Origin of the sequence: Microcoleus sp. N3A4, from assembly GCF_036701805.1 — a bacterium.
Classification (GTDB): Bacteria; Cyanobacteriota; Cyanobacteriia; order Cyanobacteriales; family Microcoleaceae; genus Microcoleus.
Genome location: NZ_JAUBRJ010000029.1, coordinates 1 through 57,671 on the forward strand (window position 1 = coordinate 1; position 57,671 = coordinate 57,671).

The 57,671-nt window shown below is 45.8% G+C and carries 53 protein-coding genes and 1 tRNA gene (1 of these 54 running past the window's edge); 19 read left to right on the top strand and 35 right to left on the bottom strand.

Annotation, left to right across the window (positions count from 1 at the left end; all coding sequences use genetic code 11):
- The 4 genes from QUA56_RS17785 to QUA56_RS17800 form a co-directional block, all read left to right on the top strand.
- On the top strand, nucleotides 1–1,955 hold a 1,955-nt coding region (locus QUA56_RS17785), incomplete at its 5' end, for a hybrid sensor histidine kinase/response regulator (RefSeq protein ID WP_333359885.1).
- Between the two features lie 453 nt (nucleotides 1,956–2,408).
- Complete coding sequence (locus QUA56_RS17790; protein ID WP_333359887.1) at nucleotides 2,409–3,029, top strand: FMN-dependent NADH-azoreductase; 621 nt, start codon at nucleotides 2,409–2,411, stop codon at nucleotides 3,027–3,029.
- A 436-nt stretch (nucleotides 3,030–3,465) separates the two neighbouring features.
- Nucleotides 3,466–4,314, top strand: a complete 849-nt coding sequence (locus tag QUA56_RS17795) for a pirin family protein (protein WP_333359889.1) — start codon at nucleotides 3,466–3,468, stop codon at nucleotides 4,312–4,314.
- A 457-nt stretch (nucleotides 4,315–4,771) separates the two neighbouring features.
- On the top strand, nucleotides 4,772–5,248 hold the full coding sequence (locus QUA56_RS17800; RefSeq protein WP_333359892.1) for a chemotaxis protein CheW: 477 nt from the start codon (nucleotides 4,772–4,774) through the stop codon (nucleotides 5,246–5,248).
- A gap of 3 nt (nucleotides 5,249–5,251) precedes the next feature.
- Here the strand turns inward: QUA56_RS17800 and QUA56_RS17805 are convergent, their stop codons facing one another.
- Entirely contained in the window at nucleotides 5,252–5,857 is a 606-nt protein-coding gene (locus tag QUA56_RS17805) for a hypothetical protein (RefSeq protein ID WP_333359894.1), read from the bottom strand.
- A 147-nt stretch (nucleotides 5,858–6,004) separates the two neighbouring features.
- On the opposite strand from QUA56_RS17805, the gene QUA56_RS17810 reads away from it, so the two are divergent.
- Nucleotides 6,005–6,694 carry a pentapeptide repeat-containing protein gene (locus QUA56_RS17810; RefSeq protein WP_333359896.1) on the top strand — a complete coding sequence of 230 codons (690 nt, stop codon included), beginning with the start codon at nucleotides 6,005–6,007 and terminating at the stop codon, nucleotides 6,692–6,694.
- Nucleotides 6,695–7,241: 547 nt separating this feature from the next.
- Here the strand turns inward: QUA56_RS17810 and QUA56_RS17815 are convergent.
- Complete coding sequence (locus QUA56_RS17815) at nucleotides 7,242–8,081, bottom strand: metal ABC transporter permease (RefSeq protein WP_333359898.1); 840 nt, start codon at nucleotides 8,079–8,081, stop codon at nucleotides 7,242–7,244.
- 96 nt (nucleotides 8,082–8,177) lie between these two features.
- A complete protein-coding gene (locus tag QUA56_RS17820) occupies nucleotides 8,178–8,897 on the bottom strand; it encodes a metal ABC transporter ATP-binding protein (protein ID WP_333359900.1) in 720 nt (239 codons plus the stop codon).
- A gap of 90 nt (nucleotides 8,898–8,987) precedes the next feature.
- On the opposite strand from QUA56_RS17820, the gene QUA56_RS17825 reads away from it, so the two are divergent.
- Entirely contained in the window at nucleotides 8,988–10,037 is a 1,050-nt protein-coding gene (locus tag QUA56_RS17825; RefSeq protein WP_333359902.1) for a metal ABC transporter solute-binding protein, Zn/Mn family, read from the top strand.
- A gap of 273 nt (nucleotides 10,038–10,310) precedes the next feature.
- Here the strand turns inward: QUA56_RS17825 and urtE are convergent, their stop codons facing one another.
- The 20 genes from urtE to QUA56_RS17925 all read right to left on the bottom strand — a co-directional run bounded on the left by urtE (nucleotide 10,311) and on the right by QUA56_RS17925 (nucleotide 30,268).
- Nucleotides 10,311–11,009 carry an urea ABC transporter ATP-binding subunit UrtE gene (urtE, locus tag QUA56_RS17830; protein WP_333359904.1) on the bottom strand — a complete coding sequence of 233 codons (699 nt, stop codon included), beginning with the start codon at nucleotides 11,007–11,009 and terminating at the stop codon, nucleotides 10,311–10,313.
- A gap of 75 nt (nucleotides 11,010–11,084) precedes the next feature.
- Nucleotides 11,085–11,831, bottom strand: a complete 747-nt coding sequence (urtD, locus tag QUA56_RS17835; protein ID WP_333359906.1) for an urea ABC transporter ATP-binding protein UrtD — start codon at nucleotides 11,829–11,831, stop codon at nucleotides 11,085–11,087.
- A gap of 258 nt (nucleotides 11,832–12,089) precedes the next feature.
- Nucleotides 12,090–12,818, bottom strand: a complete 729-nt coding sequence (locus QUA56_RS17840; protein WP_333359908.1) for a TIGR00266 family protein — start codon at nucleotides 12,816–12,818, stop codon at nucleotides 12,090–12,092.
- A gap of 416 nt (nucleotides 12,819–13,234) precedes the next feature.
- Nucleotides 13,235–14,377 carry an urea ABC transporter permease subunit UrtC gene (gene urtC, locus QUA56_RS17845; protein WP_333359910.1) on the bottom strand — a complete coding sequence of 381 codons (1,143 nt, stop codon included), beginning with the start codon at nucleotides 14,375–14,377 and terminating at the stop codon, nucleotides 13,235–13,237.
- A 27-nt stretch (nucleotides 14,378–14,404) separates the two neighbouring features.
- On the bottom strand, nucleotides 14,405–15,559 hold the full coding sequence (gene urtB, locus QUA56_RS17850) for an urea ABC transporter permease subunit UrtB (protein WP_333360029.1): 1,155 nt from the start codon (nucleotides 15,557–15,559) through the stop codon (nucleotides 14,405–14,407).
- Between the two features lie 303 nt (nucleotides 15,560–15,862).
- Nucleotides 15,863–17,182: an urea ABC transporter substrate-binding protein gene (urtA, locus tag QUA56_RS17855; protein WP_333359912.1), complete on the bottom strand. Its 1,320-nt coding sequence runs from the start codon at nucleotides 17,180–17,182 to the stop codon at nucleotides 15,863–15,865.
- A gap of 478 nt (nucleotides 17,183–17,660) precedes the next feature.
- Nucleotides 17,661–17,733 (bottom strand) — tRNA-Ala (locus QUA56_RS17860).
- A 120-nt stretch (nucleotides 17,734–17,853) separates the two neighbouring features.
- Complete coding sequence (locus QUA56_RS17865) at nucleotides 17,854–18,582, bottom strand: HAD family phosphatase (protein WP_333359914.1); 729 nt, start codon at nucleotides 18,580–18,582, stop codon at nucleotides 17,854–17,856.
- 182 nt (nucleotides 18,583–18,764) lie between these two features.
- Nucleotides 18,765–19,664, bottom strand: coding sequence for a methyltransferase domain-containing protein (locus QUA56_RS17870; protein WP_333359916.1), 900 nt, complete (start codon nucleotides 19,662–19,664; stop codon nucleotides 18,765–18,767).
- A gap of 191 nt (nucleotides 19,665–19,855) precedes the next feature.
- Nucleotides 19,856–22,459 (bottom strand): ATP-binding protein, encoded by a 2,604-nt coding sequence (locus QUA56_RS17875; RefSeq protein WP_333359918.1) that lies wholly within the window; start codon nucleotides 22,457–22,459, stop codon nucleotides 19,856–19,858.
- A 295-nt stretch (nucleotides 22,460–22,754) separates the two neighbouring features.
- The gene (locus QUA56_RS17880; protein WP_333359920.1) at nucleotides 22,755–23,480 is read right to left on the bottom strand and encodes a TVP38/TMEM64 family protein; all 726 of its coding nucleotides are present in this window, start codon (nucleotides 23,478–23,480) and stop codon (nucleotides 22,755–22,757) included.
- Between the two features lie 120 nt (nucleotides 23,481–23,600).
- Nucleotides 23,601–24,587, bottom strand: coding sequence for an arsenosugar biosynthesis radical SAM (seleno)protein ArsS (gene arsS / locus QUA56_RS17885; RefSeq protein WP_333359922.1), 987 nt, complete (start codon nucleotides 24,585–24,587; stop codon nucleotides 23,601–23,603).
- Nucleotides 24,588–24,882: 295 nt separating this feature from the next.
- Nucleotides 24,883–25,278: an arsenate reductase, glutathione/glutaredoxin type gene (gene arsC / locus QUA56_RS17890; protein ID WP_333359924.1), complete on the bottom strand. Its 396-nt coding sequence runs from the start codon at nucleotides 25,276–25,278 to the stop codon at nucleotides 24,883–24,885.
- A 221-nt stretch (nucleotides 25,279–25,499) separates the two neighbouring features.
- Nucleotides 25,500–26,153 carry an arsenical resistance protein ArsH gene (arsH, locus tag QUA56_RS17895; protein ID WP_333359927.1) on the bottom strand — a complete coding sequence of 218 codons (654 nt, stop codon included), beginning with the start codon at nucleotides 26,151–26,153 and terminating at the stop codon, nucleotides 25,500–25,502.
- Between the two features lie 7 nt (nucleotides 26,154–26,160).
- Nucleotides 26,161–26,871, bottom strand: a complete 711-nt coding sequence (locus QUA56_RS17900; RefSeq protein WP_333359928.1) for an MIP/aquaporin family protein — start codon at nucleotides 26,869–26,871, stop codon at nucleotides 26,161–26,163.
- A 72-nt stretch (nucleotides 26,872–26,943) separates the two neighbouring features.
- A complete protein-coding gene (locus tag QUA56_RS17905; RefSeq protein WP_333359931.1) occupies nucleotides 26,944–27,972 on the bottom strand; it encodes a PstS family phosphate ABC transporter substrate-binding protein in 1,029 nt (342 codons plus the stop codon).
- Nucleotides 27,973–28,088: 116 nt separating this feature from the next.
- The gene (locus tag QUA56_RS17910) at nucleotides 28,089–28,448 is read right to left on the bottom strand and encodes a metalloregulator ArsR/SmtB family transcription factor (protein WP_333359933.1); all 360 of its coding nucleotides are present in this window, start codon (nucleotides 28,446–28,448) and stop codon (nucleotides 28,089–28,091) included.
- Between the two features lie 97 nt (nucleotides 28,449–28,545).
- On the bottom strand, nucleotides 28,546–28,800 hold the full coding sequence (locus tag QUA56_RS17915) for a hypothetical protein (protein ID WP_333359935.1): 255 nt from the start codon (nucleotides 28,798–28,800) through the stop codon (nucleotides 28,546–28,548).
- Nucleotides 28,801–28,883: 83 nt separating this feature from the next.
- Nucleotides 28,884–29,483 carry a hypothetical protein gene (locus tag QUA56_RS17920; RefSeq protein WP_333359938.1) on the bottom strand — a complete coding sequence of 200 codons (600 nt, stop codon included), beginning with the start codon at nucleotides 29,481–29,483 and terminating at the stop codon, nucleotides 28,884–28,886.
- A gap of 110 nt (nucleotides 29,484–29,593) precedes the next feature.
- Nucleotides 29,594–30,268 (bottom strand): HEAT repeat domain-containing protein, encoded by a 675-nt coding sequence (locus tag QUA56_RS17925; RefSeq protein ID WP_333359940.1) that lies wholly within the window; start codon nucleotides 30,266–30,268, stop codon nucleotides 29,594–29,596.
- A gap of 267 nt (nucleotides 30,269–30,535) precedes the next feature.
- Between QUA56_RS17925 and QUA56_RS17930 the strand changes: the two genes are divergently transcribed.
- A complete protein-coding gene (locus tag QUA56_RS17930; protein WP_333359942.1) occupies nucleotides 30,536–32,995 on the top strand; it encodes a CBS domain-containing protein in 2,460 nt (819 codons plus the stop codon).
- A gap of 390 nt (nucleotides 32,996–33,385) precedes the next feature.
- On the opposite strand, the gene QUA56_RS17935 is transcribed toward QUA56_RS17930, so the two are convergent.
- From QUA56_RS17935 to QUA56_RS17960, 6 genes are all read right to left on the bottom strand, one after another.
- Nucleotides 33,386–35,743 (bottom strand): polysaccharide biosynthesis tyrosine autokinase, encoded by a 2,358-nt coding sequence (locus QUA56_RS17935; RefSeq protein ID WP_333359944.1) that lies wholly within the window; start codon nucleotides 35,741–35,743, stop codon nucleotides 33,386–33,388.
- Between the two features lie 330 nt (nucleotides 35,744–36,073).
- The gene (locus QUA56_RS17940) at nucleotides 36,074–36,217 is read right to left on the bottom strand and encodes a hypothetical protein (RefSeq protein ID WP_333359947.1); all 144 of its coding nucleotides are present in this window, start codon (nucleotides 36,215–36,217) and stop codon (nucleotides 36,074–36,076) included.
- A gap of 562 nt (nucleotides 36,218–36,779) precedes the next feature.
- Complete coding sequence (locus tag QUA56_RS17945; protein ID WP_333359949.1) at nucleotides 36,780–38,207, bottom strand: MFS transporter; 1,428 nt, start codon at nucleotides 38,205–38,207, stop codon at nucleotides 36,780–36,782.
- A gap of 502 nt (nucleotides 38,208–38,709) precedes the next feature.
- Nucleotides 38,710–39,267, bottom strand: coding sequence for a Uma2 family endonuclease (locus tag QUA56_RS17950; protein WP_333359951.1), 558 nt, complete (start codon nucleotides 39,265–39,267; stop codon nucleotides 38,710–38,712).
- Between the two features lie 62 nt (nucleotides 39,268–39,329).
- On the bottom strand, nucleotides 39,330–39,881 hold the full coding sequence (locus QUA56_RS17955; RefSeq protein ID WP_333359953.1) for a hypothetical protein: 552 nt from the start codon (nucleotides 39,879–39,881) through the stop codon (nucleotides 39,330–39,332).
- 119 nt (nucleotides 39,882–40,000) lie between these two features.
- Nucleotides 40,001–40,678, bottom strand: a complete 678-nt coding sequence (locus tag QUA56_RS17960) for an ATP-dependent Zn protease (protein ID WP_333359955.1) — start codon at nucleotides 40,676–40,678, stop codon at nucleotides 40,001–40,003.
- Nucleotides 40,679–40,957: 279 nt separating this feature from the next.
- Here QUA56_RS17960 and rseP point away from each other — a divergent pair, with 279 nt between their 5' ends.
- The 5 genes from rseP to rpsN all read left to right on the top strand — a co-directional run bounded on the left by rseP (nucleotide 40,958) and on the right by rpsN (nucleotide 44,184).
- The gene (rseP, locus tag QUA56_RS17965; RefSeq protein ID WP_333359958.1) at nucleotides 40,958–42,055 is read left to right on the top strand and encodes an RIP metalloprotease RseP; all 1,098 of its coding nucleotides are present in this window, start codon (nucleotides 40,958–40,960) and stop codon (nucleotides 42,053–42,055) included.
- A 254-nt stretch (nucleotides 42,056–42,309) separates the two neighbouring features.
- Entirely contained in the window at nucleotides 42,310–42,999 is a 690-nt protein-coding gene (nth, locus tag QUA56_RS17970; RefSeq protein ID WP_333359960.1) for an endonuclease III, read from the top strand.
- A 118-nt stretch (nucleotides 43,000–43,117) separates the two neighbouring features.
- Entirely contained in the window at nucleotides 43,118–43,369 is a 252-nt protein-coding gene (locus QUA56_RS17975; protein WP_333359965.1) for a hypothetical protein, read from the top strand.
- Entirely contained in the window at nucleotides 43,369–43,701 is a 333-nt protein-coding gene (locus QUA56_RS17980) for a type II toxin-antitoxin system RelE/ParE family toxin (RefSeq protein ID WP_333359967.1), read from the top strand. The genes QUA56_RS17975 and QUA56_RS17980 overlap by 1 nt, the downstream gene beginning before the upstream one ends.
- Before the next feature lie 180 nt (nucleotides 43,702–43,881).
- On the top strand, nucleotides 43,882–44,184 hold the full coding sequence (gene rpsN, locus QUA56_RS17985) for a 30S ribosomal protein S14 (RefSeq protein ID WP_333148712.1): 303 nt from the start codon (nucleotides 43,882–43,884) through the stop codon (nucleotides 44,182–44,184).
- A 198-nt stretch (nucleotides 44,185–44,382) separates the two neighbouring features.
- Here the strand turns inward: rpsN and QUA56_RS17990 are convergent, their stop codons facing one another.
- Entirely contained in the window at nucleotides 44,383–44,712 is a 330-nt protein-coding gene (locus QUA56_RS17990; protein ID WP_333049991.1) for a hypothetical protein, read from the bottom strand.
- Between the two features lie 64 nt (nucleotides 44,713–44,776).
- On the opposite strand from QUA56_RS17990, the gene aat reads away from it, so the two are divergent.
- The 3 genes from aat (at nucleotide 44,777) to leuS (ending at nucleotide 49,079) form a co-directional block, all read left to right on the top strand.
- Complete coding sequence (gene aat / locus QUA56_RS17995) at nucleotides 44,777–45,355, top strand: leucyl/phenylalanyl-tRNA--protein transferase (protein ID WP_333360031.1); 579 nt, start codon at nucleotides 44,777–44,779, stop codon at nucleotides 45,353–45,355.
- Nucleotides 45,356–45,455: 100 nt separating this feature from the next.
- The gene (locus QUA56_RS18000; protein ID WP_333359969.1) at nucleotides 45,456–46,157 is read left to right on the top strand and encodes a Uma2 family endonuclease; all 702 of its coding nucleotides are present in this window, start codon (nucleotides 45,456–45,458) and stop codon (nucleotides 46,155–46,157) included.
- Between the two features lie 366 nt (nucleotides 46,158–46,523).
- Nucleotides 46,524–49,079 carry a leucine--tRNA ligase gene (gene leuS, locus QUA56_RS18005; protein WP_333359971.1) on the top strand — a complete coding sequence of 852 codons (2,556 nt, stop codon included), beginning with the start codon at nucleotides 46,524–46,526 and terminating at the stop codon, nucleotides 49,077–49,079.
- 82 nt (nucleotides 49,080–49,161) lie between these two features.
- On the opposite strand, the gene QUA56_RS18010 is transcribed toward leuS, so the two are convergent.
- Complete coding sequence (locus QUA56_RS18010) at nucleotides 49,162–49,965, bottom strand: helix-turn-helix domain-containing protein (RefSeq protein ID WP_333359973.1); 804 nt, start codon at nucleotides 49,963–49,965, stop codon at nucleotides 49,162–49,164.
- Between the two features lie 171 nt (nucleotides 49,966–50,136).
- On the opposite strand from QUA56_RS18010, the gene QUA56_RS18015 reads away from it, so the two are divergent.
- Together QUA56_RS18015 and QUA56_RS18020 are read left to right on the top strand one after the other, a co-directional pair.
- A complete protein-coding gene (locus tag QUA56_RS18015; RefSeq protein WP_333359976.1) occupies nucleotides 50,137–51,141 on the top strand; it encodes a site-specific DNA-methyltransferase in 1,005 nt (334 codons plus the stop codon).
- 38 nt (nucleotides 51,142–51,179) lie between these two features.
- The gene (locus tag QUA56_RS18020; RefSeq protein WP_333359978.1) at nucleotides 51,180–52,067 is read left to right on the top strand and encodes an alpha/beta hydrolase; all 888 of its coding nucleotides are present in this window, start codon (nucleotides 51,180–51,182) and stop codon (nucleotides 52,065–52,067) included.
- Nucleotides 52,068–52,083: 16 nt separating this feature from the next.
- Here QUA56_RS18020 and QUA56_RS18025 read toward each other — a convergent pair whose 3' ends face one another.
- Nucleotides 52,084–52,884 (bottom strand): SAM-dependent chlorinase/fluorinase, encoded by an 801-nt coding sequence (locus QUA56_RS18025; RefSeq protein WP_333359981.1) that lies wholly within the window; start codon nucleotides 52,882–52,884, stop codon nucleotides 52,084–52,086.
- Between the two features lie 17 nt (nucleotides 52,885–52,901).
- On the opposite strand from QUA56_RS18025, the gene QUA56_RS18030 reads away from it, so the two are divergent.
- Nucleotides 52,902–53,750, top strand: coding sequence for a DUF3598 family protein (locus tag QUA56_RS18030; RefSeq protein ID WP_333359983.1), 849 nt, complete (start codon nucleotides 52,902–52,904; stop codon nucleotides 53,748–53,750).
- Between the two features lie 296 nt (nucleotides 53,751–54,046).
- On the opposite strand, the gene QUA56_RS18035 is transcribed toward QUA56_RS18030, so the two are convergent.
- The 3 genes from QUA56_RS18035 to QUA56_RS18045 all read right to left on the bottom strand — a co-directional run bounded on the left by QUA56_RS18035 (nucleotide 54,047) and on the right by QUA56_RS18045 (nucleotide 56,728).
- Nucleotides 54,047–54,724, bottom strand: a complete 678-nt coding sequence (locus tag QUA56_RS18035) for a GIY-YIG nuclease family protein (RefSeq protein ID WP_333359987.1) — start codon at nucleotides 54,722–54,724, stop codon at nucleotides 54,047–54,049.
- A gap of 138 nt (nucleotides 54,725–54,862) precedes the next feature.
- On the bottom strand, nucleotides 54,863–55,726 hold the full coding sequence (locus tag QUA56_RS18040; RefSeq protein ID WP_333359989.1) for an aldo/keto reductase: 864 nt from the start codon (nucleotides 55,724–55,726) through the stop codon (nucleotides 54,863–54,865).
- 219 nt (nucleotides 55,727–55,945) lie between these two features.
- Nucleotides 55,946–56,728, bottom strand: a complete 783-nt coding sequence (locus tag QUA56_RS18045) for an ABC transporter permease (protein ID WP_333359991.1) — start codon at nucleotides 56,726–56,728, stop codon at nucleotides 55,946–55,948.
- Nucleotides 56,729–57,189: 461 nt separating this feature from the next.
- Between QUA56_RS18045 and QUA56_RS18050 the strand changes: the two genes are divergently transcribed.
- On the top strand, nucleotides 57,190–57,671 hold the 5' end (the start) of the coding sequence (locus tag QUA56_RS18050; protein WP_333359993.1) for a radical SAM protein. It continues 592 nt past the right edge of the window; only the first 482 of its 1,074 coding nucleotides appear in the window; it begins with the start codon at nucleotides 57,190–57,192; its stop codon lies off the right edge, out of view.

The following is a 57,671-nucleotide window of genomic DNA, read 5'->3' on the forward strand; positions in this document are numbered from 1 at the left end:
CCACTCTCCCCCCCTCCCCCACTTCCCCAGTTCCCAACCCGCAAAGGCCGACCATCCGTGTAGACTTGGAACGCTTGACAGAATTAGTGAATCTAGTCGGAGAATTAGTCATCAACCGTACAAATTTGGAACTTCAAGAATCCGAACTGCGGGGCGAAGTCAAGCGCATCCGCCGCAATATCGTAGATTTGAACCAATTCGGCGGTCAGTTGCGAGAAGAATACGACAGACTGAGTTTTGCAGACTGGAGAGGGGGAAACGGGAACTCTGGATTGGGAAAACTTGCAGCAGCAGAAACAGAATTTCCCATGATTGCTAACGGCAAATCCTCTCAGGCCCACGCTCACTTCGATATCTTAGAGATGGATCGTTATACAGAGTTCCACTCGACAGCCGCAGAAGTCATCGAAACTGCCCAAGCAATTTCTCAATCCGCCACAAAATTAGACACCTTAGCCATGAAATTCGAGCGCAGTACCGACCAACTGCGCCGCATTACCGAACAACTTCGCAGTCGCGTCATGCAGTTGCGAGTTGTGAGTTTCAGCCGCGCCGTCGATCACTTGCCCAGAGCGCTCCGGGATATGTGCCTCACATACGATAAAGATGTCAACTTGCTGCTAGTGGGAAGAGATACCAAAATAGACGAAAGTTTGCTCGACGCTTTGCGCGACCCCTTAATACACTTAGTGAGAAACGCTTTCGACCACGGCATCGAAATGCCCGAAGTTCGGCAAGCAATCGGCAAGCCCGCCAGCGGTCAAATTGAAATAGAAGCCCGCCACCAAGGCGGCCAAACTATTATTACTGTCGCCGATGACGGCAAAGGCATTGACTCGGAAATCATTCGCCGTAAAATTGTCAAAAAGGGTTTGGCGACGGAGGAACAAGCTCAAGACTTTTCCATTGCCGAACTCTACGATTTTCTGTTTTGGCCGGGTTTCAGCACTGCTGAAGGGGTCAGCGACCTTTCGGGGCGGGGAGTCGGGCTCGACGTGGTGCGAACAAATTTGCGGACTGTGCGGGGGACTGTGAAGGTTGACTCTCGCGTGGGAAAAGGTACGAGTTTTATTATCAAACTGCCGCTGCTGTTGTCGATTACTGATGCCTTGATGGTGAAGACCGATCGCAATACAATAGCAGTGCCGCTGGATGCAGTCGAGGAAATTCTGCACATTAAAGCCTCGGAAATTCACACCGCCGGCAATCAGCCGATGCTGTGGTGGCGGGAGGAATTTATTCGTTTGGTGAGGATGCAAGATTTGCTCGAATACAGCGTCCTCCCGCCGGATGCCCCCTCTCCTGACCCTTTGACCCAAGACCACATTCCTGTGCTGGTTTTGGCTTCTACCGAAGGAATGCTGGCAGTGGCCGTGGAACGGCTGATCGGCCAGCAGGAAATTGTGGTTAAACCTTTGCCGCCGCCTCTATCCAAGCCTCGCGGGGTTTTGGGGAGTACGATTTTGGGGGACGGGCGCGTGGTGACTATTCTGGATGTGGACGATTTGGTGGGTCAACCTTCGGCCAATAGTTCGATCGCCCCTGTGTCCGGTAAAGTGCCGCAGATGGCGCCGAGTTCGAGTCAGTCACCGCAGATTTTGATAGTGGACGATTCCTATACAATTCGCCAGTTGCTGTCTCTGACGCTGACTCGGGCTCGCTACCGGGTGGTACAGGCTAAAGACGGTGTGGATGCCCTGGAAAAGTTGCAAAATGGTCTTGATTGCAGTTTGGCGATCGTGGATATTGAAATGCCCCGGATGGATGGATTTGAATTGTTGCGATCGATCAGAGCCACCCAGCGGTTTGCTAATATTCCCGTAGCTATGCTGACATCCCGCAGCGGCGAAAAACACCGGCAAATGGCGATCCAATTGGGCGCCAACCAATATTTCACCAAACCTTACAGCGAAGCCCAACTTTTAGAAGCCATCCCCAAATTAATCAAACAGTGACCGGAAAAATGGGTGCAAGCCCCGTCCTTCTAGGACGGCTTTACAGTGAGATATCGGCTAAAATAAAGAAGGTCACTGACCCACCCGCGACGATGGAGACATAAACCCGCGTCTCCAAAGTTTGCAAGTATTGCAACGGGGAAGAAAAATCGGTAGACCGGGAAAAGAGGACGGGGCAATGGCGAACATCCCTAGAATCACGCACAGTACAAAAGAATTCCTGTTTGGATTTCGACACATAAAAACCGCTGGGCTGGCGGGGTGAGACATAGTGACTCGAAACTCTCTGAGTTACCCAAAATTATTATTACTTACTTTAGAGTAACTACTTTCCAAAACAAAGTAGTTACTTTTAGTATGTAGTAGAACGATTCGGAATTGACTCCTAAAAAGAGAGCTTCGCAGCGTTCGGTCTTCATTAAGTCACAGATCCCTTCAGAGCAAAAGAGTTTTATGGCGCACATTCTTCATATCGATGCCAGTCCCCGTGCTGAACGATCGATTTCCCGCAACTTGTCGAAGGACTTTGTAAAGCGCTGGCAAGCCGTGCATCCAAAAGACACCGTAACCTATCGAGATTTAGGACACCATCCCGTGCCCTATGTGGATGAGGCATGGATCGCGGCGGCTTTCTCCCCACCCACCGAGCATACGCCTGAACTGACAGAGGCGCTTCGGATCTCTAACGAATTAATCGATGAACTGCTGGCAGCCGATCGCTACGTCTTTGGCGTGCCGATGTACAACTTCAATGTCCCGGCTGTCTTTAAGTCCTACATTGACCAAATTGTTCGGGTCGGCCGCACCGTAGCGATCGGTCCTGATGGTTTCACAGGATTGGCCCAGGGGAAGAAATTGCTAGTGATTGCTGCATCAGGGTCAGTGTTTCGACCGGGTACGCCGTTTGCTCCTTACAACTTTCATGAACCCTACCTGCGAACTGTTTTTGGGTTTATCGGGATTACAGATGTCACCTTCATCAACGCTGATGGACTGAATAATAGTGGTGAGGCACGGGAACACTCGCTGGCTGAGGCACAGAAAGCCATACAGACGGCGATCGCCAACTGGTAAGCAAAACAAAGATGGCACTTGCGACCCTTTTCCTCTGGCATGGTAGTCCGACGTTTTGACATCCTCACCACCCTAGAAGGGCAGTGATTCCTAAGACTCACGACTTAGGTTTCTGCTTCATTGCAACTGCCTCTACCCTCTGGCGAGTTTATGGTCTTACGTTCGCTCTCGCGCACTATCCCCGCAAGCCCTGCGGTTCTTATGTGTCGAATTCGGTTTGAATTCAAGATTGTGTTTGTTGATTCAAGGGATGTTTACCATTGCCCCATCCTCTTTTCCCGGTCTACCGATTTTTCTGCCCCGTTGCAAAATATTGCAAACTTTGGAGACGCGGGTTTATGTCTCCATCGTCGCGGGTGGGTCAGTGACCAATCTAATTCTAACATTTCACCTGTAAAGCCGTCCAGGAAGGACGGGGTTTCTACCCATTTTTCTGATGAATCAGTTATCGACCTTAGCGAACGTCTCTACGCGCCAGATCGTTCAACGCACTAGAGGAGACCGCCACGGACCCATCACCCGCCTTGTTAGCCCGTCCGACTTAGGCAACCTCATCAAGCCGTTTGTGTTTCTCGATTATTTTGAAGCTGAACCGTCGATCGCATCGGGCTTTGGATGGCACCCCCATTCAGGCATTGCAACGATTACCTTCGTGCTGTCGGGTGCGACAAGCTATGAAGATAGCACAGGCAAACAGGGCATTCTGCCGGCGGGTGGCATTGAGTGGATGCGGGCGGGCGGTGGCGTTTGGCATACGGGCGGCGCGGCAAACAGCACCTCGCTCATGCAAGGCTTCCAACTTTGGATTGCCCTTCCCCCTGAGCAAGAGTTGGCTGCTGCCGAAAGCGTGTATCTCCCGCCACAGGAAGTCGCGGCAGACGGACCAGTGCAGGCGATCTTGGGACAGTACGGGGTTGCTCAAAGCGCTATTCCTGCACCCCCATCCCTTAACTATCTTGCGGTACGTCTGAAGGATGGCGATCGCTGGCGCTTTGAGCCAAGTCCAGAACATACCGTCTGTTGGGTGGCGGTACAGTCCGGCGGGTTGGAGGTAGGCGAACCAATAGCCGCTGGTGAACTCGTGGTTTTTGAGGAATCTACTGCTGCGATCGAGTTTGCTGCCAAAGGCGATACCCTGTTCATCCTTGGTTCTGCCATCAAGCATCCCCATAATTTGGTATTGGGAAATTACTCGGTTCATACTAGCTCAGATGCCTTACAAAAGGGTGAGACCGAAATTAGGCGGATCGCAAAACAACTTCAGGCTGCAGGTCGCCTAAAGTGAGCGTTGATGATTGGTTTCAGCAGACCTTAGTGCGATCGTATTCAACTCAGAGAATCGATCTAGATATCTTACGATCGCTCTCTAATTTTTGAGCTAATTGGTCTGAGTTATCTTGGTAGATACACGATCCGTCTTTACCGAAAAATTGGGTAAAAGCCCGTCCTTCTAAGACGGCTTTCTTTTTGTAAAGTGATGAGTAACATTGACCCGGTTGATTAGCCATTATCTGTTGAAAGCGTCAAATTGAGCGATCCTGCAACGAGTGCTGCGAAGAGAGCCCGCAAGGAAATGTCACACGTTTGAGAGCTTTATTCAGCGCAAAGACACGGGCGGCCCCTTCTGGGTTATGGCGAGAGCACGGCTTGTCGTCAGGGCGAGCGGACTCGCCCACCATGTGCCAGTTGGCCTTAGTCCTGAATCTAAAATCCAAAATCCCAAATCTAAAATCTAAAATCCCATGACTCACGCCAACTACAATCGCCGTTTTCGCAGCAATAAACAAGGAAATATCAGAACTGCTCCTCGAAAACTTGTTTCCTTTGAACTGGGCAACGTTTACTATGCGGTTCCTATTGAAAGGGTGCAGCGCGTTGTTAAGGATTTTAATCCCTACGGTTTTTTAGATAGCGGTCAAAGTTTAGTGCGGCACCAAGAAGAACTGATTACCCTGATTAATTTAGGCAAAATATTTCCCAGCAGTCGGAGCATTGCTGAGTGCAACTACCTGATTGTTTGCACCTTAAATAAGAGCGATCGCCTGGGAATTCCGGTTCCTGATATGCCCAAAATCTTGGAAATTCCCGAAGAAAGCTTCTGCGAAATTCCAGAATTGTACCGCCAACAGCAACTGCCTCCGGTAATAGAAAAGTTAATTCGCTCACCAGACGGTTCAGAAGTTTTTTATCTGAATTTGGCTCTATTTAGCCCAACCTAATATCTAGCAATTTTCAGTCATCATCCAAACGAGAAAGCCCAAGATTTGCTCAACCGGAGGCAGAGAATAATCTGTAAGATCGATAGATACGCATTGCTCTTCTAGTTTAAGAAACCGCCAAACTGTACCGCTAGTTACGGTTCCGTAAATCGTCGATATTGGCTGTTGCTTTTGTTGATTAAAACGTTGAGCTGCAACCATTTCTGCAAGGCATTGCCCTAAAGCTGGTTTAAGGTCTTCTTTCTTAGCTTCCACCAATACAACCGCAGGGGCTTTAATAAATAGTTGTTCCGGGGAACGACTTAGGAGAAAGTCCACATAGCCTGTGAGTTCAGCCTCCGGTTCTACATTGAATTCAACGCCTGAAAAAACGCTAATCTGCCCTTGAAGCTGCCGTTTGACTTCCAGCAACACAGGATTGATAATCCCCTCAGAACGAGCTTTTTCACTACTGACCGCGATCGCCCAGGGAATCGTTTCTTTAAGAGTATCCTGAAGCAAAAGACTAGGAGTGACTGGCGGAATTTCGGGTAAAAAACGCGCGCCTTCAACGATCGTAAGATTGAAATCCTCTACAGCTTTGCTGAGATTAAATTTACTGTAAGGCATAGGTTAATTATTTTAAATCGCATACCGTAACACTTTGACTTAAATCAGGAATGTTTTATTTTTGGCTTAATATACTCGATTGAGTGTACCATCTTTACATAGAATTTGCTGTAAATGGTATTCTTGCAAGCAAGAATTTATCGATCTATGAAAAAACTCACGATACTGTCGATCGCCCTGCTAATTCTTGGCACAACTCTCGAATTGCCGAAGCTGGGGCTACAACTAAGTGCGATCGGGCAAATACAAACGCCCCAACCACAAACACCCCAACCAATCCAAACACCCCAACCAATCCAAGCACCTCAACCAATCCAAACACCCCAACCAATCCGAACACCCCAACCAAAAGCAGACGACCCCAAAAACCTCGGCTACGTCTCCCCAGAATTTGCCGAAAAGCTCTCCCAGCAAGAAATTGACCAAATCAACGCCAACGTCGAAACGCTCCTGCTAACTCAAAGCTGCCCCCGCTGCGACCTCCGAGCAGTAAAATTAGTTAACATTCGCTTAAAAAATCCGATCGTTACAGGAGCAGATTTATCAGATGCCAACCTCAGCGGTAGTCGCTTCGAGCTCTCTGATTTTGTCAACACCAATCTAGCTCGCACAGACTTAAGCCGAGCCGAATTAATAGGAGCAAGAATGAGCAACACCAGCTTTAGAAAAGCTAACTTGACAGGGACAAATTTAGACGGTGCAGACCTGCGATTTTCCGACTTGAGAGATGCCAATCTTTCAGGTGCCAACCTCCGCAATGCTAATATAGATGGCGCTAGTATCGATCGAGCAAGTATGGCCGGCACCACAATGCCAGACGGTCGAAAAAATCAATAATACAGCCTCGTTTCCTGGGCGATTGAAATCGCTTCTTATCCAACAAAGTGCGGATGGTGCGCGGACTGAATAAAATTGAGTAAGGTGCACAGACCCAGCCCTGTCAAGGTGGCTGTCGAGGCTGGTTTATAGAACTCTGTCTGGCTTGATACAGCATATTCGGTGGTTCATGAAGTACAGTATCCGCCTTAATTATGTGGTGTTAATCAGTAGGGTGCGTCGCTGCTTCATATTTGATAAAACTTGCAGATTTTTGAGGGCGACGCACCTGACACGGGCGATCTCTCTTCTTGTGTGTACCGCACATACATGGAATATGCTGTAACTGTTGTCAATGGAAGCTGTGAAAGCTGGCTCTGTTATTGACTCAAAAAGAGTATACAAGCGAATTCGATTTGTTCAAGTATACGATCCTCCGAAAGCTCGATCGAAAATCAACACCGCGTTTGGCTCCGTTTGTCAACGGATAGACGTATAGGACTGGTTACGGTGATGGAGTTTGGGCGATCGTAGCGCCGTGTGTCAGTTGCGTCCAGGACTGATGGTATTATTCTCCTCTCTTTCTTGTCAAAATTCCTTGACTGGGACTCAACAGCAAAGCCAGTAAAAATAACCCAAAAACAACTAATACAATTGCCGCACCAGACGGCATATTCAAATAATAGCTGAGATACATACCACTCACGCTAGCTGTAATCCCAATAATTGCTCCCAATCCCATCATTAAATGCAGTTCTTTTACCAACAAATACGCCGTAATTCCCGGCCCGATTAACAGCGAAATTACTAACAGCGCCCCCACAGTTTGCAAACTCGCCACAATCGTCAGCGTAATCGCCGAAATCATCCCGAAATAAATCCAGTTTACAGCCAAACCGCACGCTTGCGCCCCCAGCGGGTCAAAGGTATAGAATAGCAGTTCTTTGTAAAGGAGTTTAACCGCCACTAAAATTATTAAAGTTATGACAAAAGTCTGCTGCACGTCAGCAGGTGCAACTGACAAAATATTGCCGAACAGAAACCCGTCTAAGTCTAATTTGTTTGTCCGCAACAGGCTAATCAGCGTGACGCTAATTGCTAAAAACGTAGACAAAATTAATGCCATAATTGCATCAATTTTAAGGCGCGATTGCGATTGAATCCACGCCATAATTACGGCGCTGATAATTCCCGATATAAACGCGCCGATCGAAATATTGAAACCTAAAGAAAAAGCAACCGGCAATCCTGCTAATACGGAATGGGCAATCATGTCAACCATCATTCCCATTTGCTGTACAATTAAATAGGAGCCAACAACGGCGCAGAGAATTCCTAGCAAAATGCCGACGGCGATCGCATTTCGCATGAACTCGAATTTTAGCGGCTCAATTAGTAGGTTTAACATTGAATTACATCAATAATAGGATTTTTTAAAGCACAATCAACTGCACAGGCGGGACGCCCGTGCCACAATCAGCTTTAAAGATAAATCTTTGTTTGCTTAGGCAGCCACTAAACTTAAATCGTATCCATAGGCTTTTTGAATATTAGCGGCTGTCAGCACTTCCCGGCAGGAACCGGTGGCAATTAAATGCTTATTTAGCAACAATAAATTGTCGTACTGTTTTAAAGTTTCGCCTAAATCGTGGCTGATTACTAGCAATGTTTTATTTTCGGCTTTGAGTTCGGCAAAAATATCGAAAATAATCTCTTCTGTTGCTTTGTCGATCGCGTTAAATGGCTCGTCAAAGAAGAATAAATCGGCTTGTTGGGCGATCGACCTTGCTAAAAAAATCCGCTGCTGCTGTCCGCCAGACAGTTCGCCAATTTGCCGATCGCGCAAATCCCACATTCCCACCCGCAGCAAAGCAGCTTTGACCAATTCTTGCGACTGCTTCGAGGGACTGCGAAACCAACCAGTCTGGACAGTTCGCGCCATCATCACCGCATTCCACACAGTAATCGGATAATCCCAGTCAATTTGCGATCGCTGCGGCACATAAGCCACCCGCGACAACTGTTGCTTCAGCAGCCGCCCCTGATATTTCACCGAACCCCGACAAGCCGGGATCAATCCCAGCATCGCTTTCACCATCGTGCTTTTCCCCGCGCCGTTGGGGCCGAACACACCGGTTAATTGCCCGGGATCTAACTCGAAATTCACGCTGTTGAGGGCCGAAATTCCTCGATAATTGACAGCTAAGTCTTGCACTTCTAGCATAATTCGAGATTTTGAGAACGATTCTTGTTCGTAGCTACTAGAATAGGATAACTCGAAAAAGCAATAACGATTATCGTTCCAAAGGTGAAAATGTTAAAAAACTTGGCTGGAAAAACCGGCAGATTGTGCGGTGCGGCTGTTTTGGCGATCGGCTGCGGACTGGTTGGGTGCAGTAGAGGACAGAACGCAACCAATCGGGCGCCACAGATCCCCGCCGCCAACTTGCCCAAAGTCGTCGCCACGACTGGTGTTATCTGCGACATCACTAAAGAAATTGCTCAAAGTTCGATCGACACCATCTGTCTCATCAAGCCGGGAGACGACCCCCACGCCTACCAAACCAAGCCGGAAGACCGCAAAGCGATTGAAACCGCAAATCTGATTTTATACGGCGGCTACAACCACGAACCCAGCATCATTAAGTTAATTGAATCCAGCAGTAATTCCGCGCCCAAAATCGCCGTACACGAACTCGCCGTTCCCAAACCGCTGATGGGCGAACACGAGCACGAACAGGGTGAAGAGAAAGCGGAAAACAAATCCCACGCAGAAGGCGAAAAAGTCCCTGACCCTCACGTTTGGCATAACCCTCAAAATGGCCTGCGTATGGTAAAAATAATTCGGGATGAATTGATCGAAGTTTCCCCCACCAATGCTCAACTTTATATCAGCAACGCCGCGAAATTAACAGATGATTTGCAAAAAATAGATACTTGGATAAAAGCTCAAATTGCGACAATTCCAGCCCAACAACGAAAATTAGTCACAACTCACGATGCTCTGAGTTACTATGCCGATGCTTACGGCTTGGAGAATGCTGGAGCTTTGCAGGGTGTGACAACAGAGGAACAGCCCACAGCAGCAAGAATTGCCGAATTGTCCTCAGAAATTAAGACCGCAGGAGTGCCGACAATTTTTGTCGAAACCACAACTAATCATAAGTTGATGGAGACTGTGGCGAGAGAGGCAAATGTCAAAATTTCGGACAAGGAACTTTACAGCGACGAGTTGGGCGGCGCAGGCACCGGTGCTGATACCTATGAGGGAATGCTGAAAACTAATACTTGCGCGATTACTTCTGGCCTCGGCGGCAATTGTACTCCCTTCTCAGGACAAGCAACACCAACTCCCAAACCATAGACTTCGTAGGGTGTGCACTGCAAACCATAAAGTTGCTGGGTGCGCCGAAGAACACCTTACATTTGCTGGGTGCCCAATTACATAAGACTTCCGAGGGTTCGCAGTGCGCCCTTACATTTGCTGGGTACGCAGCAAAACGCAGCGCTCGTCATCGCAGAATTTATCGATACAGCTCGACTTTTAGCTGCGTCTCAGCAGCCACCAAGACGCAGGCTGGGTGCTTGTGGGCCCACCCTACTAATGACTAATGACTAATGACTGCTGACTGCTGAATCAAACAGCCAAAAACCTCTGAATCACCTCATCACTTAATTCGCTAGTGCTTCCAGAAGCCACAATCCCGCCTTTTTGCATAGCATAATACCAGTCAGCTTGCCGCACAAAATGCAAATGTTGCTCCACCAACAAAACAGAAATTCCCCTAGTCGCAACTACGCGGCGTACCGCAGCTTCTATATCTAAAATAATAGAAGGTTGAATCCCCTCCGTCGGTTCATCCAAAACCAGCAATTTCGGCTCTCCCATCAAAGCTCTAGCAATAGCTAACTGCTGCTGCTGTCCCCCGCTCAAATCACCTCCCAGGCGATCGAGCATAGTTTTCAAAACCGGAAATAAATCAAAAATTTCATCAGGAACTTCAGGATTTTTTGTTTTGGTTGGTTTCGCTTCCAAACCTAACAATAAATTTTCCTTCACCGTCAAACGGGGAATAATTTCGCGCCCTTGAGGTACGTAACCAATTCCCAATCTAGCCCGCTGGTGAGTCAACTTAGAAGCAATAGAATCTCCCCCAAAAGCAATAGTGCCGCTGCGCGGTTGCAGCAACCCCATAATCGTTTTTAGCATAGTAGTTTTGCCCACACCATTGCGCCCGATCAAGCAAACCATTTGCCCCGCCATGACGCTTAAATCGACATCGCGCAAAATGTGACTTTCGCCGTAGTAAACATTTAAATTAGAGACTTGTAACATATGGTTAACTGTTGACTGTTGACTGTTGACTGTTGACTGTTGACTGTTGACTAATGACTAATAACTAATGACTTCTTACTCTTCCGGTTTGCCCAAATATACCTCAATTACTCGATCGTCATTTTGCACCTCATCCATAGTCCCCTCGCACAAAACCGAACCCTGATGCAACACCGTCACCTGCCGCGCAATTTGCCGCACAAACTCCATATCGTGTTCAATTACCAACACCGAATGACTTTCGGCCAGCGAAATCAGCAAATCTCCAGTTAACACCGTTTCCTCATCAGTCAAACCCGCCACAGGTTCATCTACCAACAACAAATCAGGAGATTGAGCCACTAACATTCCAATTTCCAACCATTGCTTTTCCCCGTGAGAAAGCAAACCAGCCGAAACATCAGCTTTAGCCACTAAACCAATTGTTTCTAACAAACCGGAAACCGTGCGTTTTTCAGCAGCCGAAGCAGGCTTGAACAAAGTCGAAAACACATTTTTATGGCGGCTGCAAGACAATTCCAAATTTTCGCGCGGCGTTAAATTCAAGTAAACTCGCGGCGTCTGAAACTTGCGGCCAATTCCCAAGCGCGAAATCCTATCTTCCGACAACTTGCGTAAATTCTGTCCCTTAAATAACACCCGGCCCTCTGTCGGCTGCACCTTCCCGGTAATCGAATCGAGAAAAGTTGTTTTCCCCGCACCGTTGGGACCAATGATAACTCGCAGTTCGCCCGCATCCATGCTGAAATTTAAACCGTTGATGGCTTTAAAACCATCAAAACTAACCGTCAGGTTTTCTATTTCTAATACTTTTGCATTCATCGCTGATTTTCCTCGTAGGGTGCGTCAGTTAACAGTCTCTGGGTAAGCCGGAAAATCAGTTGGCTGACGCACCTGACATCGCTGATTTTCTCTGAGAAGGTGCGTCAGTTAACAGTCTCTGGGTAAGCCGGAAAATCTGCTGGCTGACGCACCTGACATCGCTGATTTTCTCTGAGAAGGTGCGTCAGTTAACAGTCTCTGGGTAAGCCGAAAAATCTGCTGGCTGACGCACCCTACACAAGCACATAAATGGTTCTTTTACTCTAAACTAAAACTGCTAGAACTGCTCGACATTGGAGGTGGAGTGGCAGCTAAAATGCGTTCAGCTAACTTCGAGAGTGGCAAACTTTGCACGTATACTTTTCCAGGCCCAGTCATCTTTGCCAAAAACAAGCCTTCGCCGCCAAATAGAGCATTTTTAAACCCGCCAACAAATTGAATATCGTAGTCTACTGTGGGAGCAAAAGCTACTAAACAGCCGGTGTCTACTCGCAACACTTCGCCAACTCCCAAATTTTTCTCAACTATTGTTCCTCCCGCATGAACAAAAGCTAGCCCGTCACCCTGCAATTTTTGCAGAATAAAACCTTCTCCGCCAAAGAAACCGGCACCGAGGCGCTTGGTGAAAGCTACCTCAATTTCAATGCCGTTGGCCGCACAGAGAAATGAGTCTTTTTGACACAAAAATTTACCGCCAAGTTGACCTAAATCGAGGGGAATTACTTTACCCGGATAAGGGGCGGCAAAAGCGACGCGGGCCTTGCGATTTCCGGCGTTGACAAAGGTGGTAATGAAAAAACCCGCTCCTGTCAGCATCCGTTTGAAACCTTGAAATAAGCCGCCACCTGTGGATGTTTGCATTTGGATGTCGCCTTCCATGTATGTCATGGTTCCAGCTTCAGCCCTCACCCCTTCTTTGGGGTCGAGTTCAATCTCGATGAGTTGCAAATCGTCGCCGTAGATTTTGTAGTCAATAATATCTGCCATATGTTGCCCTCAAGTTAAAGAACGAAGCAGTTTGCTAGGGATATCTAAGGATCGTGAATTAAATAATTTGCATAAGCCTGTGGGATGGGCGTCTCGCCCGTCCCTTATAGACGGGCGAGACGCCCATCCCACAAGAACAATTAAAATTGCAGGTTATTTAATTCTCATTCCTAAGTAGGTGGACATATATAGCCTTTCTCAAAAAGATGAGGTATGACTGACAGCTTACATAACCAGCCAGACTAAGAGGGCCCAAGCCCAACAACGTACCTCATCTTTCTGAGAACCGCTATATATTGCATCTTCTCAGAGAAAAACGCAGCTTTTCCCAAGTCTATGGCGATTACTTCGTTCCTCGCTGCCTGGTGACATTTAGTTATGTCCGCCTACTTATAAATTACACGATCTTTTTGCACTCAATGTTCAAGTTCTTCTTTTTCGCGCTGCACTTGTGGGTCTTGTTCCAGGCTGGGGTAAGTAGATGCGTACTTCGGTCTTCTGAACAGGGTGCGGATTTGGTCGAAACCTTGATGTTGCAGCCATCCGACTAAGCCGTCGGGCAGCACTGTGACTACTATTAGGAATAGCGCGCCTTGGAAAAACAGCCACACTTCGGGGAATTGTTCGCTCAAGAAACTCTTGCCAAAGTTGACTAGCAGCGCTCCCAATATTGCTCCCGATAATGTGGCGCGACCTCCCACTGCGACCCAAATTACCATTTCAATTGAAAAGGCAATATCCATTGCTTTTGGCGAAATAATTCCGGTTTGTACGGTAAATAATGCGCCTGCAATCCCGGCTAAACCGGCGGAAATTGCAAAGACTAAAACTTTGTATCCTGTGGGATTGTAACCTGAGAAACGCAGGCGTATTTCGTCGTCGCGAATTGCTACTAGCAGGCGACCGAAACGCCCGCTGGTCAGCCACCGGCAGAGGGCGTAAGTTGCTGCTAGAAATAGTATGGTGAGAATGTAGAAAATATATTGAGTATCTCGGTCATTTACTGTGGCTCCGAACAGGGTTTTAAAGTCGGTGAGTCCGTTGGTGCCGTTAATCAGTTTTTGCTGACCGTTAAAGAAGTTGAAAAATACAATGGTTGCTGCTTGGGTGAGAATTGAAAAGTAAACGCCTCGAATTCGATTGCGGAATACTAAATAACCCAAAAGTGCGCCCAATATAGCGGGGATGAGAACTACTGCTAATGCTGAGAAGGGAAATGAATAAAATGGTTGCCAAAACCAGGGGAGTTCGGTAACGCCGTAGAGGTTCATAAATTCTGGCAATTGACTGCTGGCGGTTGGGGGAATTTGCAATTTTAGGTGCATGGCGAAGGCGTAACCGCCGATCGCAAAAAATACGCCGTGTCCGAGACTCAGCAAACCCGTGTATCCCCAAATCAAGTCTATGCCGATGGCTGCAATTGCTAGTGCTAAAAATCGCCCCAATTGATTGAGTCGAACGTCGGGAAGTATTCCTGGGATGAGGAATATGAATGTGAGGGCGATCGCGCTGACAATTGCCGCTTCTTTTAGCCAGGGTTTTTGATGTGTTTTCTGCATTTTTCGCTACGCTCGCAGTTGTAATTTTTAATTTTCTACCGTCCGCCCTTTTTGCGGGAAAATCCCTCCCGGCTTCACTTGCAGAAAAGCCATAATTAAGGCGAATACCATTACTTTTGCCATGCTGGTTGTGGCGAAAAATGTGAAGAAGTCGGCTAAAGGCTTGACAGGAGCGAACATTGTTGCTAAGGTTCCCGAACCGATCAGGTAATTTGCTGTGCCGATCGCGATCGCAGCAACTACACTCCCCACAATCTTGCCGACACCGCCCACAACCACCACCATAAAAGTATCGACTATATAATTTTGTCCGGTATTTGACCCTACGGAACCGATCAAACTAATCGCACACCCAGCGACACCAGCCAACCCCGAACCCAAAGCAAAAGTCAGCGCATCTACTTGTTCGGTAGGAATTCCCAAACACGCGCTCATGCTGCGATTTTGCGTCACGGATCTAATCCGCAATCCCCACACAGACTTTTGCAAAAATAGGTAAATTCCCGCCAAACAAATTCCTGTCAGCGCAATAATAAAAAGTCGGGCGTAGGGCAACTGAAAATTGCCCAGCGGGATGCCGCCGCGCAGCCATTTCGGTGCAGTTACATCCACATTTTGAGCGCCAAACCAAGGTTGAGTTACTGCCAGTTTGTAAGTTTGCCCTAAAAAGGCGCTCACCGCCCAGGAAACAGCCAAAGATAAAGGCAAAATTATGGCGACAATTTTGCTGCGAATGCGATCGAAATCCGGGCGCTGCTTCAGCACCCGCAAACCGCCAAAAAACAGCAAACAAAACACCGCAATTCCAATTACCAGCAACCAACTGACGCTGCGGACAAACTGCTGCAAAATTAAACTTACGCCCCAAGTTGCCAGTAGAGTTTCTAGCGGCCGCCCGTAAAGATAGCGAATCACTCCGCGTTCAAGAATTAATCCTACCAACGCAGCTACTAAAAAAGCTAGGGGAATCGCAAATAAAATATATGTTTCAAAAGCAAATCCTCCGATACCCTTGAAGACATTTTGCACCACGAAAGTTGTATAAGCCCCCAGCATCATCAACTCGCCGTGAGCCATATTAATCACGCCCATCAGCCCGAAAATAATCGCTAACCCCAGAGCTGCAATTAGTAAAACAGCGCCGATGCTAATGCCGTTAAATAAACCGTCCAATAAGCCGATCGCCACTTTTTATCCTCCTATTTTTCTATAATATTTGGTGCAATTATGTAACAACTAATGTGTGCAATGCACACCCTAAAGACGCGACTTTTTGTATGAGGGGAAGGTGCGACATCAGCGCACTGAGCGATGTTTTAGGTAAGCTAATAAATCGGGGAAAGGTACGCATTGCGCCATAAAGACGCAAGTTTTTGTATGAGGGGAAGGTGCGCCATAAGCACCCGGAGCGACGTTTTACGTGCAGAGTTATGTAAGGGGAAAGGTGCGCCAAGCGCACCCGGAAAGAGTTTTAAATTAACTTAATTATGAACTCTTGAATTTTCCGCCTTTTGCGGGGTCTGACCAATCGCAAGAAAAGCCTTTTGTTTCAGCGACAAACTGATTCCAAGGAACCGGCTTCACTGCTTCTGGCGTAGCATAAGCGATGTTAAACAAACCGTCGTCTCTCACTTCGCCCAACCTCACAAATTTAGAGATGTGGTGGTTGTTTTCCATCGTAACTTTGCCCTCCGGCGCGTCAAAAGTTTGACCCAAAGCTGCAGCCCGCACTTTTTCCAAATCGTCGGCTGTCCCTGCTTTTTCGACGGCTTGCTTCCACAGGTAAACCATGATGTAAGCTGCTTCCATCGGGTCGTTAGTCACTCTCTCTTTGCCGTATTTTGCTTTGAAAGCTTCCACAAATTTTGTATTTGCCGGAGATTCCACAGTCATGAAGTAATTCCAGGCGGCATAATGGCCTTTAAGATATTCTACGCCGATCGCCTTTACTTCTTCTTCCGCAATACTCACAGACATTGACGGATATTTGTCCGGCCCCAAACCTGCACCCTGCAACTGTTTGAAAAATGCTACGTTGCTGTCGCCGTTGAGGGAATTGAAAATGACACCGCCGTCTGGCAAAGCTGCCTTAATTTTAGTAATAATTGGCGTGACTTCTGTCCCGCCCAAAGGAATGTAATCTTCCCCAACTAATTCGCCGCCTTTGGCTGCTAGCTGTGCCTTGATAATGGTATTTGCCGTCCGGGGAAAAACGTAGTCAGACCCGACTAAGAAGAATTTTTTCCCTTTATTTTCTAGCAGCCAGTCAACTGCTGGTTCGATTTGTTGGTTCGGCGCCGCCCCGGTGTAAAAGATATTCTTGGAACACTCTTGACCCTCGTATTGTACGGGATACCAGAGCATATGATTTTTTTCTTCAAATACTGGCAATACTGCTTTGCGGCTGGCGGATGTCCAGCAGCCGAAGACAGTGACAACTTTATCTTGGTCGATCAATTTTTTGGCTTTTTCGGCAAAAGTCGGCCAGTCTGAGTTGCCATCTTCTATTACTGTTTCGATTTGTTTTCCGAGGACACCGCCAGCTTTATTGATTTCTTCGATCGCTAATTGTTCGGCATCGACAACACTTTTTTCGCTGATTGACATTGTGCCGCTCAAGGAATGCAAAATTCCTACTTTGATCGTGTTTCCACTGCTTGCTGCTGGTGTAGTTCCTGTTGATGTGGGAGAAGTCGTTGGAGTTGCGGTTGGAGTGGGAGTTCTACATGCTTTCAGAAATAAACTTGATGTTAGGGTAGCAGAACCGTATAAAAGAAATTTCCGCCGATCGAATCGCTTTGCCATTTTTTCTGGTTACTCTTGAATAGATGAGTCAGATGATTGAGAATAATAACACATAGCGACTTGATATTAAGACTCGGTGCATAAGACTGTTGTATGTTTAGCTACAAAACTTATTGTTTTTCACAAAATGAATGCTTTGTGGGGATTGACGGCAACTGCGACAGAAACCCGGCTGATACCATGTTAGATGTGAGATTTTAGATTTGAGCTTCACTGATGAAATAAGGGTTTGGAGCACGGGCCTACCGTTGCATTCTGTTCTGAAACCGGGTTTAGACACCAAAATACGTCTTTTCAGCAATTAGTGTGACATTAGAAACCGGGTTTCTTTACATAAATTATCTTATGGATGCTACGAGTTAGGCAGCAACCGGGTCGATCGCACAAAATAGGCTTGTGTCAAAGCTAGTGACGATCGCACTTCGCTTTGAGCTCAAAGCGAAGTGCGATCGTCACTTGTAGAAGTGCCCCTGATTTATGGAGAATAGCGGACTCGAACCGCTGGCCTCTGCGGTGCGATCGCAGCGCTCTACCAACTGAGCTAATTCCCCTGATTGAGTTTTAATTTAGCATTTTCGATGCGGGATTGCCGAATCTAAAAGGCTTACAGGTCTTGCTTGCTCTCACGTTCGCAGACCGTCACCTACATTAGCACGTAACTGCTAAAAACGTCAAGTTTTTTCCGCAGCCGGCTCAGTGGGGGCGATCGAGCAAAGTTGGGCCACTCTGTCCAACTCTAAATCAGCAAAATAGTCCACCGTCCAATTAGCTTGGCGCTGGATCATGTGAAACGGGTAAGTGTGAGTCACCCCCGCCACCTGAATCCCCGCTTTTTTCGCCGCTTCAATCCCCGCAAAAGTATCTTCCACCGCCAAACATTCGATCGGTTGCAGGTTAAAGTCGGGATATTTCTGGTTGAGAAGTTCCACAGCCAATAGATAGCCGTCGGGTGCTGGTTTGCTCGCCGTCAAGTCGTCGCCTGCGACAATTAACTCAAAGTTTGCTGCCAAACCGGCCCGATCTAACACCAATTCTATATCCGATCGCATTGCCCCGCTAACTACGGCCATTTTCAGTCCGGCGGCCCGAATTTTGGCAATAAATTCTGCCAAACCCGGATAAATTGGCAGTTTCTCCAAAGTATCTATTTGAGTTTTGTAAGCTTCGGCCTTGCGCTGCAGCAGTCGATCGAGATATGTTTCTGTCACAAATCGTCCCCGGCGATCGAGCAGTTCGGTAATGCAAGCGCGATCGCTCCTTCCCAAACAAATTTCTCGAAACTCCCCGCGTTTGAGCTGGAGATTTTCATCTAGCATCAATCGATCGATTATTTTCTCATGAATCGGCTCGTCATTAATAATAACGCCATTAAAATCAAATAAAACTGCTTTTAGAGTCATTAGTTATGAGTTATGAGTTATGAGTTATGAGTTATGAGTTATGAGTTATGAGTTATTAGTTATTAGTTATTATTCAGTCTCGCGTTGCGCGGACTTTGTTTGTGTAGCCCCGACTTCCAGTCGGTGGTTATTCTTGTGTAGCGCCGAATTCTATTCGGCGGTTATTCATAAGTAACAATACATCAAGCGGGAGCTGGAATGCCTGGTAAATCGCCATCAAAATCAGGAGTTCGATCGCCCAAATTCCACCCCCTCGCCACCCGCACCTGTTCCAAATCTTCCCCAGGCAAAGGTTTCACGCCCTGCGTCACCTGATGCACCCACCAGTGTTCGTGAGTTTGCACCGCCGCGAATCCAGCAGCCCCCGCCCAAGCATCGACGCAGCCAGCCGCGTAAGACTTAATATAAGGCTCTTCAAAGATATCAGTCAGCCACTCTGTCTGCCGCAAAGTTTTTTGATTTCCGTCCAAAATTGCCACTTGTCCCCCAACCTTCAGCAGTCGGAAGCTTTCTCGCAAAATTGCCCGCGATACAGCAGGCGGCGTCTCGTGAAACAGCAAGGAAGCTGCGACTAAATCGAAGCTGGCATCTGGAAAAGCAACGGTTTCAGCATTTCCGTGCAACCACTCGATTTTTAAGCCGGCTTTTTGCGCTTTCATTTCGGCGACTACCAGCATATAAGGCGACAAGTCCAGGCCGACAACTTCCGCTTCGGGAAAAGCCTGCTTGAGCATGAGCGTTGTCGAACCGGTGCCGCATCCCAAATCGATAATTCGGCGCGGTTTCACCCGCACAGCGTCAATTAAGCCTTGCCTGACGACTGTTTCGTGGGGAGGCAAGACGTATTGCGTGATTGGATCGTAGGAAACGGCAGCACTGGGGTTGAGGTAGCCGCCTTTAATGCCGTGAAAGTTTTGGCTGCTGTAATATACGGGATAAACTAGGTCGGGTTGTCGGTAGCGATCGCCCGCTGTTTCCCAGTCGATACCTTCGTAGAGTCGTTTCAGTGCTTCTTCGTCGATCGCCAGTCGAATCAGGGGCGACAAAAAGCGCTCGAAAATTGTATCCTTGCCAACAGCCATAAAACATCCTTTAACAAAAACTCTTTCAATTTTAATACCTAACCGTAGGGACACGGCAATGCCGTGTCCGGCGCGGGATTAGGACACGGCATTGCCGTGTCCCTACTTTTCAGAATTAGTATAACCAACGGCCCTCAAATTAGCATTGATTAAACCTGTTTCTCCCCTCGAACCTCTATGCGTTACCTCCCTTAAAAAATCCGTTGGCTTCCTTCCCTCTTCCTGCTTGCTTCTTGCTGCTCGTTACTAATCGGAATTTTTACCAAAAACTGCGTGCCGCCGCCCGGAGGTTTAGAAATTTCGATGCTGCCACCGTGTCCGTCCACTACAATTTTGTAGCTAATTGCTAACCCCAAACCAGTGCCTTTGCCCACCTGTTTAGTAGTAAAAAATGGGTTATAAATTTGGTGTTTAACGCTGTCGGGAATTCCCGGGCCGTTGTCGGCGATCGCCACTTTCAGAAATTTTCCGCCATTTTCGCGAACTACTCCCGTGGAAATAGTTATGATTTTATCCAGGCGATCGATCTCGTTCAAGGCATCGATCGCATTGCTCAGCAAGTTCATAAACACCTGATTGAGCTGAGACGGATAGCACTCGACTGAAGGCACTTTGCCGTATTTCTTGACTATATAAATTCTATTTTTGAGGCGGTTGGAGAGCAGCAGCAAGGTATTTTCGATACCTTCGTGAATGTCCGCCAGCTTTTTGTCAGATTCATCTAGACGAGAAAAGTTACGCAAAGAAAGAACTATGCTGCGAATGCGTTCGGTTCCTATTTTCATAGAATCCAATATATGCGGCAAATCTTCCTCGATAAATTCTAACTCAATTTCTTCTGCAAAATCTGCGATTTTCTGGGGAACCTCTGGGAAGGTTTGTTTGTATAAACTCACCAAGTCTAATAAATCTTTAGTATATTTGCTGGTGTGAGGCAAATTAGCCGAAATGAAGTTAACCGGGTTGTTGATTTCGTGCGCTATCCCGGCTACCATTTGACCTAGGGATGACATTTTTTCGCTCTGCACTAAATGAGTTTGAGTTTTTTTCAGTTCATTTAAGGCACTATTGAGCAGTTTTACTTGGTCTTGGGTTTGACTGTAAAGGTGAGATTGAGTAATTGCGATCGCCAATTGGTCTGCCACAGCTTTTAACAGTTGGATTTCCTCCCCGCTCCACAGCCAATGAGTAGCGTGGCTGCAAATTAAATAACCCTGCGGCTGGTTTTGAGTCTGGACAGGCACCGCTAAATAGCTATTAGCTTTAAGTTGGATATGTTGAGCTGCACCCTCAGCCAAAGTGTCCCTAGAAAAAATAATTGGCTCCCCTTGACCGCTCCGCAATAACACATTTTCGACAAAGTAAGCATCAAACTTTATAGGTTGTGTCGAACCATCAGATGGTGAACATTCCCACAGGATTTGTAACATTTTTTCTTGTGGTTTGTACCAACCAAAAGCCGCCCGTTCTAGATGCAGCAAACTTACTATTTCTTCGACTGTACTTTGCACGATTTTGTCTAATTCTAGGGAAGCCCGAATGCGTCCGGCAATCCGGTTGAGCATGGCTTCTCGCTCCGCTTGAGCGCGATTGTTTTCGGAAGAGTAAATTAGCCAAATTGCTGCTAGCATTGCCGGGCCGAGCAGTCCGGCGACTACGGATGTCAGCAAATTTAATGCTTGCAGTTGGGATTCAATATTTTCGCGGGGAATTACTAAAGCCATCGACCAGTTAACTTCCTTGAGGGGAGCATAGGCCACATACATCCATTTGTTATCGATTTTTACCAGTTCGATGTTCGTCTGGCGGTCGATCATCTGGCGCGCAATTGTGGAGAGTGCGGGGTCTTTTGACTGTAAAAAGCTTGGGGCCGGGCGGTCGGTATTTCCGATTAAGTTATTGTTGGGATGAACAATTGGCACTCCTTGTGAATTGAGCGCAAAAGCATAACTGTCGGAACCGTACAGCAAGCTGTTAGCGACCGATGTTACTCTGTCTAATTTAATGCTGCCCGATAGGACTCCAATTACTTGATTGGGAGCCGGAGGTAAAGCCCAAATAGGAGCTGAAATGATGATCGTCGAAACTTTTGTACTGCGGCCGATCAGCGGGTCGGAAACGTTGATATGCCCGGCCATTGCTTTTTGAAAGTGTTGGCGGTCTTTGTTGTTGGCGCGGTTGCCTAGAGTGTTGATAAATGAGCCGTCGGGTTGAGTTAATGACAGGATGAAATACTCTTTTAACCTGTATATTTCTCCTTGCAACCTGGGTTCGACTAATTTCCAATTGATAGTCCTAACCGTAGGATCGTAAGCAATGGTTTCTATTTCTGCTTTGCGGTTGCTGAGCCAGCGGTCGATTTCGTCGGTGCCTTTTTCTAGTTTTAATAGTGCTATTTCCTTTAAATTGTCGAGGATTAGTCCGCGCACAAAAAAATAGCTGATGCAAGCAGTTGTGCTAATGGTTAAAGCCGTGGTGGCCAGAATTAGCAGGGTCAGCAAATGGCGGCGCTGCCGTCTGTGCTGCCAAAGACTGTGCGCTTGCTGCCACCGCGATTGAGCAGAACTACTGATGTTGTCCCAAAAGCGGCGCAGTTTTTTTGCTTGGGGTGGCTGCCCAGACACTGATCCGGCTTGATTTGCTGGGTTTTGCATCATCAAATGTTCTCTCCGAATCAAATTCATCAAAGGGTATTGGTCATTCGGCAGAATTAATATCAGCCAAGTCGCGAGACCAGTTTCAGAAAATAATGCAACTGTAGGCCGGTGCTCCCAACCTTGGTAGTCATCAGTCATTCCCAATCTAAAATCTCAAATCTCAAATTTAAAATGGTATGACTTGCATTCCTGACTGCAAACAATTCTTATTCCGATCGCACGCTCGCCTTCTATTTTGGCATCAGCTTGATATTTCGACCTTCGGTTTACCTACTTGAGGTTTGTGCTTTACGATATCTTTAATATCTATCTCGTTTGTATAACAAAATAATTGTAAATAACACAGAGAAAACACGGAGTTTTTTAAATTAGCAATGTATCCTCATTTAGGGGTAAATACTTATTGACAATTTTAATAATTTGCGCTGTAGGTTCAAGGGGAAATTTTTTCATCTAAAGCTTTTTTTGCCAAGCGGGTTGCATAAACGGTGAGGGCGATCGTTGCTAGCAAACCAATGCCGTAGAGAGTCCACTCAGCAGCAGTGCGCGATCGCCCGCTAGATCCGAGTGCAGCCAAACTCCCGGCCAGGGAACCGATATAAACATACATGACAGTTCCCGGAATCATGCCGATCCAAGATGCGAAAAAATAGTCTTTTAGAGATACCTGCGTGACTCCAAAAGCATAGTTAAGCAAATTAAACGGAAAAATGGGAGAAAGCCGCGTCAGCAGCACAATTTTCCATCCTTCAGAGGCAACTGCGGAGTCGATCGCCTTAAATTTTTGATTCCCCTCTATCTGTTTGGAAACCCAGTCGCGAGTTAAATACCGCCCTACCAAAAAAGCGCAAGTTGCGCCTAAAACCGAGCCGATGGAAACGCAAACCGAACCGCCAACGACTCCGAACAAAACGCCAGAACCGAGAGTCAGCAAAGAACCGGGGATAAATAGAACCGTTGCGACAATGTAAATGAAAATAAAAGCTGCCGGGCCCCACGGGCCGAGACTCGCGATCGACTCCAGCGCATTTTTCAGAATTCCTTGAAAGTTAAAAAACTTTGCCGCCACAATCAAAGCCACAGCTAAACCAATCCCTAAAATCAGCTTCCACCTGTTTGATGCTGGCGGATTTTCACCGGGCGATCGCGAATCATTCATTGCTTAAAATCTCCATTCATTCATTACATACACCGTCGTTTCCAGGGTAGGGACACGGCACTGCCGTGTCCCTACTGTATTCATCCCATTGATGATATAAAGCGCAACTTTTCCCTTAAATTAAATCAAAGTACCGCCGCAGCTAGAACCGCAACCCGCCGTACAGCCGTAACAATAAGCAGCAGTTTGCACCTCTTGAATCAAATCTAAACTGCCAGATTCAAGCAATTTAGCAACAGTTATCTTTGCCCCGCTGCCAGTTTTTGCCGGCAGATTTTCCATCTGGTTAAAATCGCAGTCGTAGACATTGCCCAAATAGTCGATCGACAATTCGTTGCGGCACATTAAATGTTCCACAGTACCGGGATTAAAACTATCCTCCAAAAACCCGAGATAAGGCTTGTGCAGTTTCTTATGTTCCAAATGAAACTTAGTCCGTCCCACCGGTAAATTAGTAATCGCGAACAATTGATTAAAACAAATCCCAAAATGTTCGGCTAAATAAACCTTGTAATCTTCCTCTAACTTGCCCTGTTCCGGTGTTAGCGAAAACTTGTCTGTTGCCGGCACTTGTGGATTGTACACCAAATCCAGAGTTAAATTTGGGTTTTTCCCGTATCCCAACTGATTGAGCTTTTGCAGGGCCCGAATCGAAGTATCAAAAACACCGCTGCCGCGCATTTTATCCACATTGTCAGCTTGGTAGCAGGGAAGCGACGCCACAATTCTGAGTTGATGCTGCGCGCAATATTCGGGAATATCTTCAAAACCTTTTTCAAAGTAAATCGTCAAATTAGAACGAACAATGACCTCTTTACCTGCCGCCCTGGCAGCTTCCGCCAGCGGTTTAAAACCGTAAAGCATTTCGGGAGCACCGCCGGTGAGGTCAACAGTTTGAATTTGAGAAAAACGGCGAATAATTTGAATTAATTGGTCGCAAATTTCCGGGGAAAGTTCTTCTGTTCGTTTCGGGCTAGCTTCTACGTGGCAGTGAGTGCAAGCGAGATTGCAGCGTTTGCCGAGATTAATTTGTAAAACTGTAATCTGCTTTTTAGTTAAAGCTGAGTGAAGTTTGTTTTTGAAAGGCGTGACTGCTGTCTGAATCATGTGCTAACCTTTTGGTCTCCGATCGCAACGAATGTAGAGGCGTTCGGCCGGAACGCCTCTCATAATTTAGCACTAATTCTTTGGATGCGACATATCCAAATTTTAACCGATCGCTACAAAGTTAATTGAAACTCACATCTTGCACCATTCTTAGAAACAGGCAAGATGCCTGTTCCACAGGAGATGAATTTTGTTGTGGAACAGGCATCTTGCCTGTTCATAAAAGGCTTATTGACAATACTGCAAGAGCTGAGTTAAAACCGACAAGGCAAGAATTATAATTTTGACACTAATCTTACTTTAGAGAGTCCACTAATTTCTCAACTCGTGCTTTAATTTCATCTCGAACGCGGTGAAAAGTTTCGATGGGTTGTCCGTCGGGATCGTCAAGTTGCCAATCTTCAAACACTTCTCGCAATACCCACGCTTCGGGTAAATTCACACCGCAGCCGCAGAGAGAAATTACTGCATCGTAGTCTTCGGCATTAAATTCGCTTAATGGGTTTGATGTTTGATCGGTGATGTCGATGCCGATTTCTGACATGACTTGAATTGCTGTCGGATGAACTTTGCTTGATTCTAAACCGGAACTGGTGACTCCAATTTTGCCGTCTCCGATGGTTTTAGCGAATCCTTCTGCCATTTGCGATCGGCAGGAGTTTCTTTTGCAAACAAACATTACTTTTTTCATGGTTTTTGTTGGTTGTTGGTTGTTAGTTGTTGGTTATTGGTTGTTGTCGGGATTCCGGCGGTTAGAAACCGCGACTACACAACCGAAGTCCACCTCCGTGGACTGAAGAGAAATCCTTTATTCTTCAACCCGCGCAGGCGGGTTTTGTTTTTGTAGCCGCGATTTCAATCGCCGGGTGATTCAATCGCCGGGTGATTCAATCGCCGGGTGATTCAATCGCCTTAATTAACCTCAAGGGCCCGATTTGCTACGTCGATCGTCTCTTTAGCGGCTTGTTCCTTGCGTTCGCTGTAGCGATCGGTCAAATAGTCGGTTTGCTCCCGCAACAGCAAGGTAAACTTGTACAATTCCTCCATTACGTCGATCACGCGATCGCGATAAGGCGAATCCTTCATCGTTCCATCATCATTAAACTCCTGATAAGCCTTAGCAACCGAAGACTGATTCGGAATCGTAAACATCCGCATCCAGCGGCCCAAAATTCTCAAAGTATTGACAGCATTAAAAGACTGGGAACCGCCGCTAACTTGCATCACCGCCAAAGTTCGGCCTTGAGTCGGTCTGACGGCCCCAATGCTTAAAGGAATCCAGTCAATTTGGTTTTTCATAATGCCAGTAATATTCCCGTGCATTTCTGGACTCGACCACACTTGACCCTCCGACCACAGGCTCAATTCGCGCAATTCCTGAACCTTCGGATGCGTATCGGAAACGCTGCCGTAAATCGGCAATTCTAGAGGATTGAAAAACCGAACTTCCGCCCCGAAACCCTCAATAATTCTCGCCGACTCTTCCGCCAACAAGCGGCTGTAAGAACGCTCTCTTAAAGAGCCGTATAGAAACAAAATTCTCGGTTTGTGCGTAAAATTTGTCATGATACTGTTAATTAAAATCCCGAAATCCGTTAGACAGTTCTCGATAAACTGCGACTGCTAATTGCGCTCCCCAAATCGGAGCCACCCAATAAACCCAATGGTGTTCCCAAATTCCGCCAACTAAAGCCGGGCCGAGCGATCGTGCCGGATTCATACTTGCCCCAGTAATTGGCCCCATAAATGCAGCTTCCAGTCCTACAGTTAACCCGATTGCTATTCCCGCAAAACCGATATGAGCGCGCCTGTCAAGTCCAGAACCTAGGATAACAAACATTAGGATAAAAGTCAATACTGTTTCTAAAATTAGAGACTGCAACCAGTTACCATTGAGAGGAACAGTTGCACCGAGATTTGCTACTTCACCTAAAGTAATTAGCAGCAATTGAGAAGCTGCGATCGCCCCCAAACACTGCGCTAAAATGTAAGGCAAGACACGTTTTTTTGGAAAAAAACCGCTCGTCCAAAAAGCTAATGTTACAGCCGGATTCAGGTGAGCGCTGCTAATATGACCCGTAGCATAAATCATCGCGGCAACAACGGCTCCAAAGACAAAACTGATGCCTAAATGAGTGATAGCACCCTGGCTAATTTTGTTGACCATCACGGCGCCAGTGCCAGCAAAAACCAGAATAAATGTACCCAGAAATTCTGCGATTGCTTCTCTCCTGCACTCCGGTGAGAACAAGTTGCTCGCTGTCTTATAAACTGACTTGAACATTGAGTCGATCCGTGATAAGTTTACCTCTGTTGTAGGATTATAGTTGCAATGCAGAAGCCTTCCCACTGATACCTAAAAAGTTGCCTGTTGTCGCAATAACTCGCCAATTGTCGAGTCAAGCTGAGCTTTGCCACCAAAAACTGTCCCCACCTTGCCATTGTAGAAGTGCTGATAAATTAGTTGATAGCCTTCTCTGGGTAAAGGAATATAACCCACAGAACTAACTAAGGTCGGAGCTTTCTTCATGTAGAATTCTACAAAGTTGCGTAGTTCTACTTTTTTTTGAGCCGAGTTGTAGTTGACATAGATAAATAGAGGTCGTGCCAGGGGCTGATACTGAGCTTTTTCTACAGTTTCGCGGGAGGGCAACACTGCTCCTTTGCCTCTGTCAATACCTACAGCTTTTAATTGAGTTTGATTGACTTCGTAATAGCTTAAGCCAAAGTAACCCAAGGCATTTGGATCTTTGATAACTCCCTGCACTAAAACATTATCATCTTCACTGTCTGTGTAGTCGGTACGACTGGCTTTCGCAGTACCTACTGTTGCTTCTGTGAAGTAGTCAAATGTACCGGAATCTTTACCTGCACCATAGAGGGTGATGGGTTGATTTGGCCAACTGGGTCTGATCTGATTCCAGCGAGTAATTTTTCCCTGGGCGGCAGGTTCCCAAATCTTTTTCAATTCCTCTACAGTAATGTTTTTTGCCCAGTCATTTTTGGGATTGACTACTACTGTGAGCGCGTCAAATGCGACAGGTAATTCGTAGTAGCGGATGCCTGCTTTGTTGCAGGCTTCCATTTCCCCTGGGCTGATGGGTCGCGAGGCGTTGCTGATGTCAGTTTCGCCAGCACAAAACTTTCTAAATCCTCCACCAGTACCGGAGAATTCAACAGTAATTGATGCTTTTTTGGGATTGGTATTTTGATATTCTTTGGCGATCGCATCCGTAATTGGATACACGGTGCTGGAACCGTCTATTTTAATGCTTTGCGATTCTGGCGACTGGACTTGTCCGCAGGAGTTGAGAAGCCCGATCGCACCTACGGTCAAAGCAATTATACTTAGTGCGAAAACCTTGGGCTTTTCTGCTGAGTTCATTGACCTCACCCAATGCCATAACTAAGGGGTACACTGGAATCATATCAATAAAATTTGATATGTCAAGTATGAGGAAAGACAAACAGGCAATTAATACATTAAGAAATGTTGATGGGTTAATCTGCGTCAGAACAAGGGCGCGCCGGCAGGATCTGGCTGAAGCGGCGGTATTCGGCGAGGTACTGTTCGAGGGCGACAAACTGAGCTAAATTGAGGCTGTAGTAGATCCAGCGCCCTTCTTGGCGGCTGCGGACTAAAGCTGCATCCTTCAAGGCTTTGAGGTGAAAAGAGAGTTTAGGCTGAGGGACAGAAAGCCGATCGCACAAATCGCAAACGCACAACTCCTGTTCCCGCAGCAACTCCAAAATCTGAATCCGCAGGGGGTCAGAAAGAGCGTGAAAGCCTGCGGAGACAAGTTTTTCCGAAATCTCTCGCTGTGAAATGCGATCGGGCGCAGCCGTAGAATTTTTAAGCATCAATTATTTAGAAAACATCCATCCAACACATCATAGTTTCTCAAGCTTCATCCCAGAAAATCAGTGCATTCAGCATCGACAGATCCTTCGGACTTGATTACTTAGGATTTTGTACCCTTGCCGGCACATCTGTCAGTCCCGCCTTCTGCATCAGCGAAATCACACCTATAGATAGAATTCCCCCAATAATTGCCCCGACAACTACCAGGATAATAAAGACTTTTTGCAGAGTTTTTTTAGTGGCCGGGTGGTACTGTCTCGGCAAGCCTTCACCTTGCTCGTCCAGTTCTTGCTCCAAGGGGTCTAGCGGATTGGATGGATTTGAGTTAAAAGGATTGGGCGCTTGATTCATGGCTGGCTTTGGTTAAAGGATATCAAGAACTATTTTAACTTGCGATTTGCCCTCGCAGGTTAAATCATACATTCTGGTTTCACTCAAGACTCTATAAAATTTATTAAGATACCGAGAATTTTACCAACATTATTAATAAAATATTCGCTGGTGTCAATCTCGATCGCAATTCCTTCTAATTTGAAAAATTTCCAGATACTCCCAGTTGTGACAACTCCATAAATTATCTGAATGTCATTTTCTTGACGCTGGTTAAATATTTGTGCTGCGATCGTTTCTGCCATGCACTGTCCTAAGCCGGATTGGATGTTGTCATTTTTGGCTTCAACCAAGGCGATAACAGGGGATTCAATGACTAGCTGTTCCGGCGATCTGCTAATTAGAAAATCGCAATAACCGCTCAAACCTCTAGCAGCGTCTACATTGAATTCTCGACCGGAAAATAAACTCATCCGTTCCGGGAGCCGTCTTTTTATCTCAACTAATATTGGCGCGACAATTAGCTCGGAGCGAGCTTTCTCGGAATTAATTTCTAGTGCTAAAGGCAGATTGAATTGCAAAGTTTCTTGCAAAAAACTGCTGGGTTCTATTTCGGGAATGTCGGCAAACAAGCCCATCTTGCTCGAAAAGGCGATGCCGAAAGTTGCCTTAATTTGTTCTATGCTAAATTGGCTGTAGGGCATTTAACTCCCTCTCTCAAAACAATAATTTTTTCAAACATCGCAGCCGGGGCGGGTCGATCTGATTCTACTACTTAAATTACAGATTTTAGTGAACCCGCCTCTACAAATTTTTACACTTCTGCTTTCGACAAACGATCGAGAGAAATTGTTGCCGCCTCAGATACTTGAGAATTGCTATCTTTTTCTAAGTATTTTAAAGCCGAAACGCTCTTAACACTCGGCAAATTACCCAAAGCTTCAGCCAGCCTCTGACGGATCAGCCAATCTTCCGACTGAGCAAAATCGAGGATGCGATCGATCGCCCCAATATCTTTAATTTCCCCCAAAGCCGAAATTGCCGCCTGCTGGATCACCACTTGCTCGCTTTCGAGAGCTTTTAGCAACACGTCGCGAGCCCGGGGATCTTTGAGATTCCCCAGAGAAACAGCAGCGCTGAAGCGCACCAGCCATTGAGTATCTTCGTAAAAAGCCCGCACCAAAGCATCAAAAGCTCTGATATCTTCGAGATAGCCCAAAGCACCCGCAGCGTCAGCGCGAATGCCGTAATCTGGGTCAGTTTCTAGCAATTTGACTAGAATGGGATAGCATTCTTCAGTTGGTTTGACTCCGAGAGCAAACACAGCCATCGATCGCACTTGCAAACTTTCGTCGTTCAACACCTTTTTAATCAAAGGCACCGCCTCTGCAGCAGGCACGTTCCGCAAATTGGCCAAAGCCACCATTCGATCGGCTGAATTTTCGCTTTCTAACTTGGCGGCAATTTGCTCTAAGCTTAAAGTTGTCATTATGATAAATCTTGTAGTAAAACTTTACATTCGGGTTATTTTGATTATAGGGGAGTCTCAGGATAAAAGCAGGCAGTAAAAACCGTCCAAGGATTCGAGATCGGTGAGATTGCGAATTAGTGACACCATTAATCTAAAGCTCAGATTGCGTGGAAATAATAAATTAGAAAGTCTATTATTTAAATCCTAAGCACAGGCGAGGTGTTTCTCCCGTTCCCCAAGGCTTTGCCCGATCGTTAGCCGCCCTCTGACAACCTGCAATCAACTATGCCGTTTTACCACCCGCCCTTTTACTCCTCAGCCTTAGAACAAGCGATCGACCGGTACCCCCTAACTGCCGGGCCAGAAACTTCTTTAGCAGTGGCGATCGCCCTGATGAGTCAGTTGCAAAACAGTTGTCCCCTAGTCAAAACACCTTTACCCTCAGACCGGGGGGCGATGACCGAAACGTCGGGGCCGGAGAAGGTGCGGGCCCGCTGCGTGTTCGTCGTGCAGAACGAGCAAACTATTACCACAGGCAACTTATCCGACAACCCCAGCCGCGGGCTGTTAATCGGCATATTAAGTCCCGCCGACTTAGTAAGGCTGATAGCTTCTGGCAAAATAGACAGCCAGCAAAAAGTAGCCCTACACAAAATACCAATTTCCGAAGTGATGTCCCCGGTGTCGGTCTCCCTCACAGAATCCGACGACCAAGACGTGTTCGCCGCTTTATCCTTATTTCGCCAGCACGGGATTCGCTATTTGCCGATCGTCAATCAATTTCGCCACTTGGTAGGAGTGCTGACGCGGGAAAGAATTCGCCAAGTATTGCAGCCTTCAAACATTCTCAAATTGCGGCGCGTAGCAGAATTGATGACTACGCCAATTACAGCGCCCCATACCGCCTCGCTGCTAAGCATAACCGAACTGATGTCACAGCATCAAGCCAGTTGCGTAGTCATTACAAAAAACAAAGAATTAACAATGGAGAAGCCCAAAGATGACTATACCTCCATTTTTCACTACTCCTTTCACCACCCCCTGGGAATTATTACCGAATATGACATTGTGCAGGCACAGTTTCTCGAACTAAATTTCCAGCAAACCCCTGCTCAAAAAGTTATGAGAACTCCCCTGCAATTTCTTCAACCTTCCGATTCCCTGTGGACGGCGCACAAAGAAATGCAGCAGCAACAAGTGCAGCGGTTGGTCGTGTGCGGGGGGCGCGGAGAACTGTTGGGAATTATTACTCAAACGAGCTTGCTCCGAGTCCTCGACCCGACCGAAATGTACCGAGTTGTCAAACAGTTGCAGCAGTCAGTTTATCAGCTCCAAGCCGAAAAAGTGGAACTGCTGCAAAGCCGCAACGCCAAACTGGAACAGCAGGTGCGGGAACGGACTGCAAAACTCCACGAACAATTGCAGCGCGATCGCCTGTTAACTCACATTTCCTTGCGGATTCACCAATCCTTAAACCTCGAAGAAATTCTCCACGCCAGCGTCGATGAAGTCCGCCAAGTTTTGCAAGCTGACCGAGTAGCAATCCTGCATTTAGAGTGCAGCAATTCCGGCATTGTCGTGGCAGAATCCGTTGCCGAAAATTGGCCTTCAATCTTGGGAGAAATCCTGCCCGATAATATTTGGCAAGAATCTGCTTCGGCGATCGAACAGGAAATTTATGCCGTCCCCGACATCGACCAAGCCGGTTTGAGCGCCGAAAAATATGCGCGGTTCCAGCAAGCGCAAATCAAAGCTTATTTGATTGTACCAATTTTGCAAGACGGCAATTTGTGGGGGATGATGTGCGTCCATCAGTGTTCCCAATCCCGGCAGTGGCAGCCTTCGGAAGTGGATTTGCTGCAGCAACTGGCAACTCAAATCGCGATCGCCATTCAGCAAGCCCAACTCTACCAGCAAGTCCAAAACCTCAACACTGACCTCGAACGTCAAGTCCAAGAACGCACCGCCGAATTGCAGCAAAAAGTTCACGAACTCCAGCATTTAAACGTCCTCAAAGATGAATTTCTCAGCACAGTTTCTCACGAACTGCGGACGCCTTTAGCTAATATAAAAATGGCTATTCATATGCTGAGAATTTCTCCGACACCAGACCGGCGCCAGATTTATCTTGAAATTTTAGAAACAGAATGTACTAGAGAAACTGATTTGATTAATGCTTTGCTCGATTTGCAGCGGCTCGAAGCAGCAACTTGTCCGATCGACCTCGAACCAGTAAACTTAGAAGTCTGGCTGCCTACTATTATCGACCCGTTTTACACCCGGGCCCACAACCGGCACCAGGATTTGCGAGTAGAGTGCGATCGCCACCTCCCCACGATTTGTTCCAACCGCGCTAGTTTGGGACGAATTTTAGCAGAGCTCCTCAACAATGCCTGCAAATATACTGCTAATGACGGCGAAATCTCTCTGAAAGTTGAGTGCAAAAAGGGAGACAGGAAAGATGGAGGACAAGGGAAAAATTCGCGACAAGCAAGTGCTCTGGCTTCCGAAATCGAATTTACACTCAGCAATCAATCGTCCATTTCCATAGAGGAATTGCCTCGAATTTTTGAGAAATTTTATCGAGTTCCCAACGCCGATCCTTGGAAACAAGGAGGTACAGGTTTGGGTTTAGCTTTGGTTCAAAAACTTGTCGAACAGTTGCAGGGAAAAATAGAGGTTGAAAGCAGCAATGGCTGGACTAATTTTACCGTCACATTTCCTACAAACCCGGATGGGAATTAGTCCGCCATCAATCGATTTTAGATTTTAGATTTTAGATTTTAGATTTGAAGAAAGCGACTCCACTGATACAGCAGATTCCAGGTTGATGAAACACACCCCAGATATATATCCTCGGTAGGGACACGGCGAAAGCCTTTGTCCCTACCAACCTGGAATACGCTGTAAATCTGGGGGCTTGCGATCGGGATTCGGGGCTTTTTTCTCGCTCCACGGATGAATCCGGGGGCAAGAGACCGAATTGCTTGATTGTCATCTTTTTTGCTCTCATATCATGTCGGTCAATTACCCGCAATCCAGGTGTTTGTAGTGAGGAATGCAAGTCATCCAAAAATCTGAGGACTTGCATTCCTCACTACAAACCAATTTTATTGTGGTCGATCGGACATGATATCACTCTTTTTTGGAAGCTAGTTTGCGGATGTTAGACGATGCTGGTGAAAAATTCAAATATTCATTTTTCTCTTCAACAACTGATGATTTAGATGCTTGATATTTTTTACCTTTGGTGGCATGATTAGCAACTGTTCCCAAGCACGGTATGCCAAAATTTTCTAATTGACTGACAACTGTTTTGACTACAGAAAACTTGACCTGGCGAATTGCTACAACCAGCAGTATTCCATCTGTGCGCGCTGCTAAAAAATTCGTATCTTTACTGTCCACCAGCGGCGGCGTATCGTAGATCACTAAGTCAAATGTTGCGTGCAGTTCTTCCATTAAATACTGCATATGAGACGAGGCAAGCCGTCTGGCAGTACCGGGAACAGCGAGACCGGCAGTTAATACAAAAAGATTATCTGCTAAATGCGATCGCTGGATAATTTCATCGGGTTCGTTTTTATTGTCGAGCAAGTTGCTCAATCCCTTGACATTAGGCAGTTCCAACAGCAAGTGCAGGCTGGGCGAATGCAAATTCGCGTCTACTAACAGCACTCGCTGACCCGCCAGCGCTGCCACGTGAGCTAAGTTTAAAGCAACGGTAGATTTGCCTTCGCCAACTGTAGCCGAACCAATTGCCAAAGAGCTAATCGTTCGATTTGAAGAAAGAAAGCGGATATTAGTATAAAGAGAGTCAAAAGCTTCTATAAATTCCGAAGCAATTTTCTTATTCCCCTCTTTTCCTTCAAGATAAGCATAGGAATTAGCAATAGAAGGCGGAAAATTTTTAGCATTTTTGTCCAGAGGAATTGCTCCCAATAAAGGCGCATCGATCGCATCTTTAACGTCATCAGCACAGTAGAAAATATTGCGGAACTTTTCAATCAGGATAGCTGCTCCCAGACCCAACACTAGCCCCCCAACAACTGCCATCACCAATTTGTTTTTATTTTTAGATGCAAGTGGAATCAACTTGCCTTTAGGATCTCGCGGTATCCGTGGTTCAGAAATTATTTCCCAAGGTACTTGGCTTTGAGCTGCTTGGACGCGGAGAGTTTCCCGCTGACTTAAAAGTTGATCGCGGGTGCGGGCTGCTACTTCTAATTGCTGTTGCAGTTCGTTGTAGCGGCGGGCTATGCTGGGAAATTCTCTTGCTTGTCGGTTCAAATCGTTTTTAGTTTGGCCGATCGCCTGACTGCGAGCTTCTAAGACTTGAACTTGGTTGGCAGTATCAACCAATTGTTTAATCAAGCCTATGCGAATCGAATTTTGAAAATTCTGAACTTTAGCATTAGCTTCCGCGCCTACTAAATTTTGCCCCAAAATTCGCTGGGTTTGCTGGTTGAGCAAAGCTACTAAATTTGCCCGCTTGCGCTCTAAAGCTTCCACTATAGGGTTAGCCGATTTAAAACGAGCTGTTTCTACAGCAATCTGACCTTCTACTTCCTTAACCTTGGTCAGCAACTCTTTATATTGAGGTTCTTCGCTTAAAGCTGAAGCAGCAATAGCTTCATTTGGTGTAAAATCTAATTGTTTTTGCAAGTTAGCGTACAGCGTTTTCTGTTCTTGCAGCAGCCTTTGAGTTTCTAACTCTAAAGTTTCTATTGCCCGAACTTGCCCGATCAATTGCGCGCCTTGTTCTTTAGGATCGGTAATCTTTTGCTGCTGCTGTATCACCTGTAAATCCGACTTCAGATCGTTTACGCGCTTGCTGAGTCCCGGAAGCTGGTCTTCAATAAACTTAACACCTTCACCAATGCGAGTTTTGCGTTCGTCAAGGCTGTACTTTAAATATTTCTTTTTAGTTTCTTGTAAAACAAACTCAACTAATTCAGCGTCAGTCCCGATGAAGCGAACTTCCAAAATTTTAGTTAGCGTCAATTCATTTTCTCCAAGGCGCAAAACGACTAAATTTTTTTGAAGAAGTTCCTCGGTAAATTTTGGATATCGTTTTTGGACTTGTTTAACAATAGCCGACAGCATCTGAGGACTCTGGAGAATTTGAAGTTGAGTTGCGTAGTCCAAACTAAAAAAATCTCGACTAGGCACTGCCCCCCCCTCGCCGCGATTGGCTAGGGCAGCGGGGTCAGCAATTCTTGCCTCCGTTGTCACGGGTTCCACTAGCATCCGAAAATCGCCTTGATATGTTTGCTTACCTCCCTTGATCTGATAAGTAACTCCACCGCCTACGAGACCGATAATCCCAATAATGACGAGGGCTTTTCGCTGAAAAGTCCTCAACAACGGCTTTAGATTCAATCCTTTCTGAGGCTGCGCGCTTAACTCTTCTCCCTCGTCAACGGAAAATTGCTGCACCTGTCTGCTCTGGCTGCTAATGGGTACGATATGAGCGTCCTGTTCTCTTTCCATGTTGACCTCTTTGAGATTTTGTTAGTAAAATCAGCTCAGTTCAGGGGACTTTCTGGTTGATACTTTCACCATTGACTTAAGGATATCACAGGAGATTCTTGGTTGGTCGGTTCCACTTCCTTCTAATAGTTCTCACAACTTTCACATAGTATACAAAAATAACTAAATTTCTATGTTTTGCTGGCGGCAAAAGTTTTTTTACTAACTGAAGAGAGAGTTATATCCGACTGCATTTCTGTCTGCTATGTTGTGCTGGTATTTAGGCTTTCTGGGGGAATCTGCCAACTTTTTCGGGTGTCGCTGAGCTTCGTCGCAGGGGGCGCAATAACTTTACCAAACTTTTACATTTTGCCTTAACACCTCAGCCGCCGCTTGCGCTGGTATTGCCTTGTCATCTATGCAATTTTTCTGTTCGCTCTCAACGGCAGCACTTGTTAACTTACCCGCTAACCGATCGACTAAAAAGTTTTGCATTTTCCATGTAGATATAATTAGCAGCATTCAGCAGATTTTTGGAACGGCAACTAATCCAATCAATTTCCCTGAAAAATCTGTCTCTTCTTTTAATTATAAACTTTTAAACGAGCTGGACGATTGCTGAAGTTTCAGAGAATTACTAATTTTCGCGATTATATCACAAACTGCTCTCATTAGGCGCGAAAGACATATAAATTAATAATTAGTGTTCTCAAACTCGATCGACATCTCGAAAAACTCAAGCGTTCTGGGTTTTTCTACCGGGGCGGATGGTGCTGCGCGATGTTATGTTTTTTTGTAGAAAAATCCGGTTTCTGGGTTCCTGGACTTATTACTAAAACTATCGCTTTGATTCGCCCTCCGAGCAAGCTATAGCAATCCTTTCGGGAAACGCAACAGGCTTTTTTTTGAACCAACCCATGAAAGAGGCTGATGACACATTCTTCAGGGAAGAGAAAGAGTTCGCACATGATGGGAGGATTGCTATGGGTATCGCCAGAATTAGCTGTTTGTAGTTGTTAGTTTTTGACTTCACTAATTACCCGCTACTCATTACCGCTTACTGATTTTGTGCTTTCTTTTCTCTAAGTTTCAACAAGATTTCTGCATGAACTTCGCGAGTAATCGGATAAAAATGTGTGAGAATCATGCCAGCAATTAAAGCAATTGTCGGCAGCGGCCCGATCGCAACTCGAATCGCAAACAGTGCAGAATCCGGCTGTACTGGCGCAGCCTGTCCCTGAACTGTGGCAAGGAATCCAGCTCCTTCTAATGCTTGTCCCACAAACCACAAACCGAGCGCCAAACCAATTTTTTGCAACAACACCATAAACGAATAGAACACGCCTTCGCGTCTTTCTCCTGTTTGGAGTTCGTCGAGTTCAATTACATCCGGTATCATCGACCAAGGTATTAGATAAGCAGTAGAAACTCCGACACCTGCCATGACTGCCAGCAGGTACATCTGGACTACTTGTCCTGGTTGCAAGAAAAACAGTCCGGCTTGGGCGATAATCCACAAACTCATGCCCATAAAATATACGGCTTTTTTGCCGTATCTCTCGCTGACTTTACTCCAAACAAATAACATGGCGAGTGCAGTTCCTTGAACTGCGATCGCAGTTTGGGTAAAAGTTGCTGCCGGCAGTTTCATCCAGTCGATTACAAAGTAGGGCAAAATAGAAGCAGTTAATTGCACTCCCAGCCAAGAACAGAGGTAAATTCCAATTACGTACAAAAAAGGGCGATTGTTAAATGCAATCCGCAACTGTTCTTTCAGTGGCAAGGAAGTTGAACTGTCCTCTACTGGATTTTCTTGCAATTGAGAGATAACGTGTTTGCGGGTTCCTAAAAAACACCAGTACAAAGGCAACACTGAAATCACTGCACAGATTGCGCCTAATACTAAGTATTTTTGGGTGTCATCTTTAACTATTGCAAAGATAATTTGCGCTAAAATTAACGACAAAATGCTGCCGCCGATCGAGAAAGAAAACCGAAAACTGTTAAGGCTAGTGCGTTCGTTGTAGTCTTGGGTTAATTCTGGAGTGAGGGCGGTGTAAGGCAGGTTGACGGCGGTGTAGGCCGTGTTAAACAAAATGGCGATCGCCACATAGTACCAAAATAGTATCGTTGGATCTTTGCTGGGAACAATCCACTGCAAAAAGAAGAAGATGCCGAAAGGAATTGCCCCGTAAACGATCCAAGGATACCGGCGCCCCCAGCGGTGAGATGTGCGATCGCTCAAAACCCCCACAATCGGGTCATTTACAGCATCCCAAACCTTGCCGATCAGCAAAATGTTGCTAGCAGTACCCGCAGCCAAGCCGGCGACGTTGGTAAAGAAATACAGCAGGAAAAATACCAAAACATTCGCAGTAATTGCGGGGCCGAGGTCGCCGGCACCGTATGCTAATTTTGTTGACAAACTGAGTTTTTTTGTTTCGGGGTTGTCGGCGGCTGGGTGAGGCGGGGAAGTGTTGCTCATAAACTTTGATTTCGGGGTGATTTTGCAGGTGGGGGCTTTGTAGTAGGAGTATAACTCGGTATGCGTCCTATGACTAAATTTACTTGAGCGATCGGGATGATCCTGAAAATTTGGTAATTGATAATTGGGAATTGGGAATTGATAGATTTGTAGGGGCGGGTTCACCAACAATAATCGCCCCAAAACAAACAATCTCAAAAACCCGCCCCTACTACCCAACAAACAAGCCAAATGTACGTTCAGATTTGCGGTGGGATGGGGGCGGGTTTATATGAATTGTCCGTCATTGTTATGTATGGTTTGTGAACCCGCCCCTACAACGTTTTGGTAATTCGAACGATATCAATATACACAATACCCGTAGATACCGTAGGGTGCGTCGCCACAGATAATCTACTTCCCAAGCTCGAAAATCTAGCAGCGACGCACCCTACAAGGGGCGGGTTTTACCCGAAATATCGATCGGTAGCTAAAGATATCGATAAACCCGCCACCCACAGACTTAAGGAAACAGTTGCGAAATCTGAACTTCTATTTCTGGAAATGCCAGCATTGACAAAATTTCATCTTCATTAAACATAGTTTCTTGCCTGTAATTTCCCCCCATCGGTTCGCGAAAAACATAAACTTGCCGCGTGTTAACATCAAGTATCCAATAATCAGGAATTCCGGCCTTAGCATAAGCCGGTGCTTTTCGCTTGCGGTCTGTTTCTAAAGTCGTATCAGCTATTTCTACTAATAAGAAAATGTTGGCGGGTGCGGGATGAAAATCTTGGTACAGCCGGGGGTCGATTTGCACTACAGCAATATCCGGTTCTGGTTCTGAATTATCACTTAGAGCGATCGGGTCTTGGATGCGAATTAAAGCAAGTCCTGCCAGCAGATTTCTGAGATAGTCGGCTGCACAGAGGTTAGTTGCTGCGTGGGGAGGATTTTTTGCACTCATTGAGATAATTTGCCCGTCAATTAATTCGACTCGTTCATCGGGATTGAGAATGCCAGTTTCGGTCATGCGGCGGTATTCGCCTACAGTCCACAAGCGTACATCTGTTAGAGTCATGGCACAATTTCCTTTTGCGGTATTATCTATTATCGATGCACATTCTAGTTTTTCTTAAATCACTAGGTCAACAATCTAGATTTTGCTGTAATTGCTCCCACGCACCACAAAATAGCATTCACAATCTCCGATCGCTGAATATCTTCTTCATCTAAAAAACTTGCAAACTCTTCCTCAATATTCAAATGGTCGGCAAAATGATAAAGTATGCGCTTGTATTCAGTTGGCATCGGTATTAAAGTAACTTTCACTAAATCTAAAAGCGGGTTCAAACAGTTGAGGATAGTAGCTGACTCGTCAACATCTTCGGCATCGAGCAAGTAAAGCGTTTCTGCTATGTCACAAATAGCGTCTATTTGTGTTGGTAACTTTTCCAGTTCGCTGACATCGATATCGCACAATTGGAGAGCGTTAATCGCTAATTCTGGACGGCTAAAAAATACAAGTTGACCGCCGGCTACTAAAGGCGGCTCTTGTCCTCCATAGACAATTAGAGTATATAGATTCGGTACTTCGGTGTCGGGGTCAATGCGGAAACCGAACAGCCACAGCAATTTTTCTGGATTTGGGTTCGCTGTTTGCAGTGTTGTTGCAAAATTTTTTGGTTCTGACATGAATTTTAAATCTCTATAAAATTTACGCTCTTCAAGCCGGTTTCTACGCAAAATATGGGTTTTAGTAACAAATATACAAAGACACCGGGTCGATCGGGCAAGAGTGGGTAATCTTTCTCCTACAAATTTTGCTGGATAATGTCGCAGCATTCGGCGACGGTTGCTCTTTCTTCCATTGCTGCGACTAGGGCTTCGTAAGCTGATTTGTGGCTTTCAATCAGGTTTTTGGCTCGCAGCAAACCCCAGTTTTGTTTGAGTTGAATTTCGGAACTGGGACGGCGCATTTGTGTTAAGATTGCGCTAATTTTTGTGCGGTCTTCTGATCCTCCTTGTGCGCTGCCGTAAACAAATTTTTCGGCGACGATTCCGGCCATCCACACGGTGCAGTATTGGTCTAAAAGTTGGGAGGAAAGAGTGCCGTTTTGCAGTTGAGATGCTAATTGTTCGTCTTCAAATCGGACGCCGCCTTGGGCTGTTTGGCCTTGTTTGAAAGCTTCCCAAGCGTTGAGGGCGTAGCTGGTTACGGGAATTCCCAAGAGGTGGGCAACGAGGAAGTGTCCGGCTTCGTGGTGAAGGATACGATCGCGCTTTTGTTTGGAAGTTCCTCCCAGCCAATCTAATAAAATAGTACCGCCTTGACCTTGCCACTGGAAACTGTCGAGAGTAGCTAGCCCCAACAGGCAAAAAGTGGCGATCGCAGGTACGGCTTCTGGCAAGTTGAATAGGGGCCCCAACAATATTGAAACGGTGATGGCAAAGATAGAAATAGCGATAATATTCAAAGAAGTGTCTTTCATAATTGGGAATTAGTAATGGGGAATTGGTAATGAGGAATTGGGAATTGGGAATTGGGAATTGGGCATCGGGCATCGGGCATCGGGCATCGGTTGAATTATTTTTTTTCCTTCTTCCTTTAGAAAGGCGAAAATTTACATCAGCCCGATCGCGTACCGGCCTGGACTTTGGCTTAAAATGCCACCTTCCAGTTTGACTGAAAATTGCTGCTCCGAAGCCACCGATATTAAAAAGATATTAAAATAAATCAAAGTCCAGTAAAAGTGTTAGTGGAATCCTTCATGTCAGTTTTGGCAGCGATCGCAGTTTTAGGTATCTTGATTGTCGTTCACGAACTCGGCCACTTCCTGGCGGCGAGACTTCAACACATCCACGTCAACCGCTTCTCCATCGGTTTCGGGCCCATCCTCTGGAAGTACCAAGGCCCGGAAACTGAATATGCCCTCCGCGCCTTTCCCCTGGGAGGTTTCGTGGGTTTCCCAGACGACGATCCAGACAGTACAATTCCCCCAAATGACCCGAATTTGCTCAAAAATCGCCCCGTGCTCGATCGGGCGATCGTCATTAGTGCAGGGGTAATTGCCAACTTAGTTTTTGCTTACTTCCTGCTGGTGGTGCAATTGGGCACAGTCGGCGCGGCAGAAATGAACTACCTACCGGGAGTTAAAGTCCCGGAAGTCGCCGCGGAAGTCAGTTCGGCCGCCAAACAAGCGGGAATTCGATCGGGCGACGTTGTTCTGTCTGTTGACGGCAAGGAATTGGGCGCTTCCCGCGAAGCAATCAAATTATTGGTCGCAGCAATCCAAGATCATCCCAACCAACCCCTAGCTTTGGAAATTCAGCGCCAAGAACAAAAATTTGTGGTGACAGTAACTCCTGAAGAGTCGCCCGACGGCAAAGGTCGCATTGGCGTGCAGCTAACTTCTAACGGCACTGTGGTGCGGCAGAGGGCCGGATTTGTAGAGGCGTTTAGCAAGGCCGCGACAGAATTTGAGCGGATTGTGGTGCTGACGGTTCAAGGTTTCGGGCAGTTACTTAGCAATTTCAGCCAGACTGCCGACAAGTTGTCCGGGCCTGTGGCGATTGTGGCCATTGGTGCAGGGATTGCCAAATCGGATGCTGCGAGTTTGTTTCAGTATGCGGTGTTAATTAGCATCAATTTAGCTGTGATTAATATCTTGCCATTACCTGCTTTGGACGGCGGTCAGCTAGCTTTTCTGTTAATAGAAGGACTGCGGGGCAAGCCTCTGCCGAACCGCATTCAGGAAAATGTTATGCAGACTGGTTTGATGCTGTTGTTGGGTTTGGGAGTTTTCTTGATTATTCGGGATACTGCTAATTTGGCTGGGTTTGATTTGCGAAGTTTAATGCAACAGTAAATGATATCAATTCCGCTTGCACCGAAATGATTGTTGACGGTTGACTGTATTAGGTAGTGCGAGCGTCCCCGCTCGCTAACAAAATTGCGAGCGGGGATGCTCGCTAACAAAATCGCGAGCGGGGATGCTCGCTAACAAAATCGCGAGCGGGGACGCTCGCACTGACATTATCCAAATATACTATTCCGATTCAACCGGAAACGATTTAAAAAATAACTCATAACAAATAACTCATAACAAATAACTCATAACAAATGACTAAAAAGTTAAGTTTAAAACAACGATCGCTAGAAATTCTGATTCGCCTCAAACGCCTCTATCCAGAAGCTCCTTGTACTCTCAACTACGAAACTCCCGTGCAGTTGCTGGTGGCGACGATTCTCTCGGCTCAGTGTACGGACGATCGAGTAAATCTGGTAACGCCGGCTTTGTTTGAGCGTTTTCCCGATGCGGTTGCTTTGGGAAATGCTGATTTAGAAGAATTGGAACGTCTCGTGCGATCGACTGGTTTCTACCGCAATAAGTCTAAAAACATTAAAGGTGCTTGTCAGGCGATCGTCAATAAATTTAACAATCAAGTGCCGCAGCGGATGGAACTGCTGCTAGAATTGCCCGGAGTTGCCCGCAAAACAGCTAATGTCGTTCTCGCCCACGCTTTTGGTATTAATATGGGCGTGACCGTAGACACTCACGTCAAACGTTTGAGTCAGCGGTTGGGATTGACCGAACATACCGATCCTACAAGGATCGAGCGGGATTTGATGGTATTGTTGCCGCAGCCGGATTGGGAAAATTGGTCGATTCGGTTGGTTTATCACGGCAGGGCAGTTTGTAATGCGAGAAATCCGGTTTGCAATATTTGCGAACTTGCAGATTTGTGTCCTTCTGCTAATATTTCGGAGGGTGCGTCAGTGCCGAGGCTCGCAACTAGCATTAAAATATAGAATCTGACGCACCTTACAATTGCTGAAATGAAGAGTTTATAAATGAACTCGATCGGTCGCTCGTTTTTTGAGTTTGCTATAATTCTTGTCAACAGCTTAATACTAAGGAAGTAAGTATATGAGTATTGCGATTTCCCTCAGTCCAGAAATAGAGGCACTACTTCGTGAAAAAGCCGATCGGGAAGGACAAGATATTAGCCTTGTTGCTGCCCAATTGCTAACTCGGATATTAGAATGGGAAGCCCGAGACTCTGAAGAAGCTATTGAGGGTATTCAGGAGGGGTTAAATGATTTTGAGTTAGGACGGTTCCGTTCTTTTGATGAATTTGCTAAATCACAGCGCACCAAGTACAGTTTTCCAGCGAATTGATGACATATATCATTGAAATTTCTAGCGTTGCAGAAGCACAAGCTGATAGTGCATTCCTGCTCTTATCTCAGATGATATCACCAGAGAAAGCAAGGGAGTGGTATGAGGGATTGTTGAAGGCAATCGAGTCTTTATCGGCGATGCCAAAACACTGTCCTATAGCCAGGGAGAATCAATACTTCAGTAAAGAAATTCGGCAATTACTTTACGGTAAAGGGCGCAACTCATACCGAATTCTTTTCACTATTGCCGAAAGTGAAGATGTGCCCGCAGTTCGCATCCTCCACATTCGAGACGCTGCACAACAAACTCTTGGCGAGAACCAGGAGTAGTTCCTAGGGTGCGTCAGCTCGAATTCGAGCAACTGTCGATCGCACAATATGAACTGACGCACTCTACAAATCAGATCAGTTGTTGTGTGTAAATAAAAATATTTCAAACTAAAGTTATCCAAAATGACTAAAATATAGTAAAATAGTAGATTGTGATTTATCTAAGGATATCAACAGATTATGGCTAAAAAGAGCATGGTCGAGCGCGAGAAAAAGCGCCAGAGACTCGTAGACAAGTACGCCGACAAGCGGGAAGACCTGAAAGACCAGTTTGACCAAGCTAGCAATCAGATGGACAAAATGGCGATTCACCGCCAACTGCAACAGCTACCCCGCAGCAGTTCGCGGACTCGCTTGCGGAACCGCTGCTGGGCAACTGGACGGCCCAGAGGTTACTATCGTGACTTCGGACTGTCTCGCAACATGATGCGAGAAATGGCTCACGAAGGTCTTTTGCCCGGTGTTGTGAAGTCTAGCTGGTAGCACGAAGAAAGAAGGAAGGCACGACACGGATGATGACACGGATACACGGATGATGTTTTTCTGAAATTGTCGTGTTTCTGGAAATTTATTCTAAAGAAAAAGGAAGAAGGAAGAAAAAACTCACAATTAATCGGCAGGATTAGGTTTGGGGTTGATTTTTGTTTCAGACTTATGAGTTAAATTTTCCTCCTTCTTGCTTCACTGGCCGCAGCATTTATCGATGCCGAGACTTTCGAGTAACAAGTCGCTGACGGCATTGGCGATCGCAAATTCGCCGTAGAAGCTTTTAGAAAAATCATAAGCCTGCATTTCGGTGACGATCGCAATTACGAGGCTGCCCAGGTCGTTTTCGCCTTCCATACGCTGGCGGACATAGATTTGGGCAGCTCTTTTAGCTATTTGCTGGTTGGCTGCTTCTGGGATAAACTCGGAGTCTAGCCATGCCAGCAGCGTTTGTTGGAGCCATTGGCCTTCTTGTTCGGGGTTTTTGGCGGGCGGTAAGGTAATAGGTTCAATGATTTCAGACATGATTATTCCTAATTGCTAATGTTGACTTTGAAAAGTTAACTGACAAATGACAACTGATAAATATATGCAATATGATATACCGACAATTATACAAGGATATGCCCAAGGCTACTTCTTGATGGCAAATGACGGCGAGGAGAGTTTGGGGTGGTATTCGAGCCGTCAGCGGGCGCTGATTCCCCTGGATGAAAGATTTACCTATCCCACATCGCTGCGCCGCCAACTCAATCAAAATCGGTTTTCGGTGGCTGTGAACCGCGATTTTGGGGCGGTGGTTGAGGGTTGTGCCGATCGCGAAACGACTTGGATTTCTAAGGAACTCAAACAGATTTACTGGGGTTTGTATGAGGCCGGTTGGGCTTACAGCTTCGAGACTTGGTGCGGGGACGAATTGGCGGGCGGTATTCTCGGATTGTCGATCGGCGGTGCGTTTATTGGGGAGTCGATGTTTTACCGAATTCCCGAGGGTTCTAAGGTGGCGATGGTGAAGTTGGTGGAGAGATTGCGCGATCGATCTTATCTACTTTTCGACGCTCAAATGAACAATCCGCACTTGGAAAGATTCGGCGCTTATACTGTTAAGGAAAAACTGTACAACACTCTTTTGCAAGCAGCTTTGAAGCGCCGCTGCTCGCTATTTTGAATATTCGGTCATTAGGGAAACAGCAGTGCCATTTTCGGCGCGGAGAGTTGCTTCAAACAATAGTATAATTAAACCCAGATACTTCTCGGAGACAACCACTATGCAAGTCACAACCGCAGAAATTATTTATCCTTCCAGCGACGGTCAACCGATGGCAGAAAGCACAATTCAATACGAATTAATTGTCAAAATTAAAGAAGGTTGCGAATCGCTGTTTAAGAATGACCCTAACGTTTTTGTAGCCGCCGATTTACTCTGGTATCCCGTTGAGGGGAAACCAGAGATTTCTCAAGCACCTGATACGATGGTGGTATTTGGGAGGCCAAAGGGCGATCGGCTTTCCTACATACAATATCGAGAGGACAATATCACTCCTCAAGTCGCCTTTGAAATTCGTTCCCACAACGACAGCCAAACCAAAATGAATAAGAAACTTTCATTTTACCAGCGTCACGGAGTTGAGGAATATTACCTTTACGATCCAGAAAGAAATGAGTTGCAAGGTTGGCAAAAAATTGAAGGAATGTTAGAAGTAATTGAGCCGATGGAGGGATGGATAAGTCCGAGATTGGGTGTGCGGTTTGAGTTGGGTTCAGAAGGTTTAGAAATTTATCGACCTGATGGAGAAAAGTTTCTTTCCTATGCGGAAGTAGAAGAACAGGGGTTATTAGATCGCCAGCGCCTACAACAAGAATCTCAAAGGGCCGAACGAGAATCTCAAAGGGCCGAACGAGAATCTCAAAGGGCCGAACGTTTAGCCGCCAAACTGCGCGAATTGAACATCGATCCAGATAGCATTTAAGCCCGAATAAATGCTAAGAAACCCGATTTATTTTATCAATCGGGTTTCTGGGAATTGCGGTTATTTATTCTTTTAGGATTTACGCATCAAGACCAAAGAAACCGGGTTTTTTACGGTTTTGCCGACTGTAACGAAATATTCTCACAAAAAACCCGGTTTCTGACCACCCGTGCGTAAGTCTGATTTTTTTAACGGCGAATGGGAGGTTTTGCCGATCGCCCCCCAACTAAAATTCCCCATACTACAATATATAATACAGATATTGGAGCCAAAATGCTTGGAGCTCAGAAAAATCCGAATCGAGGCCCCTTGAATGTGCAAAAATGTTCAAGCAAACATTAGTAAATCCTACACGGAGCAATTGTTGTGGATTCCAGATATAACCCCCAATCCATAGAAGAAAAATGGCAGCAGACATGGGCTGAGCAAAACTTAGACCAGATGCCAGAAGATACCCAAAAGCCTAAATTTTATGCCTTATCCATGTTCCCCTATCCGTCGGGAAACTTGCACATGGGCCACGTCCGCAACTACACAATCATCGATGTAATTGCCAGACTCAAGCGAATGCAAGGCTATCGGGTATTGAATCCGATGGGATGGGACGCTTTTGGTTTGCCCGCAGAAAATGCAGCCATCGAGCGAGGAATTCCCCCTGCAAAATGGACGTATGAAAATATTGCCCAGATGAAAGGCTTATTTCGCCGCCTGGGTATTTCTTTCGACTGGACAAAAGAAGTTACAACTTGTTCTCCCGATTATTATCGGTGGACTCAATGGATTTTCTTGCAATTTTTAGAAGCAGGATTAGCTTATCAAAAAGAAGCAGCAGTTAATTGGGACCCGATCGACCAAACAGTCTTAGCAAACGAACAAGTCGATAACGAAGGTCGTTCCTGGCGTTCCGGTGCCAAAGTTGAGCGCAAATTATTGCGGCAGTGGTTCCTCAAAATTACCGATTATGCCGAACAGTTATTAAACGACTTAGACAAATTGCCCGATTGGCCAGAAAGAGTCAAATTAATGCAAGCCAACTGGATCGGCAAATCTGTCGGTGCTTACTTGGAATTTCCGATTGTCGGCATGGATGAAAAAATCGCCGTTTTCACCACACGTCCCGATACAGTTTACGGCGTCAGTTACCTTGTTTTAGCGCCGGAACATCCATTAACTAATCGCGTTACTACACCAGACAGAAAAGCCGCCGTCGAAACCTTTGCCAAAGAAGTCTCTGCCCAAAGCGAGATCGATCGCACAGCCGAAGACAAACCAAAGCGCGGCATCCCCACAGGCGGCAAAGCAATTAATCCTTTCAACGGCGAAGAAATTCCCATTTGGATTGCCGATTACGTGCTGTACGAATACGGCACCGGCGCAGTCATGGGAGTACCCGCCCACGACACGCGAGATTTCAAATTTGCCAATCAATATCAACTGCCAATTAAAGTAGTAATTGTGGATGATGATGAGCTGCCCTTGACCGAAGCTTACACAGAACCAGGAATTATGATTAATTCCGAAAGCTTCAACGGCATGGATTCAATTAAAGGCAAAGCAGCGATTATTCACCATGCCGAAAATTCAGGTTATGGCAAAGCGCGAGTGCAATATCGCTTGAGAGATTGGTTGATTTCTAGACAGCGTTATTGGGGCGCTCCGATTCCTGTAATTCACTGTCCCAACTGCGGCACAGTACCCGTACCCCAATCGGATTTGCCCGTATTATTGCCGGAAAATGTAGAATTTACTGGCAAAGGTTCGCCCTTGGCAAAGATGGAAGAATGGGTAAACGTTCCTTGTCCGAGTTGCGGCACTGCGGCGAAGCGGGAAACAGATACGATGGATACTTTTATCGATTCATCGTGGTATTTCTTGCGCTACCCCGATGCTCAAAATCAAGAGCAAGTCTTCGATAGGGCGAAGACAAATGATTGGATGCCCGTAGACCAATATGTGGGCGGCATCGAACACGCAATCTTGCACTTACTGTATTCGCGGTTCTTTACCAAGGTTTTGCGCGATCGGGGTTTGATCGATTGTGACGAACCATTTAAACGCCTGTTAACTCAAGGCATGGTGCAAGCAATGGCCTACAAAAACCCCGTTACGGGCAAATATGTTCCCCCAGCAGATATAGACCCCGAAAATCCCAAAGATCCTGAAACTGGTGAAGCTTTGGAAGTCTTCTACGAGAAGATGTCCAAATCAAAATATAACGGTGTTGACCCTTTGGAAGTTATGGGAAAATATGGGGTAGATACGGCGCGGATGTTTATTTTATTCAAAGCGCCTCCAGAGAAGGATTTAGAGTGGGACGACGCCGATGTGGAAGGGCAATTTCGCTTTTTAAATCGCGTTTGGCGTTTGGTGACAGAGTTTGCTCCACCCCCCCCTGCCCCCCCTTGCCAAGGGGGGGAGAAAGAGGTGTTAAGTAAACCTGAGAAGGATTTGCGGCGGGCGATTCACACTGCAATTAAGGAAGTTAGCGACGATTTGGAGGGCGATTATCAGTTCAATACTGCTGTTTCTGAAATGATGAAACTCAGCAATGCTTTGAATGATGCTAAATGTAAAGACTCGCCAGTTTATGCAGAAGGAATTAACACTTTGATTCGCTTGTTAGCGCCTTTTGCGCCGCATATTGCTGATGAGTTGTGGCACAATACTGGTAACAGTGAATCGGTGCATACGCAAACTTGGCCGAGTGTCGATCAGTCTGCATTAGTTACCGATGAAATTACTCTGGTAATTCAAGTTATGGGCAAGACTCGCGGCACAATTCAAGTGCCTTCGGGTGCTGATAAAGCTGCTTTAGAAAAGTTTGCTCGCGAGTCGGAGTTGGCCAAGCGTCACATTGAAGGTAAGGAGATTAAAAAGGTAATTGTAGTGCCTGGAAAGTTGGTTAATTTCGTGGTAGCTTGAGTGTAAAAGTCGCTACGTGTAGGCAACGTATCGCTTCTACACAAACACAACCTAATCTCCTTTAAACACTATCGGGCAACTATTATTTACTGTAAGAGTAGACAAGTTGCCCTTTTTTTACTAGCTTTAAGGGAATTTTAGGATTGTTTAGCGGCTCGTTTCTTAGCCTCACCTTTTCTTCCCATTCTTTAAATTTAGGTTCCAGCTTTTCAGGTGTAAGTTTATAAATCTCTTTGAGAGTTATGCCTTCATACAGTCCAATATACCAAGCTTCTACTCTGCGATATTTGTCAAGTATAATTTCATTCAAATGATGGTGAGTAGTGACCCCACCGCTTCTATTGAGAGCAATATTTATTGTTTTAAGTTCGTATTCTTTTCCTTCAGCATCAATAGCATCGTTTCCTTCACGCCCAGGCGATATCCGCAGCCCTAAAAGGATTAATAACTGTAAAGTCTTTCCCCCGTTATCTTGAAAAATATCCGCAATACCATATTCACTAGCCAGATTTTGCAATTCTTGGATGCTTTTCATAGCATTTTCTAGCCGTTTAGCATCTGAAATGCGTTCTTCTTCCGTGGTAACAGCCTCTTCAACCGGCTCCACAACAGAGGGAGAAACTGGTTCAGCTATCAGGGTGCTAATGAGAGCTGTACTCTCGCCGCTTTGGCTAAAACTGATTAAATAAGGAGCGGGTACATCGAGCGCTTCAGCTAGAGCGAAAATAACTTCAAAGGATGGCGATCTTTCACCGCGTTCCAATAAGCTGATATAGTCAGTAGTCTTGTCTATGAGTTCTGCTAACTCGTCCTGTGTCATCCTTTTTTCTCTGCGTAACTGACTTACCTTAGCCGCAAATTGTTGTCTGGCTTCTTTGTAATTCATACCCCTCACCCTTCATAAAAACGAACTGAAAGTTCGCTTTTTGAATGGTACGAAGAATTTATACACAAAACAACGTACTGAAAGTACGGATCAAATATAACTGAAAGTACGGATTTCGATATAATGACAGTAGGCTGTGTCTGTTGTACCTTAAACTAATCTAAATTAAACATGAGTAACCTTTTGCCCGCCCCAATTTACACCACCAAATACGGTCAATCTTATTTGGGAGATTCTCTTAATCTCCTGAATAATCTTGCTAGCAATTCTGTAGATTTGGTGATAACATCCCCTCCTTTTGCACTGCAACGCCAAAAGAGTTATGGAAATGAAGATCAAGATTTATATGTTGATTGGCTGCTGGGCTTTGCTCCTGAAATTAAAAGAGTTCTCAAGGATACTGGAAGTTTTGTTATAGACCTTGGAGGTGCTTATCAAAAAGGAATACCTATACGTTCGCTGTACAATTACCGCGTACTTATTAGGTTATGTGACGAATATGAATTTAAACTTGCTCAAGAATTTTTCTGGTTTAATCCTTCAAAACTTCCATCTCCTATAGAGTGGGTGAATAAAAAGAAAATCAGGGCTAAAGATTCTGTGAATACTGTTTGGTGGCTTTCCAAAACAAATCACCCTCAAGCGAATATTACTAAAGTCAAAGTAGAGTATTCTGAGAGAATGAAAAAACTTTTGAAAAATGCTGATGAATTTTACACGCCCAAAGAACGTCCTTCCGGTCACAATATTAGCGATCGATTTGCCAAAGATAATGGAGGTGCTATTCCATCTAATTTGCTAGAGATTTCTAATTCGGAAAGTAATTCTCAATACTTGCGTTGGTGCAAAGAGTTTAATGTTAAGGCGCATCCGGCACGTTTTCCCCAAAGATTACCGTCATTTTTTATAAATTTTCTTACTGAACCGGGAGACTTGGTAGTAGATATTTTTTCTGGATCTAATACTACGGGTCATGCAGCAGAAGAATTATTAAGAAACTGGATAAGCTTTGAAAAAGAAAAACAATATGTTGCTGCATCAATATTTAGATTTTTGCCTCAAGAATCTTTTTGGGAAGCGGATACAATATACAACCAATTGTTAAATGAGGAAGCATCAGGATTGATTTTACCTCAAAATAGGCTACTTTTTGAAGTTAATAATTATTGTTGTTAATTTGGATAAATAGTCGAATTGTTATTGGATTTTCCACAATGCTCGAAATACAAAATAGATACAGACATTGTTTGAAGTTGCTATCGTCTTTAGTAAAATTTTGGGCGATCGCCTACATTGCTGCCTGTATACTCTTGTTTATTCTGCAAACTCGTTTGATATTTCAGCCAACACCTGCAATCGCCAAAACACCGGATGCTTTTAACATCGCTTACCAAGAAGTTTGGTTGCCAGTTAAAACTCGATCGCCCAAAATTGAAAAACTGCACGGTTGGTGGCTGCCAGCCGCAAATCGACAATCATTAGGAACTCTATTGTACCTGCACGGCAGGGGTTTTAACATCGGTGCGAATATCAATCAATCTTACCGCTTTCGGCAATTGGGTTTTTCGGTTTTGCTGATTGATTACCGGGGTTACGGGCGCAGTCAAGGCAGCTTTCCCAGCGAAGCTCGGGTATATGAAGATGCGGAAACAGCTTATAATTATTTAGTGAAACAGCGGCAATTGTCGCCCAGCGAAATCTTTTTGTACGGTCATTCAATTGGAGGTGCTGTTGCTGTGGAATTAGCGATCGCACATCCAGAAGCTGCGGGATTAATTGTTCAAAGTTCGTTCACTTCAATGCTGGATATGGTAAAACGCTACAGTATGATGCGACTGTTTCCGGTGCGGCTGCTGCTGACGCAAAAATTTGATTCTTTGGCTAAGGTTAAATTGCTGCGAATTCCGGTTTTGTTCGCCCACGGAACTGCTGACCCTTTGATTCCCGCTGCGATGAGTAAACAGTTGTATGCTGCTTCTCCTGAACCTAAGAAAATTTTACTTGTTCCTAATGCTAAGCACAATAATGGAGATGCTTTTTTTAACAGTAGCGAATACCGCCAAATTCTTGTTGATTTTGCAGATAAATATAGAATGAGATGAGTGCCGATTACGCTCTCTATCTGTAAATTACTTGTACTTTATCTCCAAATTTTAGCTGCAAGACTGATTGAGCGCTGCCACCATTAACCGCAATTTCTACCCAACCGTCAGAACCAGTTATGGCAATTAAATCGCCCGGCTCGCTGTCGCTGTAGGTTTTACCGCTGGGGATGCGAATTGTATCAGAACTATTGCTAATTATTACTGACCAATTGTTACCTATAATGCAATCATTGGGGATATTAGTAATTAGATTGCCGAAGCGATCGCCATATTGAACACAACCTTCTATACCTGTGGCTGTAACGGTACAATTTGGTATCTGCAACTGCACTAAACTTGCGGGGTCGATGCACTCCCCCAACTCTTCCAAAGCCACCCCATTCGCCAAGTGAGCACCCGCTGCTGCAAAAATATCGCGACCGTGAAAAGTGCTGCTGGGTTGAGGCGATCGCCAGTATTTGGGGTTGGTGAGCTCGACAGAGGCGATCGCACTTTCCCGACTCAACACCCCGCTAAACAACCCGTTATCGGGCCCCACAAGCCAGCAATTAGCACATTGAATCGCAACCCCGCGTCTCTTGCTTCCCACCCCCGGATCGACGACCCCAATATGTACGGTTTCCGGGGGAAAATAAGCAAAAGCAGTCATCAAACAAAACCTCGCCGCTGCTATATTTTGAGAAGGTATTTGGTGCGTAATGTCAATGACTTTTAACTGCGGGTTAATTTGGGCGATCGCACCTTTCATCACTCCCACATAAACATCGCTTAATCCAAAATCCGTAAGCAGAGTTATAATTCTATTTTTAGACATATATCCACAGGTAAAATATGGTATCACAATGGGAAAACTTTCTGCAAAACTTGGGAGAATGGCACGGTTCATTCACTCAGCTATCAGCGCGAGGAGAGGTACTTCAAGATACTCCTAGCATTATTTCTCTCGAAGGTCTAAATGACAACAAAACTGTGAGATTGAAACTCCGTCGCTTTTCCCCAAATCCTAACGGTGTCGGCGAACCGGAAGTGAGCGAACTTGTTCGAGAATATCAGGGTTTGGGACGAGATATCTTGTTTTTTGAGAATGGAGATTTTTGTCAGGGAACTATTCAACTAGCGCCTTATTCTGAGTGCGGTGCCGAGTTTGGTTTTATCTACAATTATCGCAGATTGCGCTTCGTTCAGCTCTACAATACCGACGGCAATTTATCAAAACTTACCTTAATTCGGGAAAAGCAGCTTGATAAAAATGTCCCCGAACGTCCGCCTTTAACTGTTGAGGCTTTGCTGGGAGAATGGCAGGGCGAAGCGGTGACAATTTATCCAGATTATCGTCATCCTGATTCCTATTCTACCAATTTACAATTGCATTTGGAAAGTGGCGATCGCCTAATTCAAAAAATTACTTTTGGCAGTAATGCTACTGTTATCAGTTCTAGCGCCCGCATTGACGGTTCTGTATTAAATTTTAACGAAAGTGCTTCGCCCGTGCAAGTTGTGCTCCTTCCTGACGGCGGTTCTTGCACTTTACCTGTCAAAGTTGAATTCAGAAAACCTATATTTTTCGAGGCCGGTTGGTTGGTAGAACCTGACTTGCGGTTTCGGATGATTCGCAGTTATAACGATCGGGGTGAATGGATCAGTTTGACTTTAGTTACTGAACGAAAAATTAGTCATTAGTCATTAGTTAGTAGGGGTGGGTTGGGAGCATCCCAATTTGGTAAAAAGCGTTTTTTAGGAGTGCGAGCGTCTCGCTCGCGATAAAAGCCGTTCGCTATGGACGCTCGCACGCTATATCATCCAAATATATTATTCTGATGCAACCGTCCACGATCTGAAAGCAAAAATGGGATGCTCCCGGCGGGTTTTATCCTAGATATTTATAGGTAACTCAGGAAATAGATAAACCCGCCCTTTGGATTTGATGCTCTTCCAGTCGGCTTTACGGCGGACGAAAGTTTAGGTAGCAGCGAATTTTATTCGCCGGATTTTGTTTCCTGAGTTTGCGATTGAATCACGGCACTCCAGTCATCATTGTTAACAGCAGCTTCCAAATCATTAGCGCGTTCGCCGTCTATTTTGGCTGCAGTTTCTAACTCTTTGGTAAGAGTAGAATCGGCCATTGCTTTGCGTAATTTTAGCTTCTTTTCTTCATAAGCTTTTTGTTCTTCAGCAGACATAGCAGCGCGCGCTGCTTGGCCTACCGTAGCCGCCCACATTTCGCTGTCAGCACCGTTTCCAGGCGGAATGCTGCCAATTTCTTCTATCCAAGCATCCCGCAAACTTTCCATTTCTTCCCGCTTTGGGAATTTGAAAGTTTGCACGCGCAGGAAAGCGCAATTTTCGACGCCATTTTGGGCGATGTGACCGTTGATTGAAAGCAGGATATTTCGCGAATAACCGATAAACTGAGTGTTGCGGGAAGTATCCATTACAGCGTAAACGCCGGCGACTTTCGCGTTAGTTGCTAAAGCACGCCACGTATCGATCGACATTACTTGCGTCCCGTCATTTTCTAATTCAGAAATAGCGGCCGCTGCGCTGTGTTCTGAGTCGGAACTGTATAAAAAGTTGTGCAGTCCTTCATGGGCCACAGGTACGTTTTGATGTTCAATTGCTACGTCTCGATCGGCATTCACTTGATTAGCTTCCATTAAATTCAATTCCTCAAAAAATGTCAACTTTACTCATTAAATCCCACTTTCAAGGGCGGGCAAGATGCCCACCCCACAATAAAGTTCTCGTGGAACAGGCATCTTGCCTGTTCTATTGTTTTTTTTGCCCTTACCTACTTAACTTACGGCAATTTGTTGCAATTCCTCGTCAGTCAATTTAACTTCGAGCGCCCGCACAGAGTCCTCAATACTCGATACTTTTGTCGCACCGGGAATCGGAACGATGCAGGGCGATTTTGCCATCAACCAAGCTAATACTATACAGTAAACTGAAACGTTTTTTTCTGCTGCTAATTTGGCGATCGCGGGCATATCTTGCAAGCTTGTGGCGCGGCGGCTTCCTCCCAGAGGGCTCCAAGGAAAAAATGTCAGTTTTTCGGTTTCGCAATATTCCAGAACGCCGTCTGATTCCGGCTGTCTGTGCCACGGATTGTATTGATTCTGAACCGAGACAATTTCTACTGTATCGCGGGCGCGTTTGATTTGCTCTACAGAAAAGTTGGAAACTCCAATAAATCGAATCATTCCTGCTTCTACCGCTTCTTTTGCAGGTGCTAGGGCTGCTTCGATGGTATAAGCCGGATCGGGCGAGTGATATTGCCAAAGGTCGATCGGTTCCTGGCCCCCGAACGCTTCAAAACTTTCGCGAATTGTCTTGCGTAAATGGTGGGGGTTGCCGTTGCGCGTCCACGCACCTTGAGGCCGCATTAAGCCGCCTTTAGTGGCGACGGTGACAGCTCTGATATCTCCAGTATACTGTTGTAAAGCTTTGGCAATCAGTTCTTCGTTATGGTGTTTGTCGGATTGATCTTGGCAGTAGGAATCTGCGGTGTCAATTAGGGTGACACCCAAATCGAGGGCGCGGTGAATTACCGCAATTGATTGCGATTCTGGCGGCCGGCCGCTTAAGGACATCGGCATACCTCCAATACCGATCGCGCTGATAGTAAAATTAGTGTTTCCCAGTTGTTTTCTTTTCATTCATTTGCCCTCGTTTGCGTGGTTTATTTACTGTTGAGATTTCAAGAATATAAGGCTCTGTTGAAATTTTACATTTTTTTAAAGTATATAAGTAGATAGGAAAAAAATCTTGTATAAATTTGTAAGAGCTGGTAAGGCAAGGAACTCTTGTAGAAGCGAGTTAACTGTTTCGCGCACGCCCCCCTCCCCACGCGATGTTATGTGTAGCTAGCTACTTAACTAGCTGGAAGCGCTGGTGTAAAAGCGGAGTGCAAATTGCCAGAAGTAGCGGGAAGCGCACAAAAGCCCGATCGCTAATATTCCAGCCCCTGCTATCCAAACTATATCACCTCTGCCCAGCATTGCTTCTGCCGGTACTGTGGTGAAGAAGGCGACGGGGACTACGAATGTGAAGAAAAATCGGTAAGCTGCGGGATAAGCTGCCATTGGAAATCTACCGGCTTCTAACAATCCTCTGAGAACTTCCGTAACATTGTAAATTTTGACAAACCAAATACTCATAGCACCTAACATAAACCAGATACTGTAAAGACTTACCATGCCAAATAACAGCGGTATTGCTGTTAAAAAATAGTTGCCGATTTCTATTCCCAACTTGTTAGCAGCATACAGCATCAATACGGCGCCGAAGATGATATCGGGTATTCCCCAAGGGGAAACCGTGTTTGCAGACAGCCAGAATTGAGAACTAATTGGTTTCAGGAGGACAAAATCGAGGGTGCCTTGCTGCACTCGATCGACAATACGGCTGAGGTTGGGCGCGAGAAAGGTTGACGCAAACCCCTGCAAAATCGTAAAAATGCCGAGTACAACTAAAGCCTCTTCCCATTTCCAGCCCGAAAACGTGTAGCCGGTACGGTAGAACAAAAACAGCCCGAACAAGCTGCCAGCAAGATTTCCGAGGCTGCTGAGGGCCGCGAGGACAAAGTTGATTCGGTATTCTAGTTCCGCTGCGATCGCCGCACCCCAGAATAATTTCAGTACGTGCCAATATCGTCTCATATTTGTCGCCATTTTTTGCCGTTGAAATACTTAAATTCCCTCATATTGTAAAGGTTGTGTGAAGTCAACTGCTGTACAGGTCGCTCATTTCACGATAACTTTAAGTTATTGATACCGATTACTTAAGTATTTTTACCGACACTAAAGCAATAATTATTTAACAAGTTTTAAATAATTATTGCAATTCATTAATTCAACTCAATCTCCAGCCGATATTCTTGACCAGTTATTAAGCTTCATTCATATTTTAACAGAAAATATCGCTCGATACATTGCAAATACTAATATGTTACAACCCTTAATATTATAAATATTTCAAAAACATCTAGCCATACCCAAAAGCAACACTTAGGATAGTGCATACGTACTTGTAAGGAATACGTAATCACTAATACGTAATAATACGTATAAAAGAGGGTTCGATAAATTGACTTAAGTAACAACACGTAAGGGAAAAAGACATGGATGCTTTAACATTATCCAGACTGGGCGTCAAGCACACCAAGAGTGCAGTAGCCGAATCGCTGCGGATCAATACAGGATACGACCTGACCAGCCCAGTCACTTTTTACGGGATTGTCAACGAGCGCTGCAACGTTAAATGCCGCCAGTGCGAGTATTGGCGCCTCAAAGAATATAAAGACGAAATGACGATCGAAGAATGGCAAAATGCCCTCTTAAGCGTCAAAGAATTTGTGGGCGAATTTTCCATCAACTTTAGCGGCGGCGAACCTTATATTAAAAAAGGTTTTCTAGACTTGCTAACTTTTGCTAACAAGAACGGCATCCACGCCGGCGTAACCACCAACGGCTATTGCATGACGAGGGAAAATGCGGCGAAAACTGTGGCGGCGCGTCCTTTTAATGTGAATATTTCCGTTGACGGGCCGAATGCAGAACTGCACGATTATTTGCGGGGTCAACCGGGATTATTCGATCGGCT

Bases quoted from the DNA above. Each gene is read 5' to 3' on its own strand.
- QUA56_RS17790 (WP_333359887.1), top strand. From the start codon at position 2,409: ATGGCGCACATTCTTCATATCGATGCCAGTCCCCGTGCTGAACGATCG.
- QUA56_RS17795 (WP_333359889.1), top strand. From the start codon at position 3,466: ATGAATCAGTTATCGACCTTAGCGAACGTCTCTACGCGCCAGATCGTT.
- QUA56_RS17800 (WP_333359892.1), top strand. From the start codon at position 4,772: ATGACTCACGCCAACTACAATCGCCGTTTTCGCAGCAATAAACAAGGA.
- QUA56_RS17805 (WP_333359894.1), bottom strand. From the start codon at position 5,857: ATGCCTTACAGTAAATTTAATCTCAGCAAAGCTGTAGAGGATTTCAAT.
- QUA56_RS17810 (WP_333359896.1), top strand. From the start codon at position 6,005: ATGAAAAAACTCACGATACTGTCGATCGCCCTGCTAATTCTTGGCACA.
- QUA56_RS17815 (WP_333359898.1), bottom strand. From the start codon at position 8,081: ATGTTAAACCTACTAATTGAGCCGCTAAAATTCGAGTTCATGCGAAAT.
- QUA56_RS17820 (WP_333359900.1), bottom strand. From the start codon at position 8,897: ATGCTAGAAGTGCAAGACTTAGCTGTCAATTATCGAGGAATTTCGGCC.
- QUA56_RS17825 (WP_333359902.1), top strand. From the start codon at position 8,988: ATGTTAAAAAACTTGGCTGGAAAAACCGGCAGATTGTGCGGTGCGGCT.
- urtE (WP_333359904.1), bottom strand. From the start codon at position 11,009: ATGTTACAAGTCTCTAATTTAAATGTTTACTACGGCGAAAGTCACATT.
- urtD (WP_333359906.1), bottom strand. From the start codon at position 11,831: ATGAATGCAAAAGTATTAGAAATAGAAAACCTGACGGTTAGTTTTGAT.
- QUA56_RS17840 (WP_333359908.1), bottom strand. From the start codon at position 12,818: ATGGCAGATATTATTGACTACAAAATCTACGGCGACGATTTGCAACTC.
- urtC (WP_333359910.1), bottom strand. From the start codon at position 14,377: ATGCAGAAAACACATCAAAAACCCTGGCTAAAAGAAGCGGCAATTGTC.
- urtA (WP_333359912.1), bottom strand. From the start codon at position 17,182: ATGGCAAAGCGATTCGATCGGCGGAAATTTCTTTTATACGGTTCTGCT.
- QUA56_RS17865 (WP_333359914.1), bottom strand. From the start codon at position 18,582: ATGACTCTAAAAGCAGTTTTATTTGATTTTAATGGCGTTATTATTAAT.
- QUA56_RS17870 (WP_333359916.1), bottom strand. From the start codon at position 19,664: ATGGCTGTTGGCAAGGATACAATTTTCGAGCGCTTTTTGTCGCCCCTG.
- QUA56_RS17875 (WP_333359918.1), bottom strand. From the start codon at position 22,459: ATGACTGATGACTACCAAGGTTGGGAGCACCGGCCTACAGTTGCATTA.
- QUA56_RS17880 (WP_333359920.1), bottom strand. From the start codon at position 23,480: ATGAATGATTCGCGATCGCCCGGTGAAAATCCGCCAGCATCAAACAGG.
- arsS (WP_333359922.1), bottom strand. From the start codon at position 24,587: ATGATTCAGACAGCAGTCACGCCTTTCAAAAACAAACTTCACTCAGCT.
- arsC (WP_333359924.1), bottom strand. From the start codon at position 25,278: ATGAAAAAAGTAATGTTTGTTTGCAAAAGAAACTCCTGCCGATCGCAA.
- arsH (WP_333359927.1), bottom strand. From the start codon at position 26,153: ATGACAAATTTTACGCACAAACCGAGAATTTTGTTTCTATACGGCTCT.
- QUA56_RS17900 (WP_333359928.1), bottom strand. From the start codon at position 26,871: ATGTTCAAGTCAGTTTATAAGACAGCGAGCAACTTGTTCTCACCGGAG.
- QUA56_RS17905 (WP_333359931.1), bottom strand. From the start codon at position 27,972: ATGAACTCAGCAGAAAAGCCCAAGGTTTTCGCACTAAGTATAATTGCT.
- QUA56_RS17910 (WP_333359933.1), bottom strand. From the start codon at position 28,448: ATGCTTAAAAATTCTACGGCTGCGCCCGATCGCATTTCACAGCGAGAG.
- QUA56_RS17915 (WP_333359935.1), bottom strand. From the start codon at position 28,800: ATGAATCAAGCGCCCAATCCTTTTAACTCAAATCCATCCAATCCGCTA.
- QUA56_RS17920 (WP_333359938.1), bottom strand. From the start codon at position 29,483: ATGCCCTACAGCCAATTTAGCATAGAACAAATTAAGGCAACTTTCGGC.
- QUA56_RS17925 (WP_333359940.1), bottom strand. From the start codon at position 30,268: ATGACAACTTTAAGCTTAGAGCAAATTGCCGCCAAGTTAGAAAGCGAA.
- QUA56_RS17930 (WP_333359942.1), top strand. From the start codon at position 30,536: ATGCCGTTTTACCACCCGCCCTTTTACTCCTCAGCCTTAGAACAAGCG.
- QUA56_RS17935 (WP_333359944.1), bottom strand. From the start codon at position 35,743: ATGGAAAGAGAACAGGACGCTCATATCGTACCCATTAGCAGCCAGAGC.
- QUA56_RS17940 (WP_333359947.1), bottom strand. From the start codon at position 36,217: ATGCAAAACTTTTTAGTCGATCGGTTAGCGGGTAAGTTAACAAGTGCT.
- QUA56_RS17945 (WP_333359949.1), bottom strand. From the start codon at position 38,207: ATGAGCAACACTTCCCCGCCTCACCCAGCCGCCGACAACCCCGAAACA.
- QUA56_RS17950 (WP_333359951.1), bottom strand. From the start codon at position 39,267: ATGACTCTAACAGATGTACGCTTGTGGACTGTAGGCGAATACCGCCGC.
- QUA56_RS17955 (WP_333359953.1), bottom strand. From the start codon at position 39,881: ATGTCAGAACCAAAAAATTTTGCAACAACACTGCAAACAGCGAACCCA.
- QUA56_RS17960 (WP_333359955.1), bottom strand. From the start codon at position 40,678: ATGAAAGACACTTCTTTGAATATTATCGCTATTTCTATCTTTGCCATC.
- rseP (WP_333359958.1), top strand. From the start codon at position 40,958: ATGTCAGTTTTGGCAGCGATCGCAGTTTTAGGTATCTTGATTGTCGTT.
- nth (WP_333359960.1), top strand. From the start codon at position 42,310: ATGACTAAAAAGTTAAGTTTAAAACAACGATCGCTAGAAATTCTGATT.
- QUA56_RS17975 (WP_333359965.1), top strand. From the start codon at position 43,118: ATGAGTATTGCGATTTCCCTCAGTCCAGAAATAGAGGCACTACTTCGT.
- QUA56_RS17980 (WP_333359967.1), top strand. From the start codon at position 43,369: ATGACATATATCATTGAAATTTCTAGCGTTGCAGAAGCACAAGCTGAT.
- rpsN (WP_333148712.1), top strand. From the start codon at position 43,882: ATGGCTAAAAAGAGCATGGTCGAGCGCGAGAAAAAGCGCCAGAGACTC.
- QUA56_RS17990 (WP_333049991.1), bottom strand. From the start codon at position 44,712: ATGTCTGAAATCATTGAACCTATTACCTTACCGCCCGCCAAAAACCCC.
- aat (WP_333360031.1), top strand. From the start codon at position 44,777: ATGCAATATGATATACCGACAATTATACAAGGATATGCCCAAGGCTAC.
- QUA56_RS18000 (WP_333359969.1), top strand. From the start codon at position 45,456: ATGCAAGTCACAACCGCAGAAATTATTTATCCTTCCAGCGACGGTCAA.
- QUA56_RS18010 (WP_333359973.1), bottom strand. From the start codon at position 49,965: ATGAATTACAAAGAAGCCAGACAACAATTTGCGGCTAAGGTAAGTCAG.
- QUA56_RS18015 (WP_333359976.1), top strand. From the start codon at position 50,137: ATGAGTAACCTTTTGCCCGCCCCAATTTACACCACCAAATACGGTCAA.
- QUA56_RS18020 (WP_333359978.1), top strand. From the start codon at position 51,180: ATGCTCGAAATACAAAATAGATACAGACATTGTTTGAAGTTGCTATCG.
- QUA56_RS18025 (WP_333359981.1), bottom strand. From the start codon at position 52,884: ATGTCTAAAAATAGAATTATAACTCTGCTTACGGATTTTGGATTAAGC.
- QUA56_RS18030 (WP_333359983.1), top strand. From the start codon at position 52,902: ATGGTATCACAATGGGAAAACTTTCTGCAAAACTTGGGAGAATGGCAC.
- QUA56_RS18035 (WP_333359987.1), bottom strand. From the start codon at position 54,724: ATGGAAGCTAATCAAGTGAATGCCGATCGAGACGTAGCAATTGAACAT.
- QUA56_RS18040 (WP_333359989.1), bottom strand. From the start codon at position 55,726: ATGAAAAGAAAACAACTGGGAAACACTAATTTTACTATCAGCGCGATC.
- QUA56_RS18045 (WP_333359991.1), bottom strand. From the start codon at position 56,728: ATGAGACGATATTGGCACGTACTGAAATTATTCTGGGGTGCGGCGATC.